Here is a 57,671-nt window from a genome sequence, read left to right as displayed (position 1 = left end):
CAGTTCAATGTTCACGTTGTCAGCGACGAACACGGTATCAAACTCTGGACAGAAGCGGGAATTGAACTGTTGCAGAGTCGGCGTGCAACGAAAAATGCAACGAATGACGATGCAAATTTTGATGCAGAATCCGACGCACCCGATTTACTTGAGTCGCTGCTAGAGGAAGATTCACAGCGCCTTGCTAACGAATACTACCGACAGTTGCCGGGGCGAACGTTGCAGCGAATTAAACAGATGCGGGTTAACCCGACACCTGAACAACGCCAAACAGTGGAGTTGTCATTCCGCGCCGCAATTAACGCGGGAACCGAGCATCTACTCTTACCCACTTATCAGCCGATGTTGCTAGAGGGGGGAGATGAAACAGACTAAACAGCAGCGCACTAGTAAAGTTGTACCATTCACTGGGGAGTTCTACCCAGAAATACCAGAAACCACACCAGCAGGCAATAACATCGCCTTCTTCTTGGTGATTGTTGCAGCTGCACTGATTGCCGGTTTGAGCATAGGTGCAATATCAACTTACCAAAGTGCGGATCAAGTGCAACTACGGCAAATGAAAGCGCAAAGCCAGCAGTTAGAGAAAGTTAAAAACCAAGTTTGTAGATAGGAGCAATCAATGGGAATCCTTGCACGAATTACCAGCGCTGCAAAATCCAGCAGCAATAGTAATGAGTCCTCGCTGTCCACGGGCGGTCACGGCATAGATAAAAATCGAGTACTGTCACCAACAGATCCAAGTGTGGTAAACCCAATAAATGCGGGTACTTGGGAGACAGTCAGGACAGCACCAGTAAATCATACACCACGGTATTTCAACAAAGCTGAGGCTGATGCACTTAAAACTGTTGCAACTCAAAAGCGAGAAGAAGCGCGTCAGGCAAAACGCGCTTACAAATCTCTCAAGAAACTGGAAGAATCTGATGCACAGGTACACACTGCTCATCGTAACTATATTAAGGGCGTATCCAGCAACGAACTTACCAAGAAACGCTCTGATGCGAACACTGCAAGACATTTACACGCGCTGCGCCCTGAGTACGCAAAGTTAGGCTTTGGTCTAGACCGTGCTGAGGACAAAGCACAGCAGCGCATTGATGAATTGAAAGCCAAAATCAAGGAAAAATACTAATGGCAAAGGCGGTACACCTGGGGGCTTGGTTCCTTCTGGGATGTATCGCCTCTAGCTTTGTAGCTTGGCTAGGGGCGCTGCATCCTGCTTTGTTTCGTGTGATGTGGGTTATCTATATTATGTCTTTCGTCGGGTTAGCCGTTGCACTGATCACAGATGATGCGATTCGTCCGTTTCTCAAACTAGCCGAACCAGATTATTATGCCTTGCTGATTGCGATCGCAGTTTCGATTGTTTTGGGAGGAATGCTGTCATGGCTGATAGGTGGTTAAAAGCCAACTGTTTGCTAGCTGGTGCGACAGCTTTTTGGCTAACTGCACTTTCTCCGGTTCCTGCGATCGCAAAGGGAATTAGCTACAGTTTGGCGCTTGTTGCATCAGTGCAACTAGTGACTGAATCGCGCCAACTCATTCGACAAGATGCGCGGCGTGCAGCACTAACAGCTATGAACCTTGAACTTGAACAAGTAGAAATTGGGCTTCACACCCAACAGCAAGAGCAAGCACTCAATGAAATTTATGGCGCTGCACCAACTTACCCGTCGGAAGTCAAGGAGGAGCTAACCACTAGTCTGGAACACTTATATAAGGAGCCGAGCGCAGATCGTAGTGGTGAAACTTCCGCTTCCACTTCCGTGGATAAAGCTTTCTATTTAGCTATGAAGTCACTGGTGGAAGTCAGAGGAGAGACTTACGTGATTGAGCAAGTTTTGAAAATGGGCGGCCGTCGCTGGGAGGACGGCAAGCGGCGATTGCAGCAGATATTACAGCAAGGTAGGGAGGAGGAGTGGGACTAATTTAAAAGCGATCGCACTCTGACTGAAATGCGTAGGCGCAGCCCGCCGCAGGCATCGCTGATTTAAACACTTCAAACGTGAACAAGTCAAAAATATCACGTAACTGCTACATGAGGTTCAGGAAATAGATGATTTGATGGCTGCCGTATCAGCCATCAAGTAGCAAAGTTTTGATAGGTAATTTTTCCCAAGCAAAAGTAGGTTTTGCCTGTTTTGCTTTGGGATAGATTTTTAATGGAAATTTAATGAAAAATATTGAACACGCTCTTAAGGAGGCTAACGGAAGACTCCGTAATTACGGCATCAAAATTGAACAAATTGGTGTGAGGCTTTATTTGCGTGCAACGCTTCCCCCAAAGCCTTTGACATTAAAAAACGGTTGGTATCAACAAAAAATAAATATTACTGTCGCTAATCTTGACGGGATAAAGCTTGCCGAGAAAGAAGCCAAACTTCTCAGACTCAGACTCGATACTAAAACCTTTGATTGGAATGATTACTTCAAGCCAGAATTACAGAATAATAAAGTGAAAACCGTTAGTGAATGGATTCAAGAATTCGAGAAAGATTATTTCGAGAGAAGACAACGCAACTTCAAAACAGAAAGTACATGGAAGGTTGAATATCAAACAGTTTTTAAAACACTACCTCAACACGAAATTCTTAATGCTGAAATATTAAAACAAACCATTTTAACAACTACGCCAGACACTAGAACTCGGAAACGATTTTGCCTGACATTGCGATTGTTGGCTAAATTTGCTGACCTTGACTTCAATCCTAATTCTTATTCAGGAAGCTATGGCTATAGAAGCAGGCAGATCCGTAGCCTGCCAACAGATAAGTTAATTCTTGAATCCCGTTCTGATTTAGCCGATGTCAAGTGGCAGTGGATATTTGGGATGCTTGCCACTTACGGATTGAGAAATCATGAAGTATTCTTCCTGGATTTAGAGCAACTACGAGCAGGTAACAAAATTATTACTGTCCTCGCTGGAAAAACTGGTTACAGAAAAATCTGGCCTTTCCATCCAGAGTGGTTTGACTCTTTCGGGCTGGCAAATGTCAAAATCCCTGATATCAACTTAAACCGAAGTAATTCTGAAATTGGCAGAACTGTTACTCAAAGGTTTAGACGAAATGATGCCTTACCGTTTAAAGTTTACGATCTTCGCCATGCTTGGGCCATTCGCACCCTAGAGTATGAAATTGATATAACGCTTGCAGCGCAGCAGATGGGTCACGGTCTATCTGTTCACAGTAATCTCTATCACGCTTGGATCAACGCCGAGCATCACCAAAGAGCTTTCGACTTGGCGATGAATAAAAGCGATCGCCCCATGCCACCAGAATGATGAATTTATAATTTCTACTTCTGAGTTAGCCAGCAGTTAGTTGCTGGATTTTTGCGTTGCGATTGCAGTGAGACGGTGACTCTTAATCTATTGGTTGCGGGTTCAAATCCCTCGTCACCCATCACTTCCAGCCTCCACGATTTTCCTTTGACTAATTCTTGACTAAATTGAGCAAGTGTTATCCTCCAAAAACGTTGTCTATCAAGGGTAATCACTGCTAAAGCTTTGACTAATTTGAATAAAAACGCCCACTGCCCACCGGACACCCTAGAATGTTCAGTGGGCAGAGAATTGCTAGAGTGAATCCTCATGTATAGAATTGGCAGGCGGTGACTGCCCAATCTCTAATATTTATTCCCCATTCTTTAATTGTCTAGAGTCCTCATAAAACTTTCAGTTACCCTGAATAGTGTTATCTAAATTAAGAATAATTGCTTTATTATTACAAATCTGATTTTGTCAATTTTTATTTTAGCTAGTGTACGGATACTTTGTGGAAGTCTACAACTTTTCATCTGCAAAGTTCTAAAAATTCTGCCATTAGGCTGTTTACCAAATTTATTTGAGCAGCGATCGCCTCAACATCCAAAATTATCATTTGTTTGAGTCGCAGGGCGTATGCAGTTATCGCTACACCCAACTAGAGCGATCGCAACCACTCAAAGATTAGAGCACACTCAATAGTATTAATTTTATCTCCGATTTAATCCGTATATTAACTAATTCAGCAGCAATTGGTAGCTTACGCTTGACAGTATGCTCAGGTTTAGGTTCAACATCTACAATGTTATTGATATTGAACAACTTTTCTAGATTTAATTAAAAAATTAAGTAAAAATACTTAAAACATATTTATTTAGATAAAATTATTTTTATTGAGTAATGTTTTAGTATCAAAAAAATATCTTTATTTAATATTTATTCAAATTTTATCTAAAAACGTGCTTGTATGTGGATTAATTTTGTCCACTGCTAGTCTTTTCTAGACTTACGCTGTGTGCAACTTAATTTTGTTAAACCTTGATTCTATTGTGGGGTAGGCATCTTGCCTGCCCAGAAAGGATGGACATCTTGTCCATCCCCCAATAATAAAACAAGTCGCACATCGCGTTAGCCTGGTCTGATTGTCGTTTTTGTCAATACGTAGCTTATAGAGTAATCAGCTACTATTAAACTACTTAGAAAGAGGTGTTATACTGTGTGAGCACAAACTCTTTAATATTACTAAAGTTGTCAATCTCATACTGTCAACTTATCAACGAGGTAACTTAGAAGAACCTACCATACCAATAATGTTTAAGCGATTAAGGTTATTTACCTCAACCAAAAAATTTAACTATAGACCCACTGCATGGACTTGATGTCAGTTAAGCTATCAATAGCTGGTTTGTTAGGAAGACTAGATAATTAGCGAATAATTAATTTTATGCAAAAATGCTGAAATTTTGTATGAAAGCTTCAACAAAACTTACAGATGTTTTTTTAGACTATTTCTTGGTTAAATCTATTAAATCTCTAATGATAATATTGCTATGAACGCACATAGAGGATCTGCTGTGCTCAGTTCTGCAACTTTCAAAGTGCAACCATCTGCAACAGGACTGAACGATAATCATCGCCTGCGGCTGTTTTCTGGCTCTGCCAATGTACAATTGTCTCAAGAAGTTGCTCGTTATCTGGGCATGGACTTGGGGCCAATGATTCGCAAAAGATTTGCGGATGGAGAACTTTACGTTCAAATCCAAGAATCCATTCGGGGTTGTGATGTTTATTTAATCCAGCCATGTTGTCAACCTGTAAACGATAATTTGATGGAATTATTGATTATGGTTGATGCTTGTCGTCGAGCTTCTGCGCGACAGGTGACGGCAGTAATTCCCTACTATGGCTATGCCCGTGCCGATCGCAAAACGGCAGGACGAGAGTCAATAACCGCCAAGCTAGTTGCTAACTTGATCACCGAAGCAGGTGCCAATCGCGTACTAGCAATGGATTTACACTCAGCTCAGATTCAAGGCTATTTCGATATACCGTTTGACCATGTTTACGGTTCACCAGTATTGCTAGATTATCTAGCTAGCAAACAACTGCCCGATCTGGTAGTTGTTTCTCCCGATGTTGGTGGTGTAGCACGAGCTAGGGCATTTGCGAAAAAACTGGATGATGCTCCACTGGCGATTATTGACAAACGTCGTCAGGCACATAATGTTGCTGAAGTGTTAAATATCATTGGCGATGTTAAAGGCAAAACAGCAGTATTAGTGGATGACATGATTGACACTGGAGGAACGATCGCAGAAGGAGCGCGATTACTGCGTGAAGAAGGAGCACGTCAGGTATATGCCTGTGCAACTCATGCGGTGTTCTCTCCACCAGCGATGGAGCGGTTGTCTAGTGGCTTATTTGAGGAAGTCATTGTCACCAATACCATTCCCATACCAGAAAACAATCGTTTTCCACAACTTGTAGTGTTGTCAGTAGCTAATCTGTTGGGAGAAACTATCTGGCGAATTCATGAAGATACTTCAGTTAGTAGTATGTTTCGCTAAGATTGGCATTAGAGTTATAGGCATAAATTACCCACACTGTAACCGTTTGAGGGGTCAGTGTGGGCTTGTAATTATTACGCTCCTTCACTCCAAAGGAGCTTTTTCATGTGTGGAGTAAAATGGATGCAGCAGTGCCAAATTAGAATACTTTGATTCAGTTTGAAAAATTTCGGTAAATAAGGACAAAGGGATAGCTACAACTCCTAAAAAAGTCATTTCAGTTTTACCATTGGAAAATGGCGATCGCTTATCTCGCTGCGAATTTGAGCGTCGCTATCAGGCAATGCCGCATCTGAGAAAAGCTGAGGCTTTGTTGCACGAATCAGGAAAATGATGAAGACGAAAGCTAATCTACTTATGCAAGGGTGTCAGGTTAAGTAGCGCAACTGCCGAATACTGAGGAATTGATGATCGGGTAGTGGCTGGTGGCAAGCTGGGTTACAGAAAACTCTTTCTTCCTTTGTCTCTATAAGGCTTTCCTGCTTCTCATCGGAAGTTAAAAATATGAAAGCTAAAAAAGTTAAAATTAAGACTAGACCTGGGATCACTGATGAGCTTATTCAGAACTATTTTACACAGTTTGGTTTAATAGAAAATTATTATATTTGGGGTACACCTAAATTAAACAATGGGATAATACATTGTTTATCGTATGACAATAAAATTATTACATTTTTAATTGAAGACGATCAACTTAATGGAATATACATAAGGTATCTTGAAAAAATGGGAGTTCCTGTTTTTGAGGATTCTTTAGAATGTGATGAGTATGGAAAAGCCCTCTTGGAAAAAGCTAATAAAAAAGATGACTCCTTAGCGATACAGCCAAACCCGGAGTAGTGAAAGCAGTTGCTCAGTATCTACAGGTTTGGTGATGTAGTCAGAAGCCCCAGCTTCGATGCACTTTTCCTTGTCACCTGGCATGGCTTTGGCAGTTAAAGCAATGATTGGTAGTGAGCGAAACTGTTGTTGCTGGCGAATGGCGCGGGTGGTTTCGTAACCATCCATTTCCGGCATCATGATATCCATCAAAACTATATTAATTTCAGGATTAGCTTGCAGTGTCTCTATGCCATCTCTGCCGTTTTCGGCAAACAACACTTGCATTTGATAGCTTTCTAAAAAGCTGGTTAGGGCAAAAATATTTCTGAGGTCATCATCTACAATCAAAATTTTCCGATTAGCCAGCACCGGGTCAGTTTGATGTAATTGCTCTAGCATTTGCCGCTTTGGTTTGGGCAAATTTGCTTGCACCCGATGCAAAAAGAGGGCAGTTTCGTCTAACAACCGCTCTGGCGATCGCACGTTTTTAATAATAATTGTCTCTGCAAGTCCCCGCAGCTGGGTTTCTTGTTGTCGGCTGAGTTCTTTACCTGTGTAAACAATTATCGGCAGTTTCACAAGTTTGGGTTCAAGTTTTATCTGCTCAATTAAGGCAAACCCGCTCATATCGGGCAGACCGAGATCCAGTACCATACAATCAAAGTGATGCGATCGCAAAATCGAGAGGGCTTCTGCCCCCGTGCCGACTGCTGTACTATGGACATCACTGTTACCAATCAGTTCGATAATACTTTGGGCTTGTACAGGGTCATCTTCTACAATTAGGAGATTTTTTACCTGACGCTCAATAAAGCCTTTAATCTCAGTCAATACCTGAGTTAGCGCTTCTGGAGACACAGGTTTTTGTAAATAGGTAATCGCTCCTAAGTTTAATCCCCGTTGTTGTCTTTCATCAACAGAAAGTATGTGTACTGGTATATGTCTGGTATCTGGTTTATGCTTCAGACGATCCAGCACCGTCCAACCATCCATCTCTGGCATGTGGATATCTAGCATAATCGCATTAGGTTTAAACTGTTCTGCTAGTGCTAATCCTTGTTTGCTTTGTAAAGCAACGATAGTTTTAAAGCCCTGCTGACGTGCCATATCTAGTAAGATGCGGGCGAATTTATCGTCATCTTCGATAATTAGCAAAATGCGATCGCCTGGTTGAATTATTTCCCGGTCATCTGGAATATCGTTGGGTAAGCTAGGAACCACTTTCATTGATGGAGAGATGTCCACAGTTCTAGGTCTGTTCTCCATCATTGGCACTTCTTTTATGATCGATGCTGTGCGGATAGAGGTGGTTTCAAGGGGTGGAGTGATATTTTGACCATTCTTTTCCTGTCGGCTGGGCAAGTAAAGGGTGAAGGTGCTTCCCTGTTCTGCTTTGCTCAGTAGTTCAATTCTCCCTCCCAACAGTTGAGCTAATTCACGACTGATAGATAAGCCTAAGCCAGTTCCGCCATACTTGCGGCTGGTAGTGCCATCTGCTTGCTGAAATGCCTCGAAAATAATCTTCTGCTTTTCGGCTAGAATGCCTATGCCAGTGTCGCTGACGGCAAAAGCGATCGTGGAATTATCAACTTGAGATATTTGCAACTTCACGCCTCCCTGTTCTGTAAATTTAAAGGCATTAGATAGAAGATTTTTTAGCACTTGTTGCAGGCGTTTGGAGTCATTATAAATTGTTGATGGTAACTTCTTATCCCGTTCAATAGTAAAACTGAGTTTTTTCTTGTGCGCAACTTGCCGGAAAGTCTGTTCTAGAGATGTCTCCAAATCTGCAAGAGCAATTTGCTCAATATCGAGCGACATAGTACCCGACTCAATTTTTGCCAAATCTAGAATGTCATTGATCAATTCCAGCAAATCAGTCCCAGCTGAGTAAATAGTCCGGCTGTACTCTACCTGTTTCTCAGTCAAGTTGTTAAGAGAGTTATCTGCTAGCAGCCTTGCTAAAATTAATAGGCTATTTAACGGTGTCCGCAGTTCGTGGGACATGTTCGCCAGAAATTCTGATTTATATTTGGAAGACAACGTCAGTTGTTCAGCTTTTTCTTCAAAAGACTGCCTCGCCCGCTCAACTTCCTGGTTCTTGCGGGCAACTTTCCGATTTTGAGCTTCTAACAATTCTGCCTTTTCTTCTAGCTCTTCATTTAATTGTTGTAATTCCTCGTTAGATTGCTTGACAAGAAATTGTGATTCCTCTAAATCTTGCGTCTGTTCTTCTAGACGTTGATTGCTTTGCTGTAGTTCTTCTTGCTGGGTTTGCAGTTCCTCTGTTAAAGTAACAGACTCTTCGAGTAGTTGCTGAGTTTGTAATTGTGAAGCGATGTTATTTAAAAATACACCCAGATTTTCACTCAGTTGCTCTAAAAATGTTAGGTGCAACGGGTTAAAAGGCCCAAAAGAGGCAAGTTCAATTACAGCATTTACCTGTGCTTCAAATAATATGGGTAAGACAATAATATTTCGCGGTGGTGCTTCTCCTAAGCCGGAAGTGATGCGGATATAGTCGCTGGGAACTTCCGTGAGGAGGATTCTTTGTTTTTCTAGAGCAGATTGTCCCACTAATCCCTCGCCCAAGCGAAACTGATTTGCCAGGTTTTTCCGCTCTTTGTAAGCATAACTACTCAATAAGTTCAGTACAGGCTGGTCGTCTATAGATTCCATCACATAAAAAACGCCCTGTGATGCTCCAACCAGTGGTGCTAAATTTGACAAAATCGTTCGAGACACGCTTTCCAGATTTCGCTGCCCTTGGAGCATCTGGGTAAATTCAGCTAAGTTAGATTTGAGCCAGTTTTGCTCCTCATTTTTTTGAGTTGTATTTCGCAGATTAACGATCATCTGGTTGAAGGTGCGGGTCAACACACCAATTTCATCTTGGCGATCGCTATCTGGTAAACTGACTAATAAATTTCCATCCGCCAATTTTTGAGCCAAATCAGAAACTCGCTTCAGTGGTGCTGAGATATGTCTGGTTAAAGCGAATCCGATCAAAGCTAAGAGCAATGAGAATAAGGGAATACTATAAATAATACTGGTCAGTGTTTGTTGAGCAGCGGTTTGTGCCTTTTGAGAGCGCTGTTTCAGCAGTGTATTCTCCTCATGTTCCATCGTCTGGATAACTTTGCGGATTTCACTCATTAACTGCTTGCCCCGGTCTGTCATAACGACTTTCACAGAAGCTTCAAAACCTTGGTTCTGGCGCAAATCGATAGTTTCTTTAAGTTCGTCCAGCTTCTGCGTGATTAATGGCTGTAAAATATCCAGCTGCTGTTGCTGCTTGGGATTATCTGCTGTTAAATTCTGAAGATCCTTAAATTTTTGATCCAGTACTTGAATGGCTGCATTATATGGTTCTAAATAGCGCTGTTCTCCAGTCAGAACGTAACCACGTTGCCCAGTTTCAGCATTTGTCAATTGCAATTTAAGGTCTTCAAGCTGACTTAACACCTGATAAGTATGGCGTTCTTGGCGCGAAGTTTCAATTAGCTGATTGGTGCTTTGATAGGAGATTAGACCAATGGTGGCCAGAGTTGCCAAACTCAGGGCAAAACTTGCTCCAATCTTGATTCCAATCTTCAAACGATTCAACATTATTCCAGGTAGGTATTCAAGTTATTTCTGTTTTTAAGACTATTTTGATTATATTTTGGCTATCCAAAATAAATGGGGCATATTATATTTAATCCAGTTTATGTAGGATATATCTAGTTTTTTGCACGCCAATTATCATTTGTATGCTCCTTTTCTACAAATGTAAGGCTATTTTAATATATCTATCTAACCTTTTGACAATTTTATTCATAATAAATTATTTTTAGCAAGGCTTTTTTTCCAATAAGTAACCACCTGATTTTTTAATTTAATCTGGCGGTAGATAATTAAATACTTGTACTTAAATTATCAGCTTAGTACGATATTTTACAAAAAATGGTAGTTCTTAAAGTTCTATTGCAATAGTTAAATAACTTTAGCATTAAGAATAAAGCTGATAGTAAAATTAAACAGCCGGGTATTAGAAATTAAATTCATAAAAATACGATTTATATAAACACCAAATATAGTCGCTTTTGCTGTAGTATATGATATGTATGCCATTGTAGATCGATCTACACGGCAACCTTAACTTTAGTGCTCACAAGTTGTATAATTTCACAGGAAATTTAAGGTTTTAAAAAATAATCTATATCAATATAAGTATATATTTATAAGACAAAACTATCACTTAGACTAGAAATTATTAAGAATATGCACAATTATGGTGCGTTGTAAAAGCTATTGATATTAACTAAAAGTTGGTAATAACCTGGCGATCGCTTCTAGCTGTATCAAGTTCAGATTGGCTATAAATACTAAAATGTTGAATCTTGTTACTCTCTAAAATAGCTCTCGCACCTGCTACATAAATATCAGTACCTTTTAATACTAATAAGTAATGACCAAGAGTCAGATGATGCTCGTAATATCTAGCTAGCTCATCAGAAATTCCTAAAGTAGTATATTTATCTTCAGAACTGTTGATATTTGCCTCTAAAATATCACTTAGATTGCTTGTGTTTTTAACAATTATTGATACTTGACTCATTGGGAAGCCAGCGGTTCTTAGTTCGGTAAGCGCTCCTTCTGCGTCTTGACGCCGATAAAAAACACCAACTGCGTGTCTATAACGATTATTTGGGGTTAAATATGGCTCATAAACCCCCCATTGTTGAATATCACGACGATTAAAAATCCTCTTAGCAAAACGAATTTCTATGTCTATACCGGTTACTATCACCAAATAGTAACCTTTACAGACAAGATCGCTATAACCTTGTGCTTGCTTTTCAGAAATTCCTAAACTTAGGAACAGAGTGGGCAACCCACTTGCTAAACTGGTAGCGATCGCAGTTACTTCCGCTCCGGCTAAGATAACTGGGCCTATACCAGGAATTACTAAAAGGGCTAGACTGATTGATAATTCAGTAAGACCCTTTAAGGTATCACTACCAACGGCTCCAGTAGGATTTTCTAAGGATGTATTGCCAGTGTTTTCTGTAATTTCAACACCAGCAATATTACTTTTTTCTTCTGTCTTCCGTGCAATAACAGAAACTTTATCCATTGGAAAATTAGAAGCTTTTAGTTCCTGAAGTACCAATTGTGTATCGGAATACCCAGCGAAAACTCCTATAGTTTTTCGCTCTTTTTCTAATGTCATTTTATCAGTTTATTGCAGCTAGAAGTGATTCCCAATATTGTTACCTCAATTTGAGGTGATTACACAGCTCGACGAGTCAGTAAACCCCAAATGAAAATTAGTATCATTGCACCAATAACAGCAAATAAAATACTTCCTAGAGATAAAGCTCCAGCAGATGCAGCTGCTGCCGAACCACTCCCTAACAATACTTGACCCAAATAACCACCGAATACGGCTCCAAGGATTCCTAATACAATGGTAGAGATAATACCACCACCTTGGGTTCCAGGATAAAATAATTTAGCTAGCGCACCTGCGATTAAACCCAAAACCAACCAAGCAATAATGTTAGTCATACAATTTCTCCTTCACTAAAAATTTGCTTTGTTTGTATTTGACTATTTCATATTAAAGTTTGCTTGCAAAATTTTTGATCTATCTAGAGAACTAATATCAAAAATCTTTAGATATCATTTGAATATTGTTAGGTGTTTTTGAGGATGAATATACAAGTTAGTAACATTCTGTACATTGAAGTATTTATATAGCACTTCTATCTAAATATTAAAAAAAATGTAGATAAAGAAGCTAACTGGGGAGCATCCTAATACAAGCCAAAAGACACAGTAGTGATATAAAAACCCTGTAAAAACCTCTTTCCTTGAAATAAGAAGTCAAAAGAATTTAGGGCAGCCTCACAAAGAAATGGTATAAGTCCAAATACCATATAAAAATAAACTTGCACATTTCACATCTAAATTTTTGATTTTAAAAAAGCGATATTAGCCGTTCAAGGCTCAGGACTGAAAACTATAGAAAGAGCTAGTTGATAGAGTTGGCGACGAGGAAGAGAAGTAAATTTTGCTAACTGACGGCTAGCTTGCGATCGCGATATTCCTTGACTAATTAACTGTTTTAATTCGGCTTTCAATTCTTCTTCTGTCAGTTGGGGCTGACTGGCTGGAATTCCTGCTACTACTAATGTATATTCACCTTGCGGTTCTCGTTGAGTATAGTAAGCGATCGCTTCGGCAATTGTCCCCCGCCAAAATTCTTCATACAATTTAGTTAACTCTCGTCCTAGCACAATTTGGCGATCGCTTCCCCAAACAAGAGCTAAGTCTTGCAAAGTATCTCGCAAACGGTGTGGCGATTCGTAGAAAATCAATGTGCGAGATTCTGTTTGCAAAGATTCTAAATGTTCTTGTCTGTGTTGAGTTTTAGCTGGGAGAAAGCCTTCAAAGACAAATCGATCTGTTGGTAGTCCAGCTGCACTCAAAGCAGTAATTGCTGCACTAGCGCCAGGAATCGGAACTACTGAAATTCCCGCCTGAATACAGGCTTTCACCAATTCATATCCAGGATCGGAAATACCTGGCATCCCAGCATCGCTCACCAGAGCGATCGCTTTATTATTAACTAAATGCTCTAATAATTCTGGAATACGGCTGGTACGATTGTGTTCGTGGTAACTCATCTGGAGTGTTTTAACTTGAAAATGCTGTAGCAGTTTCCCCGTATGACGCGTGTCTTCCGCAGCAATGATATCCACAGTTTGTAAAATTCGTACCGCCCGAAAGGTGATATCTTCCAGGTTGCCAATTGGTGTACCGACAACGTAAAGTGTTCCTGGTTTTGGATCGGTTTGCATGAGCAAGAGTTAAGAGTTAAGAGTTCAAAATAATAATTGATGTTTAATGCAAATTGAGTATTGATTACATTCCATACCTAAATTTTGTTTTTTGACCCGACGAAAGTTTATAATTTATCAATTTCAGTAATTTTGGAGTATTTATGGTCTTTTAAGACGCGATTTATCGCGCCTCTATATCTGGGTTTTGTTGCTCATTCTGAACTGTATTGCGTTTTATCTTATTTCAATAATCTTAGTCCACTCAGGGTAACTAAGACTGTAGAACCTTCATGGCCAATGACGCCGATGGGTAAGTTAATATTTCCGAGAAAGTTGCCGATTAAAAGCAATATAATGAAACTCAACGCTACAACTATATTTTGTTTTACTATAAGTTGCGCTCGCCTGCCCAAATGCATCGCTACAGCAATTTTTTCTAACCTGTCTGCCATCAGTACGATATCTGCGGTTTCCAATGCCACATCACTACCAGATACTCCCATCGCTATACCTACAGATGCTTGCGCTAAGGCTGGTGCATCATTGATTCCATCGCCGACCATTGCAACTGTTTGATATTGTTGCTGTAGACGACGGATAATATCTAGCTTATCTTCTGGTAGAAGTTGAGCATATACCCGATCAATTCCAACTGCTTTGGCAACACTGCGAGCAGTTTGTTCATTATCCCCAGTTAACATGACAACTTGTTCAACTCCCAGTTTCTTTAACTGGGTAATAGTTGCGACTGCTGACACTCTTACTTCATCTGCGATCGCAATTACACCCATCACCTCTGCTTTTCTTGCCACCCAAACCACAGTTTTACCCTGTTGCTCCCAAGATTGAACTATTTCTTGCAATTCTTCAGGTAAATTTGTCACATACTGATGTACAAAAACAGCATTCCCAACAATTATTTGTTGTTCTTGGGAGATTCCAACAATTCCTTGTCCAGGTAAGGCTTGCACTTCGATTGCACCAACCCAATTTAAATCACTAGCTGCCTGCACAATTGCCTTACCGATGGGATGTTCGGAAGATGATTCTACACTAGCAGCAGCTATTAATACATCATTACTAGTGTATTCACTAACTGAAACTATCTGAAATACCTGCAACAGTCCTGTTGTGAGAGTACCAGTTTTATCAAATGCGATCGCTCGGACTTTGCCAATCTTCTCCAACTGTGCCCCATTTTTAAACAGAATCCCCTGTCTTGCACCATTGGTAATTCCCGACAGCAGCGTGGGCATAATTGCAGCCATCAGCGCACAGGGAGAAGCCACCACCAGGAAAGTAAGAGCGCGATAAATTGTTGTTTCCCAATTCCAACCCCAAAAAAATGGCGGTAAAGTTGCCAGTAATATCCCAGCTACTACAATGACTTTGGCATATCCTTTCTCAAAGCGATCGATAAACTCTTGGGAAGGAGATGCTTGAGTCTTTGCTTGTTCTACTAAACGAATAACACGCTGGATTAAACTGCTTTGGGCTGGTTTATGTACTTCAATTTGCAATGCACCATAGGCGTTGAGTGTGCCGGCAAATACTTCTGCACCGACTGTTTTCTCTACGGGTAAAGACTCGCCTGTAATTGCAGCTTGATTGAGGGTGCTGTAACCAGATAAAATTATCCCATCAGTAGGAATTAGCTCTCCAGGTTTGACGACAATCTGATCGCCCACTTTTAACTGACTGATCGGAATTTCCTTTTCCTTTCCCTGAAGCAAAACCCTGGCTGTATCTGGTGTCAAACTCATCAAACGGCGGATACTCTGCTCAGTTCGCTCCATTGCATAGCCTTCTAATGCGCCACTGATGGCAAAGATCAGAATCAGAATTGCCCCATCAATAATTAGATGATATTCTCCTCGCCATAAGCCGAGGCTAGCAGCACCAATCGCCGCCACAATCATCAGCAAATCGACATCGAGTTCTTTTTCTTTGAAGAGACTAGTCAATCCTTCCCCCGCACTTTTGTAACCACCAATTACATAAGCAGCAGGTAGCAGCAAGAATGCTAATCCCAACCAACCGAGATGCAAGGCGAACCATCCGAGAAATAAGAGGAATCCACATAAAAGTGCAGCTACGGTATCTGCGTGTTCTCTGGTGAATTGGCCCAAACGTTGGGGGTAGAGCATGAGAGGTAAATTAACAGGGACTTTCTTAGGCTAAACTTTGACATTAATGTTAATGTCAAGGTTTATAATGATTTTGAAACGCAAAGGGGCGCAAAGGAAAGCGCAGAGGTACACAAAGTTAAATCTTTATCTTATTTACGAACAGGAGAAGTTATTGAAGAAGAAGGAGAAAAATCAAAATATCCAAAATTTCCTAAAAATGAGGCAATTTGTAAACCTGGTGTTGAACAATTAGCAAACCAGTGTTCTCAAGGGAGTTTAGATGAAAATGCACCGCCATCTCTCCAGGCTATTTGTGGAGAATTACAAAGACTTTTACCGTTGTTAGATAAATCATGAATGCTGATTGCTTAACTATTAAAGAACTTACCGATGCAGTTGGTGGTGGTTTAACTCCGCGGATGGTGCGTCATTATCATCAATTGGGACTGCTACCTCAACCAGTGCGATCGCGCAGCAATTACCGTCTTTATACCAATAAAGATGTCCTCCGATTGCAACGGATTGTCGCACTCAAGCAGCAAGGGTTTCAGCTAAACCATATCCGCAATATTTTGGAGGTGGAACCAGAAGCCGATACAACGGTTAATCTAATGGGACAACTCCAACAGCAATATCGCGCGGTGATGCAACAAATTTCCCAACTGCGACAAACTGCATCTGCATTAGAAGGATTATTGGGGCGCGATCGCCATTGTCAAATTATCCAGGCGGAAGTTTTGGCGCAACTAAAGTTACTCGATGTTGAAACCCAAGCCGGATTGGGAGGATTGGAAAATCTCTGGAGTGGCTTGGATGCGGAAATTCATAACCATTCAGAAGCTTTTACCGAATCGCTACAACGCTTACTACCTGATTTGTCTGGGCGTTCGGAAATTGAACAGCATTTAATTTCTCAGTTGGTTTTAGCTTGCGGTGATGTCAGTTTAGTATCCTTTGTGAAATTGAGTCGAGATGCGATCGCAGCTAGTCGAGAAGCTTTATCTTCAAGTTGTCAAATTGTTGTCGATACTCAAACGGTTGCTACGGCTTTAGATCAAACCCGATTGCTTCACTTGGGATGTTGCACCCAAACCTTGATTGATAACCCCCATATTACCACTGCTACTGAGGCGGAACTCGCTTTTTGGCAACATCAAGAATGGCGAACAAAATTGCTGCAAGTAAGTAATGGATGTGTGCTGCTAGTTGGTTATGCTCCCTCAGTACTTCTGGAAGCTTGTGAAGCGATCGCTCACCAAAAAATTCAACCTGCATTAGTAATTGGAATGCCTATTGGCTTTAGCCATGCTCCCGCAGCCAAGCGACAATTGATGCAACAAGGGATACCTTATATTACAGTCGAAGGGACTTTGGGAGGTGGCGCTTTAGCTGCAACTGCCTTAAATGCTTTGGTTGAGTCACTAATTGATAAGCCAGATTGTCATTGTTATCTTAAATAAGTGCTGAACAATGAGTATTCACTTAAGACAGTCTCAATGAAACGAGTTTCAAAAGCCTTGCATGAAAATGTTCTAGGAACTGGGATTTTTTACTCACCACTTAGCACTACTGAAAATAATATCAGTAAACCAAAAAGTTTGCATCAGCTTAAAACCATTTATTCTCGGCACAGCACACTCTCAGATTTGATCGACTTCACACAAATTTATCCTCAAAGCAGAATCATGAATACACAAACATTGGTAGCTCAGGTTTACTCTGCGTTTAATCGGCGAGACATTGATGGCACGCTGGCGCTGATGAGTGAGAATGTCAGTTGGCCAAAGGCTTCGGAAGGCGGTCGAGTAGTAGGGAAACAAGATATCTCTGCTTACTGGACGCGTCAGTGGGCTGAGTTCGATCCTTACGTGGAAGTGCTTCAGGTCATCGAGCGTGAGGCGGGCAAAACCGATGTCAAGGTTCACCAACTTGTTAAAAATCTGAAAGGCGATGTCCTGTCAGATACGGAGTTGTGGCACGTCTATACCATCGCGAACGGCCTGATCGAACGCATGGACATCAAGGAAGGCGAAAGCAACTCAGATATAGGCCCGTCTGCGGCTTTTTCGGGGCACAATCACGCGAAGTGAAGGGCTTCGCAAAGCAAATGCCACGTTCGCAAACGTTTGTTGAACGTCGGTAACAAGCAAAGCACAGGGACGATCCCTTCTTGTAGAGCGCCGAACCTAGCTGGCGTTTTACAGCTTTGTAGCCTCGGTGGCCTGAGTTTGCTTCGCGATCGCCCCTCAAAACTGCAATGTATCGCAAAAAAAGCTCTTCCAGAATCGCCTAGAAAGCGAAATTTTTAACTGCGATCGCCACCAATGAACGACCCAGCGATCAGCAAACTTATTGATTGCACACAGTAACTCGGCAAGGGAAGATGGCAGCAACAGAATATTGTTAAATAATATTGAATTTGCTACACTTTACCAGTTTTCGTAATTCAATAATTCATAATTGTGACCATAAGTTACCAAGCTTGGTATAAGTTGCAATCTAACTTAGAAAAATTTATAGTAAACAGACTTTGGCAATTAGAGTATAAATTATCATCCTATCCAAGCTCAAGCGAAGTATAAATCAGCAGAAGTGCTTTGGATTAATTAGAACTAAAGATAACTCAGATGTATAATTAGCCCGTCTCCTCCATAATCTTTAAAAAGAATCGCGATTTAGGATTGGCAGGCTTTCTATTTTTACTTTAATTAAGGGGCTTATGTGGCAACAAGAAAAAAAACATACTTCGATAGTCAGGCTGATACTATGGGTTGCTTTAGCTACAACCCCGATGGCAGCATCTCTGGTGGTATCAGCACCGATGCTAGCACAATCTACACCTGAAGCTACCTCTTCGCCACTGCCACAAACAGGGCAGAATGAATCGATAGTGCGGATTGACGGTTCCAGTAGCTTGAGTGCAATCAACCAAAGCCTGAAAGAAAGCTTTGAAAAACAGTTTACTGGTAAAAAGGTTGAAGTTGCTGCTAACGGCACTGAGACGGCGCTGAAAAATTTGCTAGATGGCAAAATTGATATAGTCGCAATGGGGCGCGGGTTGACGCCAGCAGAAAAAGCTCAAGGACTAGAGCAAATTCGTTTGCAGCGTGAGAAGATTGCGATCGTAGTTGGTGCAGACAATCCTTTTAAAGAAAGCTTAACTAGTAAGCAATTCGCCCGGATTTTCCGCGGACAAATTACAAATTGGTCACAACTGGGAGGGTCTTCAGGAAAGATTCGGTTCATCGATCACCCGAACACGAGTGAAACTCGCAATACTTTTCGTACTTATCCAGCCTTCAAAACTGCTGAATTTGCTACAGCAGCTAATGCTACCCAAGTAACTGACGATAATACCGCAGAAATCATCAAACAACTGGGCAAAGACGGCATCAGCTATGTGTTAGCTAATCAGGTGTCGAAGTTGAAAGGGGTGCGAGTTCTGCAATTACATCAAGCTTTACCAGATGATGATAAGTATCCTTTCTCGCAACCTTTAGTTTACGTTTACAAAAAAAATCAGAGTTTAACTACAGTAGATTTTCTTGGTTTTACTCTATCACCCGCAGGACAGCAGGCTATAGAAAAAGGTAGAACTACCGAAGCCGAGGCGATCGCAGCCAGTGTCTTACAACCTGCTGTTGCAGCTTCCCCCGGTGTCCAAACGACACCAGCGCCTACGCCTTCTCCTAGTGCCACTAGTTCTGCATTTGGTGAACAGCCCTTTGTGGCTGCTCCTACACAAAGCACTCCAATTGTAAATAAAGAAACACCATTGTGGTTGCTGCTACCTGTCTTTTTTATCACTGTAGGTGGAGCTACAATATGGTGGATTCTGAGAAAACCTCCATTACCCCCCCAGACAACAGACAATTTACCAGAATCAAATCCTCATCCACCCAATGGAGAAACGGCGGCGCTTGAGGCTAGCACGGGTTCCTCTCTGAATGGAGCGACGCTGGAGGAGCAGGCAGTACCGCACTTCCCAGAGCAAGAAACCCCCGATCACACTTCTTTCAACATCTACGCTCAAACACAATCCGATCTGAACGAAAATGCTACTCAGGGGACAGCAAATTTAGTACAAGAGACAAGTAATGGTACTTCTAACCTCTATGAAGGCGCGACATCAGGTGTAGCTAATGGCTCGGAAAATAACAACAACTTAGGAGCCGCAGCCTTAGGTGGTGCAGCTATAGCAACAGGCATCGGGGCGGGTAGCTGGTCTAACTTTAGCGATAAAGAACCAGAAACAAACGCAATTAATGAAACAGTTGAGTTAAATAATTATACGGAGACAAATATTCCTGAGCCTGATGAAGTTGCATGGGATATAGAAGCCCCAGCGGCTGTAGTCAATACTTCATATCCTCATCTGGGTAATATTCCAGAAGAGGTATCTGATGTGGAACTGTCTTCATCTGAGGTGGCAGTCCCACTCTCGGAATTACCAGATATCCCAGAAAGAACATCTGATTTTGGCTATTGGGATACAGCAATTAGTGAAGATGAGGTAGATGAAGAACTTCAGGCAGAATTGAACTGGCTAGAGAGTATCACCTCAACTGAAGATACAGCCTTAGTAGATGAATGGCCCTTAGCGGAGTCTGAGGAAGTGGCAGATGATCAAGAAGCATCAGCGACAGATACATCCTCACTGCTCGATTTACCTGAATTTCCAGAAAATGTACTGAGTAAAGATGCATTGAATGTCGTAGCGGACGCAGCTGAACCAACTTTAAATTTGCCAGAAGAAGAACTTCCCGCCGAGCCGACTGTCGCAGAAGGTGTTGCTGAAGCTAACTCTACAGATTTGGCGGCGGCGGCGGCTTTAGCTGCAAGTGCAGGAGTTGGTGCTTGGGCTAGCACTTTCGGCTCGGATGCTGAAAGTGAGACGAAGGCAGCCGAAACAGCCAGTGGTTTGGTTGATGCAGATCAAGAAAGCAGTATTGTCCTCACACCAGATACTCATACATCGGCTCATGTATCTTGGGAGATTTCCGAAGCCAAGAAAGCAGCACTGCGGCAACAAGGCGGCTCGCAATTAATAGTGCGGCTATCTGATGTGACTGGTATTGATTTGAGTTATCAAACTCCACAGCTAGTAAAGCAGTATGAATCTGAGGAAACAGCAAACGACGGATCGATAGAAATTCCCCACAGCGATCGCGATTACATAGCTGAAATTGGCTATATCGCTGATGGCGAGCGCTGGTTATTTATCGCCCGTTCTGCAATTATTCGTATCTTCAGTCCTGTGAATCCACATCCAATAGTTGATGATCTGGCGAACGCGAATCAAACAGCTGTTGGTTTGGTAGATACTCAAAAGGAGAGCGCTGAAGAAGAAAGCAGTATTGTACTCGCACCACATACTTATACATCGGCTCATGTATCTTGGGAGATTTCCGCAGCCAAGAAAGCAGAACTGTGGCAACAAGGCGGCTCTCAATTGGTAGTGCGGCTGTATGATGTGACTGGCATTGATTTGAGTTATCAAAGTCCACAGCTAGTAAAGCAATATGAATGTGAAAAAACAGCACACGATCGCTTTGTGGAAATTCCCCTCAACGATCGCGATTACCTAGCTGAAATTGGCTATATCGCTTATGGCGAACACTGGTTATTCATCGCCCGTTCTGCAATTGTTCGTGTCTTCAGTCCTGTAAATCCAGATCCCGTAGTTGATGATATTGCAATCGCCGATAAAACAGATGTTGATTTGGTAGATGTCCAACAAGAAAGCAGTATTATCCTCACACCCCGCACTTTCCAATGGGCTGAAGTCTCTTGGGAAATTCCCGAAGCTAAGAAAGCAGCACTGCGACAACAGGGCGGCTTTCAATTGGTAGTGCGGCTTTATGATGTGACTGGCATTGATTTGAGTTATCAAACTCCGCAGCTAGTACAGCAGTATGAATGTGAAGAGACAGCACGCGATCGCTTTGTAGAAATTCCCATCAGCGATCGCGATTACATAGCTGAAATTGGCTATGTCGCTGATGGCGATGTTTACGGCGGTAAACTACGCTGGTTATTCATTGCCCATTCTGCGATCGTTCGTATCTTCACTCCAGCGCCTACAGATTCGACAACAGATTCTACCGTTGAAAATGTAGCGTTAGCAAGCGAAACAGCTGTTGGCTTGGCAAATGTAGAAGCAGAAACTCCTCCAGAAGAGAGCAGTATTTCTCTCACACCCCGCACTCCCAAGTGGGCTTATGTCTCTTGGCACATTTCCAAAGCTCAGGCCGAAGCACTGCATCAACAGGGCGGTTCTCAATTAGCAGTGCGGTTGTATGATGTAACTGGTATTGACTTGAGTTATCAAAGTCCCCAGCTTGTCCAGCAGTATGAATCTGAAGAAATAGCACGCGATCGCTTTGTGGCGATTCCGGTGAGCGATCGCGATTACATGGTTGAAATTGGCTATATTGCTGATGGCGATGCCTACGGCGGTAAACTACGTTGGTTGCTCATCGCCCGTTCCGCTAACGTCCGGGTATTCAGTCGTTCCTACGGAGATTTCTGGTTTGTGGCTGATGCTGAGTTGATTATTCACGGAGCAACTCAACCAAATACCAGCGTAAACATTGGTGGACATGCCATCAAAATCAAACCCGATGGTACTTTCCACCTACGTCTTCCCTTTTCAGATGGTTTAATGGACTATCTGATAACGGTAGCTGCTGATGGGGAATCCCCCAGAACTATTCATAAAAAGTTCTCTCAGGAAACTTCCGAAAGCTAATATTACCCTGAGTTATCCCCTCTAACCCGATTCTCCCTTTTTAGGGAGTGTAGGAAGGGGGGATTTTTTTAACTCAAGTTGCTAGTTACTCTTAGAGGTTGTTTGAAAAGTGATTGGCTGTGATTTTAATCGAATTTTTACCCCCCTTAATCCCCCCTTGGAAAGGGGGAAACTGGAAAATCTAGTTCCCTCCCCTTTACAAGGGGAGGGTTAGGGTGGGGTAAAAAACGTTGATACACCAATTATGAATTTTCAAACATCCTCTTATTCGCTTAGAGGATGTTTGAAAAGTCTAAGAGCGTGTGTTTCACTACCCTGGCTACCGATAAACTGCCACGAGAGAATCGGAGTTTTGGGATTTGAGATTGCGCCCCTGAGTTGCACTTGAGGCTCAAGCCGACCCTTTTCAAACAACCTCTTAGAAACAGTTAAGCAATAAAATGCGTTTTTTATACTTCATATCTAGCAAGCTTTTTACCTTTTTCTAACCGTCGAATTCACATTAAATCAACGTTTAGGAAGTATCCAGAATTTTATAACCCGCAACTTAGGTTAATAGATTTTGATACCATTTATGGTGATTCATAGCTACTCAAATCTCTTTTTTATCTTCAGATGTCTGTTTTTATTCTTACTTGCCTTTTTTCTCTCAGTAATTTCCGTTTTTAACACCTTGAAGTGCGGAAGGTGGGTTTCAAGGGGAGCAAAAATATATTTATGAAAAAATAATTCGGTTCAGTTAAAAGTTATTGGTGTAGATAATCAGTCTTTCTAAATGTGATAAATCGCGTCTCTATACCAGCATTTTGAGCCGATCTGAACTGTATTGAATTACATATCTCTTGCTTATACCAATTAAAAAAATAATGTGACACATACAAGCCTATAAATCTAGTAGATAAAATTTAGCTTTCTGAATTTTTAATTGGTATTCCTTTGCATCCTTCTCTACTACAATATGCAACGCCTAACCCATAAACAAAAAAGCTTCGCATAGTGTTTCGTAGAGAAGGTAATTCGTTTCCTTTTCTAAATTTCTCATGAATTTAATAGGATTGCTGTAATGTGAGAATAATTGAGTTAAGAGTCCCATAGTAATTAGCCACCTCCTTACTACGCGCTTTGATTGAAGTAGCCCTTCTAATTAGCGAGACTCAGGAGGTTGTTGCAGCCGTAATAGGGTATTGTAAACCTGCCTTTTTAAGATAGTATTATTTTGTAGTTCTATAGTAATTTTGTTGAACTGTTCAAATTTCAAACCATTATCTTCGACAATTTTTTGAGCGTGGGTACAGTAGTTCACTGCGATATCTTGAGCCTTCTTTGGAAGACCATTTATACTATTAGAATCGTTGCAGACAATCTGGGGAATTTCTCCATTGCCAATAAGTTTTTTAATTTCTTCAAAGGCATTTTGACGGGCTGGCTCCATTGCAAGCACGGCTTGAGCATAACTGTCGATTTCAGTATTATTAACTATTGGTGCTGGAGTTTGAGCCTCAGCTTTGGAACTAAATGAAAAAGCGTTGGAAATCACACCCACAGAAGCGATCGCGCCGAAAAAGAATGATTGCGAAAGGGTTCGCTTTCGGCTAGTTCGGGAAAACAAATCAGAAATTTTCTTCATATAGTATGTGACACAAAACTACATCAGGGATATTATAAGAACTTTGAATTATTTTCGGAGTTGGAAGTTCCAGAAACTGTTCAATACATCAACCTTTTACATTTGATTATCAATTTCCTCGGCATTCTTGACAAAGTTCGATGACTTTAGTCTGGAGTGTTGACATTTCTGATGCCCCTTGCTTAAGGCTAACTTCTAACTCCAGTAGTAGGGGTAAGCAAGAGACTAACTGTTGCACAGAAAGCAACTTGATTTCTTGCTGTAAGAAGTAAATCCGTTTGGGATTACCGATATCAGCGGCAATAGCGATCGCTTGTTGGTTCCGTTCCCCACTTTCTATCATAATCTTTACCCACAGCCAGGTGCGAAATTGTCCAATCAGTGTGGCAACTATCCGTAATCCCGGCTCGGAAGCATTGCTCAAATCTGCCAAGGTTGTCAAAGCTTTAGCTGTATCTCCTGTTCTGATTGCTGCTGCTAATTGTAAACTATTTTGAGTAGTATTTCTTACTAACTTCGTAACAGTATTTATGTCTAAAGGCTTATTGCTATCTTGGGCATATAGCCGCAATTTCTCTAACTCATTATAGAGTAGCCGTGTATCATTTCCTACAGATTCGGCCAAGAAATGGGAAGTGTTGGCAGTCAGTTTCACGCCCACTGTCTGGGCTGCTTGATTAACAGATTGCACCAGTAATTCTGTTTTCCAAGGGGGAATAAGGGGAAATTCTCGGAATTCAGTAGCAAACTGTTTTAACAATTTCGTGGATTTGAGACGTTCATCTGGCTTATTGCGGCTGGTGAGCAATAAAAATGAGTTTTCGGGAATGACTCTTAGCGATCGCCCCAATTCTATCAACACATTCTCTGGACAGTGCTGACACAGAGTAGTATTTATCAGCCATACCAAGCGCCCACCAGCGCCAAAAGTGGGCGTCATCACCTGATTTAACCCCTGGATAGCAGCATCATCTCGATCTGGGGAGAATGCAGTGTAATTGAAACTTGTCCATTGGGGATCGAGGACGCGATCGCGCAAAACAGCGATCGCCTTTTCCATCGCAAAATCATCTTCACCCCAGTAAACATAGATTGGCATAGATAAACCTTGCAGTAGATGGGCATTGGGCATTGGGAAGAGGCAAAGGGGCGGGGTGCTGCTCTTGCTGAGGGGAAAACTCTTCTCCCTTGCTCCCTTGCTCCCTGCTCCCTGCTCCCCTGCTTTCCTCTCCCCACTCCCAAAAATTAAATACTTTTGAAATCATTGTGAATCATTCTGTTAATCAAGATAATTTTCCCTAAAATCTATCAAGTGAGAGCGTGAGGCTATAAAGATTGGACGACAACTATCAAACTTACTTAAATCGGTTAGCAAGACTGACGCTGCCAGAAGCCTATAGATCCCAAGCGCAGCATATTCAGGAATCTTCTAAATTTCAGCCATATTCTGGGTTGAGACAAGCAGCGTCCTTTCCTGGCTATACGCTAATTACCCCGCCGGCAGAAGAAGAATCACACAACTCTGCTTTCTATGCCAAATTACAGACTTATCAACAAGAACTTTTGCAGTTGCCTGTAAACCCTAATTTGATTGTATCTGTACCTCCTGCTAGTTTTCATCTGACTTTAGCGGATTTAATTTGGGACAATGCTTACCTTGATGCCTACGAAAAAAATCCTAAATTTGACGAGGAGTTACACTCTTGTGTAGCTGAAATATTTCAAAAATATCAACAATTGATGACAAACAGGAGTCATCCAATTAAATGGCAAATGCTAGGACTAATACTGATGCCAAGAGCTATAGCCATTTGTTTAGTCCCTCAAGATGAACGCTGTTACGAGGAAATTATTCAATTTCGCCGAACAATTTATCAAAATCCCAAGTTAATTGCTTTGGGTATTGAGCAGCATTATCACTTCACAGCTCATGTTACATTAGCCTATTTTGGGGAGGTTACATCTGACCTAGACCGCATAAGCTTCAGCACTATGCTTTCTCAATTGAATGAACAATGGCTGTTGAATTTACCAGAATTTTTGATTGATCGTGTTGAATTACGAAAGTTTGACAACATGACACGCTATTATCGTGAGCCAGACTGGCCGATTTTAGATTTTTAAGTAGTTAGTTAGTATTTAGTAGTCAGTGAGTAATAACTGACTACTAACTACTCATTATTAATTAGTCTCAAATTCCGGTTGTTGATATCCGAGGTAAATTGCTTCTAAAAAAACATCAGGCGTAACAGCTTCTGGCAATTTTTCTAAATTAATAATAGCTAAAACTTGCTCGGCTAGTTTTAGAGATAGTGAAGCTCTTGCCTTTAACGACATTGTACCGCGTCGTTGTAAATACTCGCGAATCACCGCAAAATCATCTGGGATCAATTGCGAAAAATCAGCAATTTCGATTAAGTGTTCATGAAGTCCTTTTGCCTGTTCTGAAATTGTCAATCTTACAGATGCAGTTGGTACTTGGGCTTGAATTACAATTGTGCCAGCAGCTAAATCACCTAAGCGCATTTCGTGGCGACAAGAATGGCAGGCAATCATAAAATTTTATCGTTGGGGATTACCATCCTGCCTTATTTCAACAATAATTATTTACGCCGACCTACTTATTTAATGGCTTATTAATTGGTGCTGTTGGTACTTTATTTGCCCAAAATAATTTGGCTTATCCTTCTTGGGCTTTTGTGTTTCCGCATGGTTCTTTGGAATTACCTGCAATCTTTTTTGCTGGGGAGGGCAGGATTCTTATTAGCAAGAGCAATTTTATTTCCTGGTAAATATCGCCGTGGAGGTGCACTGAAATTCTATAGTTATCAGGCAGTGTAGCTAGTATTTTAGATTGTACCAATGTTGATTATTGCTGGTGCGATCGAAGGATTATTTTCACCTAATACCAGGGTACCTGAGCCGATAAAATATTTTGCAGGAATAGGATTATTTATACTTTTGGTACTGTATTGTAGTCGCAAGCAAACATGAAATAATTTAAATAGTGGCTGATTGATAAATTTAAAAAATATTTGAGAATAAGACAAATACTAACTATATAAAAAAATCATTCACCTTTGGAGAAATTGAATTTATTTTGCTAACTCTATAATTCTGTCAGGCATTTTTAAAAAATTAGATCCCCGACTTCTTAAAGAAATCGGGGATCTGAACACCGGGCATTTTCACAAATTAAATAGAAATCCTATAGTATATTTCGACTAACTCATTTAATCAAAATCCCTAAAAAAATACCTCAAACTAAAATTTAAACATATCTTAATGTCCTGCTTATCAATTGTTAAATTAGCTTTAACCATGAAAAATGTAGCTTATTTAAGACTGAAATAACAGCATTAAAATATTCCTTAAATCAGGGGTAATATGATTTTTTCGACCGCCATATTGAATCGTGTCATTGCTACTTCAATGTTGACAACTTCTGTTGCACTTAGTCCATTTTTTGGTGCAATTATCGCACAAGCTGAAACTCTCAATGGTGCAGGAGCAACTTTCCCGGCTCCGCTTTACGAACGCTATGCTCGTGAAGTGAAGAAGAAATATCCAGACTTGAAAATTAACTACCAGGCAATTGGTAGTGGTGGCGGTATTCGTCAAGTCATCGCCGGAACCGTTGACTTTGGTGGTAGTGATGCTGCAATGAAAGATGATGAAATCGCTAAAGTCAAGAATGGTGCAATCTTAGTACCTACAGCAGGCGGTGCTGTTTCTGTTGTTTATAATCTTCCAGGCGTTAATAATCTCAAATTATCCCGCGCTACACTACCAGCAATTTATTCAGGTCAAATTACCAAATGGAACGACGCGAAAATTAAAGCTGATAATCCAGGTGCTAATCTACCAAATCAAACAATTAAATTTGCGGTTCGTGCTGATGGTAGCGGTACAACTTTCATTTTTACAAATCACTTGAGTGCCATCAGCGGTTATTTTAAAGGCAGAGTTGGAACTAACACTGCTCCAAAATGGAATCTGCCAAATGTCCTCAAAGGCAAAGGAAATCCAGGTGTAGCTGCTATAGTAGCTCGGACTCCTGGTTCTATAGGTTATGTAGAATATAGCTACGCTGTCAAAAATAATCTGAAATCAGCATTGGTACAAAATAAGAACGGAGAATTTGTTGCTCCTTCTTTAGAATCTGCAAATGCAGCTTTATCAACTGTCACTTTTCCAGACAACTACCGTGTTTTTGTAGGAGATCCGGGACAAGGTTATCCCATTGTCGGTCTTACTTGGATGATGGTTTATAAACAGTATGCTAATGCTGCTAAAGCTAATGCAATTAAGAAATGGATTAATTGGGTATTAAAAGATGGTCAACAGTATAACGATGACCTTAACTACACCAAAATTCCATCAGATGTAGCAAATCGAGTACTTCAGACAGTGAATAGCTCTGTCAAGCCTTAATTTACAATTTTTAAGACTTAGGCACAAAAGATCCCTTTATTCTCTTAAGAAGGGAAGAATGCTTTGAATACATCCCCCTTTTAAAAGGTTTAGGGGGATTATTTTACTATTTTCCTTCCCTAATAGACTAAGTTAATAACTCGCTTTACTAGTAAAAAAACTATTTTATTAATTTATAATGGCAAACTTATCAGATGATTCAAATTTAGGTGATGAAAATTTCAATCTAACTGCTACTAGCGGCACAAATTTCTGGTTTGACCAAGGTTTTACACGGCTAGTATACTTTTTCGCTGTAATTACTGTTGCAGTACTATTGTTAATGATTTGGGTAATTTTTCACGAAGCTCTACCAGCCATTAAGCAGTTTGGAATGGGGTTTTTGTGGGGACAAGATTGGGATACAGGTAATCAGATTTTTGGTGCATTGCCCTATATTTATGGAACTTTGGTAAGTAGTGCGATCGCTATTTTAATCGCTGTTCCAGTGGGAATAGCGGTAGCCTTAGTCACGAGTGAAAACTTTTTACCAACATCACTGCAAACCATCCTTGCATTTGTTGTTGAATTAATCGCCGCAATTCCCAGTGTAATTATTGGTTTATGGGCGATTTTTGTCTTTATTCCAGTTATAGAACCTTTACAAAAGTGGTTAGCTAGCACTTTGAAATGGATACCACTATTTAATACAGAAGATCCTTCTGGAACTAATATGTTGACTGCTGGAGTTATTCTCGCCATCATGATTTTGCCCACGATGGCAGCAATTAGTCGTGATGTCTTGATGGCTGTCCCTAAAGAATTACGTAGTGCATCTATGGCTTTAGGTGGAACCCGTTGGGAAACAATTTTTCGAGTTTTGTTACCATCTGGGTTTTCTGGAATAGTAAGTGCAGCAATGCTTGCTTTAGGACGTGCTTTGGGTGAAACAATGGCTGTAACTATGGTGATTGGTAATTCTGCTCAAATCAGCGTTTCTTTACTCGATCCAGGTTATACAATTCCTTCTGTATTAGCTAATGAATTTGCTGAAGCTGAACCAGGTTTGCACATAGGAGCTTTAAGCTATTTGGCATTAATTTTATTCGGACTGACTCTAATTGTAAACATTGGCGCTGTCATCTTAGTGAAGTGGGTTGGTAGAAAAAATAAATAACAATATTTTACATTTAAATTATTATAAAAACTCAGTGTAAAAAAGATATTTATCCATCAAAAACTTTTAAAATTATGAGTGGTTATATCCAATCAGAAACTGATGAATCTTTAGCGGCAGAATTATGCAATCCTCTGCCAACGGAACGAGTAATATTTACCTATGCAATGAATGCGATCGCCTTTGGTCTTACAGGTCTAGTACTCATTCCTTTATTATCAATTTTGTGGGAAATTTTTATCCGGGGAATATCTGGACTAAAATCAGAAATGTTTGTCAAAGCAGTTATTGATAATGGCTTTGGCAATGCCATCTTGGGAACCATAATCATGGTACTAATTGGTGCTATTTTAAGCATTCCCACAGGGATCCTGACTGGAATTTTCTTAGCAGAATTTAGTCAAACTAATCCAGTTATTAGTATTGTTCGTTTTGTCGCTAATATTCTTACAGGCGTGCCTTCAATTGTTGTAGGCGTGTTTGCTTATGGTGTGATAGTTTTGATAACTAAAGGATTTAGTGCGATCGCAGGTGGTTTTGCTTTAGCCGTGATTATGCTACCTGTAATTACACTGACAACAGAAGAATCTTTAAAACTGATCCCCACATCTCAACGCCTTGCCTCTGCTGCTTTAGGTGGAACTCGCTTCCAAACGACTTTCCGCATTGTTGTGACTACTGCAATCCCTGGAATTACCACAGGCATTTTGTTAGCAGTAGCTCGTGCTGCTGGTGAAACAGCACCCTTAATTTTTACTTCTTTATTTAGTCTAGATTGGTCAGAAGGATTGTTAAGTCCAACAGCTTCTTTACCAGTACTGATTTTTAATCTCTACAACGACCCCGACCCACAAAAAAGTCAATTAGTGTGGACTACTTCTATAGTTCTACTCGGTTTAATTTTATGTGTCAGTATTCTCTCTCGCTTAGTTATTAGACAGAGAAGAATTAAATAATAATAGATTTTTGTTTTATTTCGTACCTTGGGAAAGCATGAGTAACCTAATTCCAGCTATCAAAGTTAAAAACATTAGCTTTTACTATGGCACAACAAAAGCTATTGAAAAGGTGTCAATAAATATTTATCAGAACCAAGTAACTGCAATTATTGGCCCTAGTGGTTGTGGTAAATCTACCTTCATTAAAATTCTAAATCGCATTAGCGAATTGGAAGGGCCTGTAAAAGTTGAAGGAGATGTAGAGTTTTTTGGTCAGAATATTTATGCTCCTCGTGTCAACATTAATCGGTTACGCCGTCAAATTGGTATGGTGTTCCAAAAACCAAATCCTTTTGGAATCAGCATTTACGAAAATGTTGCTTACGGTATGAGAATAGCAGGCAAATATTCAAAATTAGAATTAGATGAAATTGTCGAATCTGCACTTCACAGTGCTGCTCTTTGGGATGAAGTGAAAGATAAGCTGGATAAATCAGCTTTAGGGCTTTCTGGTGGTCAACAACAAAGATTATGTATTGCCCGTGCTTTAGCAGTCAAGCCGAAAGTTTTGCTGATGGATGAGCCTTGTTCGGCTCTTGACCCCATTGCTACCATGAAAGTAGAGGAACTGCTCCATAGTTTGCAGTCTGAGTTGACGATTGCGATCGTTACCCACAATATGCAGCAAGCCGCTCGCGTCTCTGATTTTACAGCTTTCTTTAGCACCGATGAAAGTCGGATTGGTCAAATGGTTGAATTTGGGGCTACAGAGCAAATCTTTAACAACCCACTAGACCCTCGCACCCGCGACTACATTTCCGGTCGTTTCGGTTAAGGTGTCTTCAAGCGTGACTTATTGATTTTTGTCAATCTAGCTTGCACTAGAAGATACTCATAAAATGTAGCTTACAAAAGTTATTAATTTATCTTTATAAAAAACTAATTCCTCACTATCTATGAGATAAGTAAGTCTGTAAGAATAATTCAACCTATATTAACTAATGTAAAAAATATTCAAATTAGTTTTTAGTAAGGGCTTTAGCCCTCACTACAAACTTTTATAAGACTTACGCGAAAAACCTCTCTAACTCTTATCCCTCTGTGTTCTCTGCGTCCTTTATGGTTTGATTTTCCCTAACCTGTGCGTAAGTCCTGCTTTAATTATTTACGTCGTCCTACTTATATACAGGTAAATTCATAATTTAGGAGTAAAATACCCTTTATATCTATCTGGGTTGCAGACTTTGCTTGTGTACCTTACCAACTTGAAATCTGCTGTATGATATTCGTGTTTTGATTTCTACGTCACTATTTTAAATTGAACTAGACCTAATCCTTTTTCACAAGTAAGGATGGTATATAGGTCAAGGTGCAAAAGATGAGTATAAAAAGTCTGTAAAAAATACATTTTGAAACACAGTTTTGATACAAATATTTAATACTAATTCTCTATAAACTTGCACTTAATGATTGTTCTTCTCTTCCTTGACGTTATTGGCGGTTCGTAATCAAAAAATTGAGTGCGTCTTCATAAATAATTGGTATAACAACATTTTATTTGCTGTATGGTTACTGTATCGCTACGTAAGTTCCATGAATATACCCTTTTGGGAGTAACATAGTGAAACAGTCATTGCTGATTTCTACTGTTTTAGTTTGTCAAGTTTTGTTTCAGACGTTTTGGGAATATGAGTAAACTAATTCCAGCCATCAGAGTCAAAAACTTCAGCTTATATTACGAAACTAAAAAGATAGTTGAAGGCGTGTCAATGGATATTTATCAAAACCAAGTCACGGCAATTATTGGTTCTAGTGGTTGTGGTAAGTCTACTTTTCTGAAATCGTTAAATCGCATGAGTGAATTAGAAGGAGATGTGAGAGTTGAAGGAAGAGTAGAATTTTTTGGGCAGAGTATTTATGAGCGTCGTGTCAACATCAATCGTTTACGTCGCCAAGTTAGTATGGTTTTTCCCAAACCAAATCTTTTTCCCATGAGCGTTTATGATAATGTTGCTTATGGGGTGAAATTAGTTGGATGGCATCCGAAAGTAGAATTAGATGGAATTGTTGAATCTGCCATCAAATCTGCCGAACTTTGGGATGAAGTGAAAAATAAGCTGCACAAATCTGCTTTAGAGCTTTCTGGCGGTCAGCAGCAAAGATTATGTATTGCCCGTGCTTTAGCGGTAAAGCCGAATGTTCTTTTGATGGATGAGCCTTGTACAGGTCTCGATCCTATGGGTAGTATGAAAATTGAGAATTTAATCCATAGCTTGCGTTCTGAGTTGACAATTGTAATCGTTACTCACAATATGCAGCAAGTCGCTCGCCTATCTGATTTTACGGCTTTCTTTCATAGTAATGAAAATCGTATTACTCAAATGGTTGAATTTGGTACTACAAATAAAATCTTTACTAACCCTGTGGATTTTCGCACCCGCGACTACGTTTTCCCTCGCATCGTTTGAAGTGTTTCTTAAATTCTAGCTATTCACATGGTTACTATATGGTGCAAGTTGAAATGAGAGGTTAAATCAAATTTCCGCTTGCTTTAAGTTTTTCTTGTGTTGGGCAATGCGATCTAATATAGATAGTATATTTTTATATTATGTATTTAAAGACAAGTATTTGCTTTAGACCACCTGAATCATAATAGTTAAAAAATCAGGAAAATATCAGTCTATTTTTTGAGAAATAAGACTGGCAATTTTGGTTGCACTATCCCAAACAATCCAGTTAAGAGAATTATCTAAATCATCGGGGCTATTTGACACTTTGAAATATAGCTTTTCTTCGCCTTTTCTTTCAATAGCAAAGTCGGCATTTTGAGCATAAACAACTATAAAGCCTTTGTCTCGCAAACAATACATCGCCCAGGCTTTCAATGATTGCTTGTATGGTTCGTGTGGAATTGACGGTTTTGCAATCGTGTCTTCAATTACTTTAAATATTTGCGTGAGTTTAGCGGTCATAGGAAATTAAGTAGTGTTTTTTAAGAGCCAGGGCAAAGATGATTCACAGCTATATATAAAAAAATTGAGGTTTTTAAACTCACAGAGGTAAGTTATGCTTGTGTGGATGCAGTTTACAAGCGTCGATTTAACTGTGTATCTCTTAATTATTTAATGGACATCTGGATCGCAACGAATTTCAATCATAAAGCCATCTGGATCGTAAAAATACACTCCTCTACCAGTAGGACGAGTGACTGGGCCATGTGCGATCGCTATTTTATTCTCTCTGATTACTGTCACCGCGCGATCAAATAACTGCGGATCGATGTCAAAGGCTAGATGGTAAGCTCTAGTGAAGGTCTTTTCTGGATTGGGATCTGGTGGTGATAATTCTGGTTCCCCAAATAAATCTAGAATTGTACCATCGGGAGTGATGAAGTTAGCTACTTTCCCAGATGCGACTAGTTCTACTAAGGTTGCGGGTACTTCGTCGCCTGTGAGTTCGTGCAAACCCAGGATTGTGCCATAAAAGTAGCGGGAAGCTTGCATATCCTTGACGTTGAGGGCAATGTGATGTACTTTACGCAGACTTCCTGGCGCAATAACACTGTTCAGGGATTGAGTGCAAGATAATAGCATAATTAACAAAATCTCAATACTTAGATAGAAGTTGAACTTTTTTTTAAAGTTTACTATTACTAATAAAAATTTATCATGGCTTTTGATTATTCTTTAGACTTTAAAAATATTGATTTTCGCCAACACCCTGAACTCTATCGTGTTGGCAAAGGTGAGCAGGGTGTACTTTTGGTAGAACCATACAAATCAGAAATTCTTCCTTACTGGCGGTTCAAAACTCCAGATATTGCTAGAGAGTCAAGTAAAAAAATCTACGAGATTTTTCTTGATTATTTAGAGAAAGATGATTTTGTCGGCGCAGATATGGCACGGAAATTTATCCAAATGGGTTACACTCGCTCTCGCCGTTATGCTAATCATAAAAGCGGCAGGAAATATAAACAAAATTCGGAAGATTCAGGTTCAAAAAAAGAGATTCTTCCTTATGAAGTAGACCCAGTGAAAGCGGAATCAGCAGCAATATTTAAAGCTAAGTGGGTAGAAGCAAAGACAAATCAGAAATATCAAAAGCTTTTAGCGAAGCATAAGCAGATGTATGAAGTAGACTAGCTGTCTGTTAAATTTAAGGTAAGAATTCAGCACTCAGGAGTCAGAAATCAGAATTTAAAAGGAATGCAGTACGATTGGAAAATTTATGTATGAAGTATTATTCTGATTCTTTAACTATTCAGACGAATGTATTCTGCCTCCTGAATTCTTACAATTTAAGTTATTTTTGCAACAGTCTTTGCGTTGCTCTTGAAGTCTTGTGAATGAGTCTTTGATACTCGTGAACATGGTATTGTCTGTAATTAATTTAAGATTAACGCGATCGCTTACATCAAATACAATATTAAGGAATATTTTCACTTAAGAAAACTGTCTCTAAATCCCGAATTTACTCTATATGTTAACTCAAAGGAGTTGGAGCAAAGTTAAAATAATTCGTAATTGATAATACTAGCCTGTAGCGAGTATTACGAATGACAAATTTGTTAATTTGCTGCTGTTTGGGCTTCTTGATAAATTATTTCTTGAAACTGGATCATATCTTTTTGTGGATCGGCGTGGCTAACTTTCACTACTATCTGTTCGCCCAAGTTTACAGAACGTTTGAAAGCCATTGGTAATTGCAAGCCCAAATCTTCTAACAAAATTAGGGCTAAGTTGCTGTCTTCTCGCAGCCACATCAACACTGTCACATCCCAAGTTTCCTCTGGATGACGGCGTAAATACTCTAGTGCATAATATCTATTAGTTTGTCGTTCCACCATTGTCACCTCTTGGGTGATGCTACTCACAGTCATCATCACTTCTTTAAGTTGATCTGCGGAAAACGGCAGAACTTCACCCCGCAAATGGGCTTTAATTTGAAAGTGGGTGAGTAAGTCACTGTAGCGGCGGATGGGAGAAGTTGCTTGAGTGTAAGTATCCAAACCCAAACCAGCATGACGCAAAGGCGTAATGCTCATTTCACTCTTGGGCATACAACGACGCATGGCGCAAGCGCGAACGAATCCGGCTGGAAGTAGAAGCAATTCCTCATCTGGAGGTAATTCTGGTTGCGGTTGACCGCGAAAGGGCAAAGGTATGTTATGAGTTTTACCATAACGAGCCGCAACTTCCCCGGCAACAATCATCATTTCTGCTACCAGTTGCCGCGATGGGGAATCGTCCAAAATCTCAATGTGGATTTCCTCACCTTTGACTTTGATCGCCGCTTCCGGCATAGTGATGCTAATTGCCCCTTGGGCGAAACGCCAAGCTTTGCGCCGTTGTGCCCAAGTGGCGATCGCCGCAATTTCCGGTTCTGCTTGTACCCGTAATTGCAGCATTTCATCTACATCTTCGTAGGTGAGACGATAAGTCGGCTTAATCAAGCTGGTATGAATGCTGTAATCTTCTACTGCCCCAGTTGTACCTAAAATAATCCCGAAACTAAGGGCGCAACAAACTTTTCCCTGGATCAGACTCATTGGCCCAGTTGCCAACACCTCTGGAAACATGGGAATCATTCCCGTAGGTAAATAGACTGTACTACCGCGCTTTCTCGCTTCTAAATCTAATTCATCTTCCGGTACTAACCATCTAGTAGGATCGGCGATATGCACCCACAAGCGTTCTTGTCCATCAGGCAGTACTTCCCAACTTAGACCATCGTCGATCTCTGTGGTAGTTTCATCATCAATGGTGTAAACCTTCAGGTGAGTCAGATCAAGGCGGTTTGTATCTGAGTCAATTGGCGGGAAATCCAAACGCTGTTGCGCCACTTCTAATACCTTATGAGGAAATTGAATCGGAATTGAAGAACGACGCAGGAACAAGTTTTCATAAGGACTCCAGCAACCCAAATCCACCAATAGTTGAAAGGCTCCTTGGGGTGTCGTCGGTCGTCCCAGCATGGTCATAGTTTCTAATACTGGAGTACTGGGCGGATAAGCACGAGCCAAGGAGTCATAATTAACCCCTGTCCGCACAGTGTCAGCTATTAGTGCTGCATATTTTTCCAGTCCTTCTAAGCGCTGGCGATCGTGACGCCCCCACTCTACTGCTTCACCTTTGAGCGCCTGCTCTACACGAGTTAAAAATTCCTGCTGTCCTTTAGCTTTTAGTGCCTCTACTTCCAGTTGGTGCTTGCGTTCTGCCACTTGAGCAGCAGTTCTCGGCTCGTAAGCGTCTCCTTTTTGCTTGAAATAAAGTTTATCGTCTGATAACAAGCAATGGGCAGCATAACAAGGAGGCGCGGTTGATTCCGAAAATAGCAGATTCGCCATTTGGTCTGGCGTGACTATTTCCCCATCTTCAACCAGTAATTCCCAAGCCACTTCTAAACTAGATGGGTCTAAATAAGGCTTAATTTGCTCCAAAAAGCTGGCAATCTCAGAAGGCTTGTAAGTCTGTCCGGTAACTGTATAAGTTATTTGTCTAGGCGCGAGGCTGTGGGATTGACCACGTTCGTCTACCACAAACCAGCGGGTTTTACCGTCTGGACGTTCTACGATCCCCAAACGACGATCGCCTTGAACCCTAAATTCAACTAGCGTCCCCTTCTCCACAACTCTCGCACTCTAATTTGGTGAACAGTTTAAATAGTTTTAAGTTAGGAGTTAGGAGTTTTAATTCTTAACTCCTGTACAGACGCGCAGACGCTCGAAGAGCGGCTTCTCGTAAGAGTATAATCGCGTCTCTCCTCTTTTTAGCCTTCCGCATTGATAAATGGCAACAAAGCTACAATCCGCGAACGTTTGATTGCTAATGTCAACTCTCGCTGTTGCTGAGACGTAAGCCCGGTAATCCGACGTGGCAGTATCTTTCCTCGCTCGGTGACAAATTTACGCAATAAATCAACATCTTTATAATCGATTGGTTCTCCTGGCTTGATCGGAGAAAGGCGACGACGGAAATAACTCATCTCTACTTAATTTCCTTGTGAACGGTATGTTTGTTGCAGTGGGTGCAGAACTTTTTCAGCTCTAATCTGTTAGTGGTGTTACGGCGATTCTTGGTACTGGTATAACGTGTAACACCAGCAGAACGCTTATCTGGATTTGTCCGGCACTCAGTACACTCTAGTGTGATAATAATGCGGGCACCTTTACTTTTAGCCATAATCTTACAAACAGTGAAGCCTGAAGAGAATTAACACAAATGACTATCTTCTCACATTCCGCCGCATATTTTCAACTAATCTTTTAATTTTTATATCGAGCGAGTAGCCACGACGCGAGGAAACGATAAAAGTTCCACAATAGCGATCGTGTAAAGCCTGCCGCATCTGGGTATCATAAAAGGCAGTCCCGCAATCAATTGCTAGGGGAATTACTAGCAGTATAGCAGTGGGATTGGCTCTAATGTTGCTCAGGGCAATTGACACCAATAAAGCACCCAAGCCGATAATCGCTTCTCGCTTCATTAGTGAGAGCAAATCTGGAATTCTGCTCACTACTTCCCCATCTTCGACTGACAACACTTTTAAATCGAACGCCCAACGCCCTAAACTTTGCCCTTGATTGTTGTATACCACCAGCACCCGCAAAACCAGCCAAAGTATTACAAAAACTAAGATTTCCACAAATTGAATCCCGATACCACTGCTTCCCAGTAGAGAACTGATTAACCAGACACCAAGGAAATCAAGTCCCAATGCCATACCTCGTCGCTCAATCTCAGCCTTGGGATAGTGTTTTTGGGGAACTCGTTCGATTGTCATACAAAACAAGTATTTTTATTTAGAAGTTGGGAAATAGCGATCGCTCCTGTTTTTAATATTAAGGTGATGATTCGGCTAGTTGCTGCGCTATAAAAGAACAAAAACCACTCAATAAAAATTTGTGCAACTAACAACTGCATAACTCAAAAATCAGATAAATTTGACTTAGCAGTTTTTATACCCTATCAGTACTTATTCAGTATTTCACAGAGTAACCGTTACACCTCATGGATGCAATACACAGTAAGATTTACATCTGTATTATATTGTTGTAGAAACTTAATTGTAGTTAATTTCGGGGTTACATTGATGACATATCTATTTACTAGAACAGCTATTAGTATGGTGACGACTACTGCTTTAGCGTTAGCGATCGCCATAACCACCAACAACCTAGCTCATGCTGCTGAGTTCAACTTTAACTGGAAAGGAGACACTGGTTATTCAGCTAAGGGTTCATTTAACTACGATACAACAACTGCTCCTGGCGTCATTTCTGAAACAGGCTCAGAAGCTACGAAGTACTTGCAATCTCTCTCAATTTCCTTTTTTGATCCCTTGAGTAATCTCATAAATAGTTTCACTCCAGTGGTTAGTGGTTCATCTAACTACAGTTATTTGAGATTCAACTTTGATAGCACTAAAGAGAAAATCTTTGGCCCCTTTGATGTTGGAAAGGATGATATGCTACCTGGTGACACCTGGCTTAATAATAATCTCGCACTTATAGATGAAGGTTTTAGCAATCAGGTTCTACCTAAAGACTTTCATTTGATTAGTAGAAATGCAGCAGGCAAAGAGCAAATATTAGATTTAAGTAATAATTCGGTTCAGGTATCCAAAGTCCCCGAAGGAAGCATAATTATCGGTTTACTAGCAGTGTGTAGCTTGGGATTTACTGCTTATAAAAATCTAGACAAAGCTATTCAAGAGTAGACTCAGATAAAAAAAAGTTGGAGGCGATCGCTATGGTATCAGTCAGCGATGCAGAAGCAATTATTTTAAATTTGGTGCAGCCGTTGGATCGTCAACGGGATACAGAAGTTGTAGATTTATTGACAGCAAATAGTCGCATTTTGGCAACACCTGTCACCAGTCCACTAGATTTTCCCCATTGGGATAATTCAGCAATGGATGGTTATGCAGTTCGCTACGAAGATGTACAGCACTCTGGCAGTGAACAACCAGCCGTATTAGAAATTGTTGAAGAGATTCCGGCTGGGTATCACCCCAAGTCTACAATTCAACCAGGGCAAGCCGCACGAATTTTTACGGGTGCAGCAATTCCAACAGGTGCGGATACTGTAGTCATGCAAGAGAAGACACGCCGCCAGGAAAACCGCGTATTTATTCTAGCTGCACCAAAACCGCAAGAATTTGTCAGACACCAAGCATCTTTTTATCAAGCTGGAACACAACTACTACCAGCAGGAATTAAGTTAAATGCCTCAGAAATTGGCGTATTGGCAGCAGCACAGTGTCCACAATTAAGTGTTTATCGCCGTCCACATGTGGCAATTTTTTCCACTGGTGATGAGTTGATGACAGTCGATCAACCATTGCAACCAGGGCAAATTGTGGATTCTAATCAGTATGCGCTGGCAGCTTTGGTAAAGGAAAGTGGCGCAGAACCGTTAATTTTCGGAATTGTGAAAGACGATCCAGTTGCTTTGGAGAAAGTTATTGCCGACGCTATTGCGATCGCTGATATAGTTATCTCTTCTGGTGGTGTCTCAGTGGGAGATTATGACTATGTTGACAAAATTCTAGAGTCACTAAAAGCAAAAATCCACATTCGGACTGTGGAAATCAGTCCAGGAAAACCCCTCACTGTCGCCACTTTTCCCAGTACAAATGCGATTAATCGCGTCTCTCCCCACTCAGCACTATATTTTGGCTTACCAGGGAATCCTGCTGCTGTGTTGGTGACATATTGGCGATTTGTGCTACCAGCAATCAAGAAACTTTCGGGAATTACTGAAGGTTGGGAACCAGTATTTTTGAAAGTGCGATCGCACGATGAATTGCGATCAAATGGCAAGCGGGAAACTTACCTTTGGGGTAAATTGCATTTAGTTGATGGAGTTTACGAATTTCACAAAGCTGGTGGTAGTCATAGTTCCGGCAATTTAATTAATTTAGCTCAAACCAATGCCTTAGCTGTTCTATCGGTGGGTAAAACATTAATTTCTCCACAAGAAGAGGTGGAAGTTTTGCAGCTTAGTAATAGGTAATGGGGAGTAGAGGAGCAGGGGGACAAGGAGGAATTATTGAAACTCTCTGCTTTGTCTCCCCCTTCTTCGTTGTCTCCTTTGTCTCTTCCCCAATCCCCATTACCCCTTATCCCCAGAGGGGGCCCCACCTTCCCCAATCCCCAATCTTAAAATATCTGCTCAAAAGCCTCAATCAAGCTGTTAACTTCCTCAAGGGTATTGTAATGCACCATACTCACCCGGATTATTCCACCTTGCGAGGCTAACCCCAGGTATTCAATCAGCCGTTTAGCGTAAAAATCTCCGTAGCGAATCCCTATGTAATGTTGGTCAATTTTTGCCGGAATAGTTGAGCTATTTATTCCATCGACCACAAAAGATATAGTTGGTACACGGGTTTTACGGTCAGCCTTTGATTGACCAATCACTCGCACATTAGGCTTACTATTGAGGTAATTTAGGAGGCGATCGCTAATTTTTTCTTCATGTATGCTAATTAAATCAAACGCTTGCACCATTTGATTTCTCAAATCAGGAGCCGTTTCATTTCCATAGTGTAATTGGGCTAATTCACTTAAATAATCACATAAACCTAACATTCCATAACTTAATTCAAAGTTGACATTTCCTAACTGAAATTTATAAGGTATGTCTGTCTGGTCGATAAAATAATGGTTAAGACCAGGCAATTTTAATAAATGTTCTTCTTTTCCATAAAGTAAGGCATGATGCGGCCCATAGACTTTATAAAAACTCAAAGTATAAAAATCAACATCTAAATCCTGGACATCAACTAATCTGTGAGGTGCATAAGCTACACCATCTACACAAATCATGGCGTTGCGATCGTGTACAAATGCAGCAATTTCTTTAATCGGATTGATTGTTCCTAGAACATTAGAAGCATGAGTCAAGGTTACTAGTTTTGTACGCTGACTCATTAATGGTTCTAAATCTGCTAAATGAAGTTCTAAAGTATCTGGGCGAACTTGCCACACTTTAACCTTCATTCCTTGTTTTTCAAGAGCTACCCAAGCACCAATATTAGCCTCATGGTCACAATTAGTAACAATAACCTCATCACCAGGTGTGAAGGTTTGACCCAGGCAAATTGAGAGAACTTTTAACATCATTGTAGTAGATGGGCCCATGACTACTTCTTTAGAAGAATTAGCATTAATCAAAGTAGCCATTCCCCTAGTTGCTAAAGCTAATCGTTCTCCTGCAAGTTGAGAAATCGCATAAGAAGCTCCTGGTTGGACATCAGAACTTAGAAGAAATTCGCTAATTCTATCTACTACTTTTTTTAGGGTTTGTGACCCACCAGCATTATCCAAAAAAGTCCATTCACCAGCTAGAGTGGGAAAATATTGACGAACTTTATCAAGATTCAAGAGCATAGTATAAGTTCTCTAAAGAATTGTCAGAATTCAGGAGTCAGAATTCAGGAGTCAGAATAGTTAAAGAATCAGAGTCAGATTTGGTAAATGAATATCTTATTAATACTAAACTCCTTAGAAATTCTGACTTCTGACTTTTGGGTGCTGAATTCTTACAGAGAATCTTCTTTACCCTATCCTACCTTCTGACAAGTTGCCTAGAGAACATCTACATTCTCTTTTGATGTTTGCAGCTTGTTGTGCCAGTTTTCTTGCCCTAAACATCTGATGAAAAAGAATGTTAAGAGATGTAGCAATGCTATGTTTTTACAACAATTCTATATAATAATGCATATCATTTAATTTCTGGTGATATCTTCTGCAAAAACCTATCTAAAGAGGGTATACTTAGACTGATAAAAAGTATTTTACTATTTGTAACTATCCAAGTTATACTCCTCCCTAACCCTCACCCCACTTGCTTTTATCGTAGAACGCTAAGAGCGAACAAGTAATGTCAGTTCACTTAATCTAGTGGCGACCCTTACGAAGGAGAAGGTCGTGGTTCTGTATATCGTGTTGGCATAGCCTCTTAATAGATAAGTTGAAATATGGTGGATTCTAACTTCTAGCAACTTTAATGTCTTGATTCTTCACAATTTCCGCCAATTTTATTTGATAAGTTTAAGGAAGAGTCAAAGCAACTATTGTTTTGATTCTTAATTCCTTGACTAAAAACAAAGGAACGACCGATGAACACTATAGTTAAATATGACATCAAGGTTATCAAGGAAGAAGCACTTCAACTTGTTAAAAAGAGACTTGTTAACCGTCAGCAGCCAATTTATACCCTTTATAAATATATTCCTCATCGTGATTGGATTAATTTTGAACTTGAGTTAGAAAAAAATGAATTTCTACTCAGAGATAGAATTATTGATCTACTGAATCACGAATCGTGGGAAGACGATTAAGGCTGCATAAAGCTAAACCACCATTAGCTACATCCCAATAAAATTAAATTTAAAAATTTATTTTTTAATATTAAAACCCTCGAATTAATCGGGGGTTATAAGCAAGAGATTATTAGAGGATGTTTGAAAAGTGTTTAACTGTGATTTTAATTACGTTGTTACCCCCCTTAGTCCCCCCTTATAAAGGGGGGAAATAAGAAAAATCCGGCCGGTTCCTTCCCCTTTATAAGGGGAGGGTTAGGGAGGGGTAAAAAAATATTTGATACATCAATCACGACTTTTAAAACATCCTTTTAAAGTAAGACCATTTCCAGATTAAGACGTATAGAAGGAACCCCAACGCATCTAGGAGGTTGGGAGAAGTCAAAATAATGTGCAGCCTTACAAAAAATTGGTAGGTATTATATTTAATTTTATTCTGCTAACACTTGGGGTGATGTTGTATTAGCGATCGCTCCAATTTTGCTTCACTACTTAATCGAGAATAGTCTTTTATATCTGATTGAGAAAAATCTATTTAATAATTTTCACTTTTCCATCATCCCATAGACTTAAAGCGATCGCAGCCTTTCATCCCAGAGCTAGAAGCGAAAATTTTTATTGTAATTTATCATCGCGGAGGTAATAGACCTCACAAAACCGAGACTAAAAAGAAAAATGAGGTTGTTACCTAACTAAATCTCTGGAATTCGTCATCATGTATGAACTAATTCAAGCTGTCTCCCACGGTGATGAAAAAACTGCTCTACATCAGTTAATTTATACCTTGAAGGCTTCAGGTAAGCATTACTTCCTAAGAAATGAAATTTTGCATTTCTTTGGTGAGTACTGTCATCAATCCCAAAAACCAGCCTATTTTTACTACTCTTCTTCTGTTGGCAAACTAATACAATATACCCACGAAATAATTCTCGAAAAGGAAAGTATTTGGTTCGTAATTAGACCGAAGATTGCTAATCAAGAAGTTTGGCAACTGACAGCCGATAGCAGGTTTGAGCAGATGACACCTCAAGCACTGTTAGATGTGAGAGATCGTCTAGTCAATCGCTACCAACCTCATATCCTCGAAATCGACCTCCACCCCTTCTATGAGAATTCTCCAAGAATTGACGACGCTAGAAATATTGGTCAAGGTTTAGCCTTCCTCAACCGTTACCTGTGCAATCAATTGTTGACTGACCCCCAATATTGGGTAGAAATGTTATTTCAAGCATTACATGGGCTGCAATACAATGGTATTCGCCTATTGTTGAGCGATCGCATTCCCTCCGGTATTCAGTTAGCCAAACAAATTAAGCAAGCACTGAAATTTCTCAGTGAGCGATCGCCTGATGAACCTTATGAAAAATTCCGCTTGGCTTTCCAAGAACTAGGCTTTGAGCCAGGTTGGGGTAATACTGCGGCGCGAGTCTCTGAAACTTTAGAACTCCTCGACCGACTTATTTATTCCCCAGAACCCGGTATCTTAGAAACATTTGTAGCTCGCGTCCCCGCCGTCTTTCGCGTCGTCCTCGTTTCCGTCCACGGCTGGGTTGGACAGGAAGATGTTTTGGGAAGAGATGAAACACTTGGTCAAGTTATCTACGTCCTCGAACAAGCTCGCAGCTTAGAAAACGAACTGCGCGAACAAATTAAACTTGCTGGACTTGACCAGCTAGGCATTAAACCTCATGTAATTATTCTCACTCGACTAATTCCTAACTGCGAAGGAACATTTTGCAACCTGCGCATCGAAAAAGTTCAAGATACTGAAAATGCTTGGATATTGCGCGTTCCTTTTGGTGAATTTAATCCAGAAATTACCAATAATTGGATTTCTAAATATGAAATTTGGCCTTATTTAGAACAATTTGCGCTCGATGCCGAAAAAGAATTACTAGCTCAATTCCAAGTCAAACCTAATCTGATTATTGGTAATTACAGCGATGGGAATTTAGTAGCCTTTCTCCTATCTCGTCGAATGAAAGTTACCCAGTGTAACATAGCCCATTCTTTGGAAAAACCTAAACATCTATTTAGCAATTTATATTGGCAAGATTTAGAAGAGAAGTATCACTTCTCGGCACAATTCACTGCCGATTTAATTAGCATGAATGCAGCTGACTTTATCATCACCTCGTCCTATCAAGAAATTGTCGGCACGCCTGATACCATAGGTCAATACGAGTCGTACAAGTGGTTTACAATGCCACATTTGTATCATGTGGTTGATGGCATTGATTTGTTTAGTTCTAAATTTAATTTAGTGCCGCCGGGAGTAAATGAAAATATTTTCTTTCCCTATAGTCAAAAAGAAGTCCGAGATCCTAAACTTCGTACACAAGTTTACGAGCTACTCTTTACTCGCGAAGACCCTCAAATCTTTGGTCAGTTAGATGACCCGAAGAAGCGACCAATCTTTGCCGTTTATACGATCAATTCAATCAAAAACTTCACTGGTTTAGCTGAATGCTTTGGTAAAAGTCAGGCGTTGCAAGAGCGTTGTAACTTAATCCTCTTAACTAGTAAATTGCATCAACATGAAGCTATCAACTCAGAAGAAGCAGAAGAAATTCAAAAACTCCATGACATTATCGAGCAATATCATCTCTATGGTAAGATTCGCTGGGTGGGAATGCGTATTCCTAGTAATGAACTCGGCGAAGCCTACCGAGTAGTAGCAGATTGTCAAGGGATTTATATCCATTTTGCCCGCTTTGAAGCTTTCGGTCGCAGTATTTTGGAAGCGATGATTTCTGGTTTGCCAACTTTTGCTACTCAATTTGGCGGTTCTTCAGAAATTATTGAGGATCAAGAAAACCGATTTAATATTAATCCTACAGACTTAGAAGGAACAGCAACGAAAATTTTAGACTTTCTGGAATACTGCGATACTCATACTGAATATTGGCACGAAGTTTCAGAATGGATGAGTCAGCGAATTCATCACAAATATAATTGGCATTTACATAGCAATCAATTGCTACTGCTTGCTAAAATGTTTAGTTTTTGGAACTTTGTTGCTCCTGAAAATAATGAAGCCAGAGATCGCTACATGGAAACCTTATTTCATCTCATTTATAAACCCAGAGCTGATAAGATTTTGGAAAAGCATAAGGGAGGATGAGGGGACAGGGGACAGGAGAGTAAAGGAGCAGGGGAGAATTAGAACTGGATTCATCCACCTCGGAACTTTGTTCATCCATCTCAGATACTCGTTCATCCACCTTGGAACTCCGTTTATCTAGCTCAAAGACTCAAAATCCTCAATCTTCACTCTCACTTATGCAAACAAAAGGCCGTTCTCGCCATTTTACCTACACAGACTGGATATTAATCGAAACCCAATTTGACCCTGAGCAATTGCACTCTAAAGAAACCGTCTTTACAATCGGTAATGGATACTTGGGAACAAGGGGTAGTTTTGAGGAAGGTTATCCTCATGGAATGCCAGCTACTTTTATCCACGGTGTCTACGATGATGTGCCTGTGGTATACACTGAATTGGTAAATTGCCCTGACTGGCTACCCTTGATAGTAATTGTGAATGGCGATCGCTTCCGTCTCGATCAAGGTGAGATATTGCGCTATGAGCGACAACTCGATCTGCGTCATGGATTACTAAGCCGTGCCTTGCGTTGGCGCTCTCCCAGTGGGAATATTATAGACATTAGCTTTGAACGCTTCGCTAGTCTTGCAGATCCGCACGTGTTGGCGTTACGCTGCAATGTAACGCCAGTAGATTTTGATGCCTTAATCGAAGTTCAAGCTAGTATCAATGGCTATCCAGAAAATCAGGGTTTCAATCACTGGGAAGAATTAGACCAGGGTAAGACTAAGCAAGAAATTTGGTTGCAACGCCGTACACGCAACTCTCGAATTGAACTTGGTATGGCAGCTAAGGTGACAATATTAGGCACTGAAGCATCTTTGCAAGTCAGTACCGCACCTGGTTATCCTAGCTTGAGTACAACCTTCTTGGCGAAAGCGCAGCAGACCGTGACAGTGGAAAAACTGGTGACAGTTTTTACCTCGCGGGAAATTGAAACACCAGTGCCAGCAGCTCAAGAAAAACTTACACACCTGCCAGACTACGCAACATTACTAAAAGCTCATAAACAGGCATGGGATGAAGTTTGGCAGCAAAGTGACATTCTGATTGAAGGGGATAACACAGCTGCTTTTGCTGTTCGCTACAATCTGTTTCAACTGCTGATTGCTGCCTCACGGGATGATGACAAAGTAAGTATTCCTGCTAAAACCCTTTCTGGGTTTGGCTATCGCGGTCATATCTTTTGGGATACAGAAATTTTTATGCAGCCCTTGTTTCTATTTACCCAACCAGCGATCGCCCGCAACTTACTCAGTTACCGTTGGCACACTTTGAATGGAGCTAGACGCAAGGCAGTCCATTACGGCTATAAAGGAGCAATGTTTGCCTGGGAAAGTGCCGATTCTGGAGATGAAGTGACACCACGTTGGGCTATCGGCAGTGATTTTTATGGTGAAGACGTGCGGATTTGGTGCCGCGATCGCGAAATTCACATCAATGCAGATATCCCCTACGCTGTTTGGAACTATTGGCGAGCAACTGGTGATGATGACTGGATGCAAAAGTGCGGCGCAGAGGTAATCTTGGATGCCGCTATCTTTTGGGGTAGTCGGGTGGAATTCAATTCTGAGCAGGATCGGTATGAAATTCGGGGAGTAATTGGAGCCGATGAATACCATGAATTAGTCCACAACAACGCCTTTACAAACCGGCTGGCGCAGTGGCATTTAGAGAAAGCGGTCGTAGTTTATGATTGGTTAGTTAACAAATTCCCCGAACGAGCCAGGGAACTAGAACAGATACTAAAGCTCACCCCAGAGGAGCGATCGCACTGGCAAGATATCATCGCCAAAATATTGTTTTTCTATGACCCCTCAACAGAACTAATCGAGCAGTGCGAGGGATTTTTCCACTTAGAAGATATCAATTTAGCAAATTATGAACCACGCGATCGCTCCATGCAACCGATCTTGGGAATGGAGAAAACCAATAAATCTCAAGTACTCAAGCAGCCAGACGTATTAATGCTTTTATACTTAATGCGAGAATCAGCAGATTTTCCCTACAACGAAAAAGCATTGCAGACAAACTGGGACTACTACGCACCCCGCACCGATATTACTTATGGTTCCTCCCTTGGCCCAGCAGTTCAAGCGATTTTAGCTTCTGATTTGGGCAAATCAACCGTAGCTTACGAACAGTTTATGCAAGCGTTAATGGTGGATCTTGAAGATAATCGAGGTAACACCAACGATGGAATTCACGGTGCTAGTGCTGGTGGTATTTGGCAAGCTGTAATTTTTGGATTCGGCGGCATCCAAATAACTGAAAATGGTCCTGTAGGCAACCCCCACCTCCCTCCAGGCTGGACGCGACTAAAGTTTAAACTGCACTGGCGCGGGAAATGGCACGACTTCGATCTGCATCGGGGATTGGGGACTGGGGACAAGGGACTGGGGACTGGGGACAAGGGGACTGGGGGACAAGGGGACAAGGGGACAAGGGGAATAACCAATCCCCAATCCCCAATACCCAATACCCAATCCCTAATGCCCAATCCCCATTACCCCTTATCCCCAGAGGGGGCCCCACCTTCCCCAATCCCTAACATCCAAGGATTCATCTTCGATTTAGATGGTGTACTAACAGATACAGCAGAACTTCACTATTTAGGTTGGCAAAAGCTAGCAGATGAAGAGGGTATACCGTTTAATCGGGAAGCTAACGAAGCCTTGCGGGGTGTATCTCGTCGTGCATCCCTGATGCTGATTTTGAAAGATAGACCGTATTCAGAAGCAAAAATAGAGGAGATGATGGAGCGCAAGAATGGCTATTATGTCGAATTGCTCCAAAAGATGACACCAAAAGATTTGTTACCAGGTGCGATCGCCCTTTTGGATGAACTGCGGCAAGCTGGTATTAAGATCGGTATTGGTTCAGGCAGTAAAAATGCTCGCCCAGTGCTAGAGCGATTGGGCATTATAGACAAAGTAGATGCGATCGCCGACGGTTATAGTGTACAAGAACCCAAGCCAGCACCCGACTTATTTCTGTACGCAGCCAAGCAGCTAGGAATCGAACCAGAGCAATCTGTGGTTGTAGAAGATGCCGCAGCAGGTGTTGAAGCCGCTCTAGCTGCTGGGATGTGGGCAATAGGACTCGGCCCCGTTGAACGAGTTGGATCTGCTCATATTGTTTTACCCAGCCTAGCAGGCATCAAATGGGTAGACCTTCGAGAGCAATTGAGTAACATTTCCAGACAAAAACAGTGAACAAATGAGAACCTTCTGCCCCCTGCCCCCTACCTCCTTGAACATTTCCAGACAAAAACAATAGACTTCTTGCATAAGTCGAATAGACCCCCCTTAATCCCACGCCACTTGCTACAACGGAGGTTCCCTCCGTTGTAGCAAGTGGCTCCCCTTATAAAGGGGGGAAACTTAAAATCTTGCCCCCTCCCCTTAACAAGGGGAGGGTTGGGGAGGGGTGATTCAAAGATTTTTGCAAGAGGTCTAATGAACAAATGAGAACCGCTTGATTACTTACAGCAGATTTGAAGTCAGGTAAATTACACAAGTTAAATTTTAAAGCGAGGTAGAAAGCGTGTTTCACCTTTAAATTCTGCTGTAAGTCGGTAGGAAAAAACACAACTTCTCTCCTGCCTCCTGCCTCCTGCCTCCTGCCTCCTGCCTCCTACCTCATCCTAAAGAATTAAAACTAGGTTGAGATTATTGATAACTAGTAAACTCCAAAAGCTAAGATCATCTAAGTAGGGAATCTAAAACAAAACCCAACTTTAGAAATTAGGAGCAAGAGCGTGAATTTGGACGATTTAGCCTTGCAGAAGATAGAGAACATGCGTAAGCGCGTCGCCCTCTTGCAACGCCAGAGTGAGCAGCAAAAAGCACAAGCAGATATTGAACTCGTTACCGCAGTATTCAAAGAAGTTTACCTAGCTTTGGAAGAACTGCAATTAGTGAATGAAGATTTAAAGCAACAAAATGAAGAATTATCCAATACTCAACAAGCCTTGGTAGCACAAAGTCAACGCTACCAAGAACTATTTGAGGAAGTACCAGACGCTTATTTTGTGACTGATACAAAAGGGTTTATTCAGGAAGCTAACTCAGCTGCCACCACTCTACTTAACATTTCTAAAAGTTCGTTATTGGGCAAATTCATCGGGATTTTTGTAATTGAGAAAGAAATAATTACTTTTCATTTGAAACTAACTCATCTGCGCGATCGCGCCCAATTCTCAGACTGGAAAATGCAAGAGTGGGAAGTAAACCTGCGACCACGTGACAAAACATCTATTATGACTGAGATTAAGGTGGTTGCTATTCGTAATCAATATAGTGAGTTAGTTGGTCTGCGCTGGCTATTGCGGGATATTAGCGAAAGCAAGCAAACCCAAGCCAAGCTGCAATGGGCAGAAGAAGCGATGCGACAAGCGCTTGCTAAAGAAAGGCAGTTTAGCGAACTTACATCCCGCTTGCTCACCATCACCTCCCATGAGTTTCGTACCCCTTTGGCTACTATCCACTCTTCTGCGGAACTACTAGAACATTATCGCCACCTCTGGAACCAAGAGCGACAACAAACCCACCTACGTCGCATTCAAACATCAGTTATGCATCTAACCCAGTTGTTGGATGATGTATTAGTGGTGAGTCAGGATGAAACAGGCAAGTTAGAGTTTAATCCAACACCGATAAATTTAGTGGAATTTTGCCGCGATTTATTAGAAGAATTACAACAAAGCGATCGCTCACAACATAGGTTCGTTTTCAGCAGTGAATACCAAAGCACAAAAGCTAACTTAGACGCGAAACTATTGCGCCAAATCTTGAGTAATTTGTTCTCAAATTGTCTAAAATACTCTCCCATTGGTAGTACAGTTAAGTTTTCTGTAATCACTAACAACGAGCAAGCTATATTCCAGACTCAAGACTTTGGTATTGGCATTCCCGCTTCTGACATTAAACACATCTTTGAACCCTTTCATCGCGCTAGTAATACAGCCAATATCCCCGGAATGGGATTGGGGATGTCCATTGTCAAGCAGGCTGTAAATTTACACGGCGGCGAGATTACAGTCGAAAGTGCAATCAATGCAGGAACTACCTTTACAGTCATTCTCCCATTTTCGAGAAATTTCCATGTATAGCGGCTTACACTCAGAATTTTGCTACACTCCCATTTTATAACGCTCTTTTATAGCAGGAGGCAGGAGGCAGGAGGCAGGAGGCAGGAGGCAGAAGGCAGAAGGCAGAAGGCAGAAGGCAGAAGATGGTGGTTGCTCATGACCTACCACCAAATTTTAAAAACTTTTCCAGTACCCAGGAAGAGAGCGTTGTTATATAAAGTCAACGCACCCTTATCTAAAGAAGCAGCGAGTTCAAACAATTACTTCACTGATATCACTGTTTGATTTACTACTGGGCGTGGTTTCTTGCGGTCTGATCTGCGCGTTCCACCAGCCATTTCATATTCATCACTATTTTTGCCATAGCGAGATGCAACATTCAACAGCATCTGCTCAGAATAAGTATTTAACTCACGTTCTGCTTCTATCAATGTATTGTGTGTTTTATCTACTATTGTTTGTGCTTGATTATAAGCGGCTAGCTTCTCTCGTAACTCAATTACTTTAGTATTGTAAGTAGCAATTGAAAACCCATTACTAAAGTCTAACTCACGGTTAATTGTCTGCATTCCTTCAATCCGTCGTTCAGCTTTGGTCAGTGCTATAGAGTTTCGTTTTCGTTGCGTCATATAGTTTTCCTATTTGAATTATATTTATAAATAACCCTGAACTTACACACTGAGTTATTTATATATCATCAAAATAGGCAATAAGCAGATGTGTTAGCCACAGTGAAGTTACAGAATTATAAAAGCATTAAATGGCATTAGCCAACTAGATAGATGCGGGTATATTTGCTGAAATTCGTTGAGAAAAGCAGGTTTTGATGTCGCAAAAGCAGGTTTTGAAATCACAAATGCTGGTTTTGATGTCGCGAAAGCAGGTTTTGATGTCGCGAAAGCAGGTTTTGGAGTCGCCAAAGCAGCTTTCGATGTCGCCAAAGCAGCTTTCGATGTCGCCAAAGCAGCTTTCGATGTCGCCAAAGCTGGTTTTGGAGTCGCAAAAGCTGGTTTGATGAAAGTTGTTTAAATAATTCCACAGGGCTACGGTATACACACAAGTCTGAAATAGCTGATTAACCAGGGTTTTACCCCACCCTAACCCTCCCCTTATAAAGGGGAGGGAACTAGATTAGATTTCTTTTTCCCCCCTTTCCAAGGGGGGATTAAGGGGGGTAATTCAACTTGTGTGCATACAGTAAGCAAAGGGAAGGGTACAAGATTTCTTTTTTCCCTCCAATACATTGAGGGGATTAAGGAGGGTAATTCAACCCATTGCATCGGCTAGAGGGGAGTGAAACGAAGCACACTAAAAATTTATTTTTATAACTGAAAATTTTATTTCATTTATGTGTTAGGTAGCTTTTAGGATGTTATATGTATAATCTATCATTTCGTCTGAATTATCGAATGTATAATCTATCATTCAGTCTTATTGATTATTGACCTCTGTTACTTATTGATAGGTTGAAATTTGGGGATTAGGGTATCTATTTTTAAGACATAACATACTACTCACCTAGTAATTATTTATTAACAGAATTTAAAAATTTATGTAGGCATACTCTATCTTAGACATTACCTAAACTTGTACTTTAAAAATCATGAGCCATTATATGAATAGCTAGCACGTTTACAGCACTATCCAATGTCTCAAGATTTATTAAACTCTTTTCAAGAAGCGTACAGCAATCTCGAACTGTTTCCCTTGATGGAACAGAACGAAATGAAAAGATTTCGAGTTGAATATGGTGATGATTTGATTGCAGACCTGAACCAATTAGTCGAAGATAGTCCTAATAAAGATGGCAAAATTGTCTTTACAGGACATCGAGGATGTGGTAAGTCTACTTTGTTAGCTGAGTTTAGCAGACAAATTCAAGATAAATATTTTGTAGTTCTCTTTTCTATTGCCGATAAAATTGAAATGTCGGCAGTTAATCATATTAATATACTGTTTGCGATCGCAGTTAATTTAATGACCGAGGCAGAAGCACGCAAAGTTGATATTCCCCAATCCACTAAAGAAGCTCTTTATAATTGGTTTGCTACCCGCACTCGCACTGAAGAATCAAATTTGCAAACAGAAGCTAGTATCGGTTTTGACCTGTTAAAATTGATTAGCTCTAAATTAAAAGTTGATGCTAGCGTTCGGGATGAAATTAAGCAAGAGTTTGAACGCAAGTTATCAGATTTAGTTGCCAGAATTAATGAAATTGCTGCTTTAATTCAAGCTGCAACTAAACAAAACGTTTTAGTAATTATTGATGATTTAGATAAACTTGATTTAGGCAGAGTTAACGAAATTTATCGAGATAACATTAAAGCTCTTTGTCAACCGAACTTTCAAATTATTTACACGATCCCGATCGCAGTCCTTCGAGAAACATTTATCAGCACAATAATTGCTACTGAAACCAACGATCAAGTTGTAGCAATGCCTGTCTTAAAAATATTTGATAAAGGTAAAAATCGCTTCCCAAATGCCCAACCTCGTCCAGAAGCAACAAAGATTCTTGGTGAAGTTTTACAAAAACGGATTCCTAGCAAATTAATCGCAGCAGAAACGGCTGATAAGATTGTTATTTCTAGTGGTGGCGTATTACGAGAGTTAATTCGGATTTCTAAAGAATGCTGCCGTATATGTTTGCGAACGATTCGGCGAAATCCTTCAGCCGAAGTTATTATTGATGATAAAATTCTCCTGCAAGCAATCAATAAAATTCGCAATGATTTTTCCATTCGTTTAGGAAAGATTGATATCGATATTTTGCAGAGTGTGTATGAACAGTTTATGCCCAACGACCCCAAACAAGCAGAATTTTTGGATTTGCTACACGGGCTGTATGTTCTAGAATATCGTACTGAAGAAACTTGGTATGATGTTCATCCAATTATGATCGAAAGCTTGAAAAGACAGGGAGCAATTAATGTTAAATGAAGAATTATTAGATGAACAAGGAGAAAATCAAGATGCCTATGATGATTTAATTGTTTCTATTGAAGCTCAAAAGCGGGGTTTGAATTTACTGATTGCAGTTTGCGATGATGCTAGCTTTCGCGATCAGATTATTGCTCAATATGAAGCTGAACTACAACCCGCCTTCGGTGCATATCGAGTAACTTTAGCACGTCAAGAACCAAGCCTGAAAGCTGCTCTTAATCAACTGATACAACAAGAAGAATATTTCCGCCAGCAAAACCCGGCGGTAATCTCTGTGACGGGTGCTGAACAATTGTATTTTCTCAGGTTGGAGAATGAGCAATCAGAACAGGAGAAATTTTTTGGTTACTTACAGTGGACAAGGGAAGGATTGCGCGAATTTCCATTTGCGATCGTGCTTTGGGTAACTAACCAAATTTTAGTTAACCTAATTAAAAAGGCTCCTGATTTTTGGAGTTGGCGCAACGGTGTATTTCGGTTTGAATCTAAAAAGACGAATGCTATTCCTGGTAAAGAATTAGAAGATATCCGCTTTGTTTTTCGAGACACAGAATTAGCCAGTACAGATACTAATGAAAATAACTCCTTTTTCTTACCCATTCAAGATTTACAAAGGTTAATCTTGAAAGTAGAACAAGAACAAGGAACTAAAGACCCCACATTGGCTACGTTATACTCAAGATTGGGTGATATTTACCACAGCAGATTAGATCGGGGTGAATCTCAAAATTATCAAGAAGAACAAGAATTAGCAATTAGATATTGGCGTCAGGCGAGTGAGCTACAAAATGAATTAGGTTTGCAGATAGATTTAGCTACTAGCCTCAACAATTTGGCAGGATTCTATCGTGCAACAGGACGCTACAGCGAAGCTGAACCATTATATCAACAAGCTTTAGAACTAAGGAAACGCCTGTTAGGAGAAAATCATCCTGCTTTTGCTACTAGCCTGAATAATTTGGCGGGACTCTACAAATCGACTGGACAATATAATAAAGCAGAACTTCTATATCAACAAGCTTTGGAACTGAGGAAACGCTTATTGGGAGAAAACCATGCTGATGTCGCCGCCAGTCTCAATGATTTGGCATTACTATACGATCAACAAGGACGTTATGAGGAAGCAGAACCTCTGTATCTACAATCATTAGAACTCGAAAAAGGTCTGCTTGGCGCAAATCATCTTTCTTTCGCTCATATACTGAATAATTTAGCGCTACTTTATTATCATCAAGGACGTTACACTGAAGCTGAACCGTTATCGCAACAAGCAATAGAACTAGATAAGCGATTTTTAGGAGAAGAAAATCCTGATGTTGCAACAGATTTGCACAATTTAGGTTTAATATACCGCGCTCAAGGACGTTACAGTGAAGCGGAATCTTTGTTTTTAGAATCGTTAGAACTCAAGCAACGTGTATTACCAAAAGCGCATCCGCTATTAGCAGATACGATCTATGCTTTGGGTTATATGTACAGGGAGCAAGGGCGTTACAATGAAGCAGAACCTTTATGTATAAAAGCCTTAGAACTAGATAAGCACCTATTGGGAGAAAATCATCCCAATGTCGCCGAAAGTCTGAATAATCTGGCAGAAATTTATCGGGCAATTGGACGTTACGGTGAAGCAGAACCGCTTTATTTGCAAGCTTTAAATATTTGCGAACAAGTCAGGGGTGTTGAGCATCTTCGTTGTGTAGCTGTGCGTGGAAATTTAGAAAAACTGGCGGCAGCGATGGGGAATAATTAAAAATATGCTGATTGATGATGAGGTATATGGAGTAATTGGTGAAGGTTATATCCACGTTGATCATTTAAAGCCATTATCAGAAATTGGTAAAAAGTATGAGCTTAATCCAATATTAAGATTTGCGTCTTTGAACATTGTTATGGATGGCTGAGTGTGTTTGAAGAAGATGATCTACAAAACTTTATCAAGGAGTTGAGTGAGGCTTTTCGGTTGATAGATTCCTCAACTACAGCATGGGAGATAATTGACGCGATCATCCATGAATGGCATGAGAGCGCCCTAGCGATCGCTAGTCCTGAACTGGCAGATGCTTTTAATGCCGAGACTGATGAAGTGCTATTAAAGCCGCCATCTACTTGAGCTTTATTTCTTGTGATACCAGTTTGAAAAAAGAATGCGACAGATACACATCTCCAAAACCTTGTCCTGTCTGGATTCTTAATTTTGAATTTTGAATTTTGAATTTTGAATTGGTATGACAACGGCTTGTGCTACCTCCAAAGAACAGGGAAGCAACTCAAGTCGCTGTGTCGTGAGGTGTAAACTATGATTCATTACACACTACTTGTATCGGCATAACCTTGGATATTTTCTGGATCAAACTGACGTAATATTTTGGTTGCTTGGCGAGTAAGAGTTTCAGAACCTTGAACGACAACCAAGTATTTACCTGCATCTAAGCGGTTGCGATAAGGTAAAGCATCACCACCACCTATAAGTAAACCGACTCCGCCACCGACAAATACACCACCCATTGCACCACTAGCAGCACCGAGCAGTCCGCCAACAATGTGATTGCCAACTTCACCCGCCCAAGCAAAAGTATCTAAACCAGTAATCAGGCTGAATGTAAAACCTGCAAAAAAGCCAAATGGTATCAGCCAGGTCGCCATCTGTTTTGCTTGCTTATTAGCCTGCTCTTTGGGGTCAATTAAGCCAAACTCGTCAGCCGTTTTATACCCCCTTCCCAAAATAGTGCTGTAAACGCCTTCTTTTTCTAAAGCTAAGTAAGCAGCTTCGGCTTGAATGCGGTCTGGTAATACGGCAACAAGGTAATTCATTGATTTTACAATTTGTCTAATAGAAGTTTTGCCTTTATTAACAGCGTATCAGTCGTGGTCAAATCATCTTGCATTGGGTAGGAGTTAAAAAAAAGTTAGGAGTACAGACGTGATTAATCGCGCCTGTACAGGAAAAGAGCAGTCTTACTCCCTAACACTAACTCTTAAGGGGCTGTTCTTGTTATGTGTGTAGTAAACTCAACTGTAAAGCGCGTAGGCGAGCATTTACCGCAGGCATCGCACAATAATTTAGCACAAGTTAAATGTACATCCGATTACTTTAGCGAATCTAGTGGCTCACAAAAATTGTTTACGCCTTGCTTGAGGACATAAATCAAAACTGGTGTTGCCAAAATTTTTGGAAACGTCGGCATTGCTTTTAGATGTTCCATCATCTTTTGAAGTGAAGTATTAAGTAAATCTTCGCGATATTCTTGTTCGCAAATTACCACACGCCATTTTCTCGCCAAGGCATCTAACCACTCGGAATTTGCTCTTTCTGGTTCTTGTCCGGCTCGGATAGCTAGCGTCATCGCCGCATCTTCTAAATCTCCTTCACAGTCTTCAATCAAATCCAGCGCTTCCATATCGCTAGGATCGTCTGCCAATTGAGAGCGAAACTGTGCAATTTCCTGAGATGTTACTTTAGTCATGAGTCTTTGACAAGGCCAGCGATGCCTACGGCGGTAAACTACGGACACTCAGTTATGTTAGTCCAAATTTGACTATAGCGCTTCTCTGTTACGCTAAAGAATTTCTCAACAATCACAATTTATCCCTCTTCTGTCACTTTCCGGTTATTCTAAATAAAAGGATTAGAAGAAAAAACTCTGCAAGGGAGGTAGGGCAATGGATGTAGAATTACAA

49 protein-coding genes and 2 pseudogenes (1 of these 51 running past the window's edge) are annotated in these 57,671 nt (G+C 40.7%); 31 read left to right on the top strand and 20 right to left on the bottom strand.

The features are described from left to right. From V7K79_RS06885 to V7K79_RS06860, 6 genes are all read left to right on the top strand, one after another. On the top strand, positions 1–375 hold the 3' portion of the coding sequence (locus V7K79_RS06885) for a hypothetical protein (protein ID WP_335045949.1). It extends 96 nt beyond the left edge of the window; the window shows 375 of its 471 coding nt (coding positions 97–471); the start codon falls outside the window, past its left edge; its stop codon occupies positions 373–375. Further along, positions 362–613, top strand: a complete 252-nt coding sequence (locus tag V7K79_RS06880; RefSeq protein WP_335045947.1) for a hypothetical protein — start codon at positions 362–364, stop codon at positions 611–613. Before V7K79_RS06885 ends, V7K79_RS06880 begins: the two co-directional genes overlap by 14 nt. A gap of 9 nt (positions 614–622) precedes the next feature. Continuing rightward, positions 623–1,135: a hypothetical protein gene (locus tag V7K79_RS06875; RefSeq protein WP_335045945.1), complete on the top strand. Its 513-nt coding sequence runs from the start codon at positions 623–625 to the stop codon at positions 1,133–1,135. Further along, positions 1,135–1,407 carry a hypothetical protein gene (locus V7K79_RS06870; protein WP_335045943.1) on the top strand — a complete coding sequence of 91 codons (273 nt, stop codon included), beginning with the start codon at positions 1,135–1,137 and terminating at the stop codon, positions 1,405–1,407. The genes V7K79_RS06875 and V7K79_RS06870 overlap by 1 nt, the downstream gene beginning before the upstream one ends. Continuing rightward, entirely contained in the window at positions 1,389–1,931 is a 543-nt protein-coding gene (locus V7K79_RS06865; RefSeq protein WP_335045940.1) for a hypothetical protein, read from the top strand. The genes V7K79_RS06870 and V7K79_RS06865 overlap by 19 nt, the downstream gene beginning before the upstream one ends. 245 nt (positions 1,932–2,176) lie before the next feature. Then, on the top strand, positions 2,177–3,286 hold the full coding sequence (locus V7K79_RS06860) for a site-specific integrase (protein ID WP_335045938.1): 1,110 nt from the start codon (positions 2,177–2,179) through the stop codon (positions 3,284–3,286). A 14-nt stretch (positions 3,287–3,300) separates the two neighbouring features. Here the strand turns inward: V7K79_RS06860 and V7K79_RS06855 are convergent, their stop codons facing one another. Next, positions 3,301–3,597: a hypothetical protein gene (locus tag V7K79_RS06855; protein WP_335045936.1), complete on the bottom strand. Its 297-nt coding sequence runs from the start codon at positions 3,595–3,597 to the stop codon at positions 3,301–3,303. Positions 3,598–4,818: 1,221 nt separating this feature from the next. Here V7K79_RS06855 and V7K79_RS06850 point away from each other — a divergent pair. Continuing rightward, positions 4,819–5,835, top strand: coding sequence for a ribose-phosphate pyrophosphokinase (locus V7K79_RS06850; RefSeq protein ID WP_335045934.1), 1,017 nt, complete (start codon positions 4,819–4,821; stop codon positions 5,833–5,835). Positions 5,836–6,339: 504 nt separating this feature from the next. Beyond that, positions 6,340–6,675 (top strand): hypothetical protein, encoded by a 336-nt coding sequence (locus V7K79_RS06840; RefSeq protein ID WP_335045932.1) that lies wholly within the window; start codon positions 6,340–6,342, stop codon positions 6,673–6,675. On the opposite strand, the gene V7K79_RS06835 is transcribed toward V7K79_RS06840, so the two are convergent. The 5 genes from V7K79_RS06835 to V7K79_RS06815 form a co-directional block, all read right to left on the bottom strand. Next, positions 6,649–10,266: a response regulator gene (locus tag V7K79_RS06835; protein WP_335045930.1), complete on the bottom strand. Its 3,618-nt coding sequence runs from the start codon at positions 10,264–10,266 to the stop codon at positions 6,649–6,651. The genes V7K79_RS06840 and V7K79_RS06835 overlap by 27 nt on opposite strands. A 694-nt stretch (positions 10,267–10,960) precedes the next feature. Continuing rightward, positions 10,961–11,872: a hypothetical protein gene (locus tag V7K79_RS06830; protein WP_335045928.1), complete on the bottom strand. Its 912-nt coding sequence runs from the start codon at positions 11,870–11,872 to the stop codon at positions 10,961–10,963. A gap of 59 nt (positions 11,873–11,931) precedes the next feature. Next, on the bottom strand, positions 11,932–12,210 hold the full coding sequence (locus tag V7K79_RS06825; RefSeq protein WP_335045926.1) for a GlsB/YeaQ/YmgE family stress response membrane protein: 279 nt from the start codon (positions 12,208–12,210) through the stop codon (positions 11,932–11,934). A 434-nt stretch (positions 12,211–12,644) separates the two neighbouring features. Then, complete coding sequence (gene rsmI / locus V7K79_RS06820) at positions 12,645–13,505, bottom strand: 16S rRNA (cytidine(1402)-2'-O)-methyltransferase (RefSeq protein WP_335045924.1); 861 nt, start codon at positions 13,503–13,505, stop codon at positions 12,645–12,647. A 221-nt stretch (positions 13,506–13,726) separates the two neighbouring features. Then, the gene (locus V7K79_RS06815; protein WP_335045922.1) at positions 13,727–15,634 is read right to left on the bottom strand and encodes a heavy metal translocating P-type ATPase; all 1,908 of its coding nucleotides are present in this window, start codon (positions 15,632–15,634) and stop codon (positions 13,727–13,729) included. Between the two features lie 335 nt (positions 15,635–15,969). Between V7K79_RS06815 and V7K79_RS06810 the strand changes: the two genes are divergently transcribed. The 4 genes from V7K79_RS06810 (at position 15,970) to V7K79_RS06795 (ending at position 22,367) form a co-directional block, all read left to right on the top strand. Further along, a complete protein-coding gene (locus V7K79_RS06810; protein WP_335045920.1) occupies positions 15,970–17,076 on the top strand; it encodes a precorrin-8X methylmutase in 1,107 nt (368 codons plus the stop codon). 36 nt (positions 17,077–17,112) lie between these two features. Continuing rightward, positions 17,113–17,706, top strand: a complete 594-nt coding sequence (locus tag V7K79_RS06805) for a nuclear transport factor 2 family protein (protein WP_335045919.1) — start codon at positions 17,113–17,115, stop codon at positions 17,704–17,706. Between the two features lie 631 nt (positions 17,707–18,337). Beyond that, entirely contained in the window at positions 18,338–18,460 is a 123-nt protein-coding gene (locus tag V7K79_RS06800) for a hypothetical protein (RefSeq protein WP_335045917.1), read from the top strand. Then, entirely contained in the window at positions 18,408–22,367 is a 3,960-nt protein-coding gene (locus V7K79_RS06795; RefSeq protein ID WP_335045915.1) for a DUF4912 domain-containing protein, read from the top strand. The genes V7K79_RS06800 and V7K79_RS06795 overlap by 53 nt, the downstream gene beginning before the upstream one ends. 1,144 nt (positions 22,368–23,511) lie before the next feature. Here V7K79_RS06795 and V7K79_RS06790 read toward each other — a convergent pair. Then, positions 23,512–23,994 carry a DUF4168 domain-containing protein gene (locus V7K79_RS06790; protein ID WP_335045913.1) on the bottom strand — a complete coding sequence of 161 codons (483 nt, stop codon included), beginning with the start codon at positions 23,992–23,994 and terminating at the stop codon, positions 23,512–23,514. A gap of 109 nt (positions 23,995–24,103) precedes the next feature. Next, the gene (holA, locus tag V7K79_RS06785) at positions 24,104–25,093 is read right to left on the bottom strand and encodes a DNA polymerase III subunit delta (RefSeq protein WP_335045911.1); all 990 of its coding nucleotides are present in this window, start codon (positions 25,091–25,093) and stop codon (positions 24,104–24,106) included. Positions 25,094–25,329: 236 nt separating this feature from the next. Here holA and V7K79_RS06780 point away from each other — a divergent pair, with 236 nt between their 5' ends. Continuing rightward, entirely contained in the window at positions 25,330–26,118 is a 789-nt protein-coding gene (locus V7K79_RS06780) for a DUF1868 domain-containing protein (RefSeq protein WP_335045909.1), read from the top strand. Positions 26,119–26,175: 57 nt separating this feature from the next. Here the strand turns inward: V7K79_RS06780 and V7K79_RS06775 are convergent. Beyond that, a pseudogene (locus V7K79_RS06775) lies at positions 26,176–26,529 on the bottom strand (RDD family protein); the annotation flags it as partial. An 86-nt stretch (positions 26,530–26,615) separates the two neighbouring features. On the opposite strand from V7K79_RS06775, the pseudogene V7K79_RS06770 reads away from it, so the two are divergent. From V7K79_RS06770 to V7K79_RS06745, 6 genes and pseudogenes are all read left to right on the top strand, one after another. Then, a pseudogene (locus tag V7K79_RS06770) lies at positions 26,616–26,988 on the top strand (stage II sporulation protein M); the annotation flags it as partial. A 393-nt stretch (positions 26,989–27,381) separates the two neighbouring features. Further along, complete coding sequence (gene pstS / locus V7K79_RS06765) at positions 27,382–28,428, top strand: phosphate ABC transporter substrate-binding protein PstS (RefSeq protein ID WP_335045905.1); 1,047 nt, start codon at positions 27,382–27,384, stop codon at positions 28,426–28,428. A gap of 178 nt (positions 28,429–28,606) precedes the next feature. Further along, complete coding sequence (gene pstC / locus V7K79_RS06760) at positions 28,607–29,584, top strand: phosphate ABC transporter permease subunit PstC (RefSeq protein ID WP_335045903.1); 978 nt, start codon at positions 28,607–28,609, stop codon at positions 29,582–29,584. A gap of 74 nt (positions 29,585–29,658) precedes the next feature. Continuing rightward, positions 29,659–30,540, top strand: a complete 882-nt coding sequence (pstA, locus tag V7K79_RS06755; RefSeq protein WP_335045900.1) for a phosphate ABC transporter permease PstA — start codon at positions 29,659–29,661, stop codon at positions 30,538–30,540. Positions 30,541–30,577: 37 nt separating this feature from the next. Then, positions 30,578–31,357: a phosphate ABC transporter ATP-binding protein PstB gene (gene pstB / locus V7K79_RS06750; protein ID WP_335045898.1), complete on the top strand. Its 780-nt coding sequence runs from the start codon at positions 30,578–30,580 to the stop codon at positions 31,355–31,357. Positions 31,358–32,210: 853 nt separating this feature from the next. Then, positions 32,211–32,990, top strand: a complete 780-nt coding sequence (locus V7K79_RS06745) for a phosphate ABC transporter ATP-binding protein (RefSeq protein ID WP_335045896.1) — start codon at positions 32,211–32,213, stop codon at positions 32,988–32,990. Between the two features lie 207 nt (positions 32,991–33,197). Here V7K79_RS06745 and V7K79_RS06740 read toward each other — a convergent pair whose 3' ends face one another. Then, complete coding sequence (locus tag V7K79_RS06740; protein WP_335045894.1) at positions 33,198–33,494, bottom strand: hypothetical protein; 297 nt, start codon at positions 33,492–33,494, stop codon at positions 33,198–33,200. Between the two features lie 150 nt (positions 33,495–33,644). Beyond that, complete coding sequence (locus tag V7K79_RS06735; protein ID WP_335045892.1) at positions 33,645–34,115, bottom strand: VOC family protein; 471 nt, start codon at positions 34,113–34,115, stop codon at positions 33,645–33,647. A gap of 75 nt (positions 34,116–34,190) precedes the next feature. Here V7K79_RS06735 and V7K79_RS06730 point away from each other — a divergent pair, with 75 nt between their 5' ends. Beyond that, a complete protein-coding gene (locus V7K79_RS06730) occupies positions 34,191–34,664 on the top strand; it encodes a DUF4385 domain-containing protein (RefSeq protein WP_335045890.1) in 474 nt (157 codons plus the stop codon). Positions 34,665–35,089: 425 nt separating this feature from the next. Here V7K79_RS06730 and V7K79_RS06725 read toward each other — a convergent pair whose 3' ends face one another. From V7K79_RS06725 to V7K79_RS06705, 5 genes are all read right to left on the bottom strand, one after another. Continuing rightward, on the bottom strand, positions 35,090–37,150 hold the full coding sequence (locus V7K79_RS06725) for a ribonuclease catalytic domain-containing protein (RefSeq protein ID WP_335045887.1): 2,061 nt from the start codon (positions 37,148–37,150) through the stop codon (positions 35,090–35,092). 140 nt (positions 37,151–37,290) lie between these two features. Further along, positions 37,291–37,506, bottom strand: coding sequence for a 30S ribosomal protein S18 (gene rpsR / locus V7K79_RS06720; protein ID WP_012411240.1), 216 nt, complete (start codon positions 37,504–37,506; stop codon positions 37,291–37,293). Positions 37,507–37,508: 2 nt separating this feature from the next. Next, a complete protein-coding gene (gene rpmG, locus V7K79_RS06715; RefSeq protein WP_099100649.1) occupies positions 37,509–37,703 on the bottom strand; it encodes a 50S ribosomal protein L33 in 195 nt (64 codons plus the stop codon). Between the two features lie 43 nt (positions 37,704–37,746). Further along, on the bottom strand, positions 37,747–38,304 hold the full coding sequence (locus V7K79_RS06710) for an RDD family protein (RefSeq protein ID WP_335045884.1): 558 nt from the start codon (positions 38,302–38,304) through the stop codon (positions 37,747–37,749). Further along, positions 38,301–38,444, bottom strand: a complete 144-nt coding sequence (locus tag V7K79_RS06705; RefSeq protein ID WP_335045882.1) for a hypothetical protein — start codon at positions 38,442–38,444, stop codon at positions 38,301–38,303. The genes V7K79_RS06710 and V7K79_RS06705 overlap by 4 nt, the downstream gene beginning before the upstream one ends. A gap of 169 nt (positions 38,445–38,613) precedes the next feature. Here V7K79_RS06705 and V7K79_RS06700 point away from each other — a divergent pair, with 169 nt between their 5' ends. After that, positions 38,614–39,240 (top strand): PEP-CTERM sorting domain-containing protein, encoded by a 627-nt coding sequence (locus tag V7K79_RS06700; protein ID WP_335045880.1) that lies wholly within the window; start codon positions 38,614–38,616, stop codon positions 39,238–39,240. A gap of 32 nt (positions 39,241–39,272) precedes the next feature. After that, on the top strand, positions 39,273–40,538 hold the full coding sequence (locus V7K79_RS06695) for a molybdopterin molybdotransferase MoeA (protein ID WP_335045877.1): 1,266 nt from the start codon (positions 39,273–39,275) through the stop codon (positions 40,536–40,538). Between the two features lie 146 nt (positions 40,539–40,684). On the opposite strand, the gene V7K79_RS06690 is transcribed toward V7K79_RS06695, so the two are convergent. Further along, complete coding sequence (locus V7K79_RS06690) at positions 40,685–41,917, bottom strand: cysteine desulfurase-like protein (protein WP_335045875.1); 1,233 nt, start codon at positions 41,915–41,917, stop codon at positions 40,685–40,687. Positions 41,918–42,648: 731 nt separating this feature from the next. Here V7K79_RS06690 and V7K79_RS06685 point away from each other — a divergent pair. From V7K79_RS06685 to V7K79_RS06670, 4 genes are all read left to right on the top strand, one after another. Next, a complete protein-coding gene (locus V7K79_RS06685; RefSeq protein ID WP_335045872.1) occupies positions 42,649–42,870 on the top strand; it encodes a DUF4327 family protein in 222 nt (73 codons plus the stop codon). A gap of 697 nt (positions 42,871–43,567) precedes the next feature. Continuing rightward, positions 43,568–45,976, top strand: coding sequence for a sucrose synthase (locus tag V7K79_RS06680; RefSeq protein WP_335045869.1), 2,409 nt, complete (start codon positions 43,568–43,570; stop codon positions 45,974–45,976). 158 nt (positions 45,977–46,134) lie between these two features. Further along, positions 46,135–49,173: a beta-phosphoglucomutase gene (gene pgmB, locus V7K79_RS06675; RefSeq protein WP_335045867.1), complete on the top strand. Its 3,039-nt coding sequence runs from the start codon at positions 46,135–46,137 to the stop codon at positions 49,171–49,173. 545 nt (positions 49,174–49,718) lie between these two features. After that, positions 49,719–51,071 carry a PAS domain-containing sensor histidine kinase gene (locus tag V7K79_RS06670; RefSeq protein ID WP_335045865.1) on the top strand — a complete coding sequence of 451 codons (1,353 nt, stop codon included), beginning with the start codon at positions 49,719–49,721 and terminating at the stop codon, positions 51,069–51,071. 239 nt (positions 51,072–51,310) lie between these two features. Here V7K79_RS06670 and V7K79_RS06665 read toward each other — a convergent pair whose 3' ends face one another. Then, positions 51,311–51,679, bottom strand: coding sequence for a hypothetical protein (locus tag V7K79_RS06665; RefSeq protein WP_335045864.1), 369 nt, complete (start codon positions 51,677–51,679; stop codon positions 51,311–51,313). Positions 51,680–51,857: 178 nt separating this feature from the next. Here V7K79_RS06665 and V7K79_RS06660 point away from each other — a divergent pair, with 178 nt between their 5' ends. The 5 genes from V7K79_RS06660 to V7K79_RS06640 all read left to right on the top strand — a co-directional run bounded on the left by V7K79_RS06660 (position 51,858) and on the right by V7K79_RS06640 (position 56,103). Further along, positions 51,858–52,079 carry a hypothetical protein gene (locus V7K79_RS06660; protein ID WP_335045862.1) on the top strand — a complete coding sequence of 74 codons (222 nt, stop codon included), beginning with the start codon at positions 51,858–51,860 and terminating at the stop codon, positions 52,077–52,079. A gap of 618 nt (positions 52,080–52,697) precedes the next feature. Next, on the top strand, positions 52,698–53,990 hold the full coding sequence (locus tag V7K79_RS06655) for an ATP-binding protein (RefSeq protein WP_335045860.1): 1,293 nt from the start codon (positions 52,698–52,700) through the stop codon (positions 53,988–53,990). After that, positions 53,980–55,743, top strand: coding sequence for a tetratricopeptide repeat protein (locus tag V7K79_RS06650; protein WP_335045858.1), 1,764 nt, complete (start codon positions 53,980–53,982; stop codon positions 55,741–55,743). The genes V7K79_RS06655 and V7K79_RS06650 overlap by 11 nt, the downstream gene beginning before the upstream one ends. A 4-nt stretch (positions 55,744–55,747) precedes the next feature. Further along, entirely contained in the window at positions 55,748–55,894 is a 147-nt protein-coding gene (locus V7K79_RS06645) for a hypothetical protein (protein ID WP_335045857.1), read from the top strand. A gap of 2 nt (positions 55,895–55,896) precedes the next feature. Continuing rightward, positions 55,897–56,103, top strand: a complete 207-nt coding sequence (locus tag V7K79_RS06640; protein WP_335045855.1) for a hypothetical protein — start codon at positions 55,897–55,899, stop codon at positions 56,101–56,103. 194 nt (positions 56,104–56,297) lie between these two features. Here the strand turns inward: V7K79_RS06640 and V7K79_RS06635 are convergent, their stop codons facing one another. Further along, entirely contained in the window at positions 56,298–56,804 is a 507-nt protein-coding gene (locus V7K79_RS06635; RefSeq protein WP_335045853.1) for a hypothetical protein, read from the bottom strand. A gap of 275 nt (positions 56,805–57,079) precedes the next feature. Beyond that, complete coding sequence (locus V7K79_RS06630; RefSeq protein WP_335045851.1) at positions 57,080–57,457, bottom strand: hypothetical protein; 378 nt, start codon at positions 57,455–57,457, stop codon at positions 57,080–57,082. Positions 57,458–57,671: the final 214 nt, after the last annotated feature.

This window comes from Nostoc sp. (genome assembly GCF_036917575.1).
Classification (GTDB): domain Bacteria; phylum Cyanobacteriota; class Cyanobacteriia; order Cyanobacteriales; family Nostocaceae; genus Nostoc.
Note: the sequence above shows the minus strand (reverse complement) of the source record. Positions and strands in the feature narration are given on the sequence as shown.

What these genes read in the sequence shown, in the direction of transcription:
- V7K79_RS06880 (WP_335045947.1), top strand. Translation starts at nt 362, where the DNA reads ATGAAACAGACTAAACAGCAGCGCACTAGTAAAGTTGTACCATTCACT.
- V7K79_RS06875 (WP_335045945.1), top strand. Translation starts at nt 623, where the DNA reads ATGGGAATCCTTGCACGAATTACCAGCGCTGCAAAATCCAGCAGCAAT.
- V7K79_RS06870 (WP_335045943.1), top strand. Translation starts at nt 1,135, where the DNA reads ATGGCAAAGGCGGTACACCTGGGGGCTTGGTTCCTTCTGGGATGTATC.
- V7K79_RS06865 (WP_335045940.1), top strand. Translation starts at nt 1,389, where the DNA reads ATGGCTGATAGGTGGTTAAAAGCCAACTGTTTGCTAGCTGGTGCGACA.
- V7K79_RS06860 (WP_335045938.1), top strand. Translation starts at nt 2,177, where the DNA reads ATGAAAAATATTGAACACGCTCTTAAGGAGGCTAACGGAAGACTCCGT.
- V7K79_RS06855 (WP_335045936.1), bottom strand. Translation starts at nt 3,597, where the DNA reads ATGAGGATTCACTCTAGCAATTCTCTGCCCACTGAACATTCTAGGGTG.
- V7K79_RS06850 (WP_335045934.1), top strand. Translation starts at nt 4,819, where the DNA reads ATGAACGCACATAGAGGATCTGCTGTGCTCAGTTCTGCAACTTTCAAA.
- V7K79_RS06840 (WP_335045932.1), top strand. Translation starts at nt 6,340, where the DNA reads ATGAAAGCTAAAAAAGTTAAAATTAAGACTAGACCTGGGATCACTGAT.
- V7K79_RS06835 (WP_335045930.1), bottom strand. Translation starts at nt 10,266, where the DNA reads ATGTTGAATCGTTTGAAGATTGGAATCAAGATTGGAGCAAGTTTTGCC.
- V7K79_RS06830 (WP_335045928.1), bottom strand. Translation starts at nt 11,872, where the DNA reads ATGACATTAGAAAAAGAGCGAAAAACTATAGGAGTTTTCGCTGGGTAT.
- V7K79_RS06825 (WP_335045926.1), bottom strand. Translation starts at nt 12,210, where the DNA reads ATGACTAACATTATTGCTTGGTTGGTTTTGGGTTTAATCGCAGGTGCG.
- rsmI (WP_335045924.1), bottom strand. Translation starts at nt 13,505, where the DNA reads ATGCAAACCGATCCAAAACCAGGAACACTTTACGTTGTCGGTACACCA.
- V7K79_RS06815 (WP_335045922.1), bottom strand. Translation starts at nt 15,634, where the DNA reads ATGCTCTACCCCCAACGTTTGGGCCAATTCACCAGAGAACACGCAGAT.
- V7K79_RS06810 (WP_335045920.1), top strand. Translation starts at nt 15,970, where the DNA reads ATGAATGCTGATTGCTTAACTATTAAAGAACTTACCGATGCAGTTGGT.
- V7K79_RS06805 (WP_335045919.1), top strand. Translation starts at nt 17,113, where the DNA reads ATGAAACGAGTTTCAAAAGCCTTGCATGAAAATGTTCTAGGAACTGGG.
- V7K79_RS06795 (WP_335045915.1), top strand. Translation starts at nt 18,408, where the DNA reads ATGGCAGCATCTCTGGTGGTATCAGCACCGATGCTAGCACAATCTACA.
- V7K79_RS06790 (WP_335045913.1), bottom strand. Translation starts at nt 23,994, where the DNA reads ATGAAGAAAATTTCTGATTTGTTTTCCCGAACTAGCCGAAAGCGAACC.
- holA (WP_335045911.1), bottom strand. Translation starts at nt 25,093, where the DNA reads ATGCCAATCTATGTTTACTGGGGTGAAGATGATTTTGCGATGGAAAAG.
- pstS (WP_335045905.1), top strand. Translation starts at nt 27,382, where the DNA reads ATGATTTTTTCGACCGCCATATTGAATCGTGTCATTGCTACTTCAATG.
- pstC (WP_335045903.1), top strand. Translation starts at nt 28,607, where the DNA reads ATGGCAAACTTATCAGATGATTCAAATTTAGGTGATGAAAATTTCAAT.
- pstA (WP_335045900.1), top strand. Translation starts at nt 29,659, where the DNA reads ATGAGTGGTTATATCCAATCAGAAACTGATGAATCTTTAGCGGCAGAA.
- pstB (WP_335045898.1), top strand. Translation starts at nt 30,578, where the DNA reads ATGAGTAACCTAATTCCAGCTATCAAAGTTAAAAACATTAGCTTTTAC.
- V7K79_RS06745 (WP_335045896.1), top strand. Translation starts at nt 32,211, where the DNA reads ATGAGTAAACTAATTCCAGCCATCAGAGTCAAAAACTTCAGCTTATAT.
- V7K79_RS06740 (WP_335045894.1), bottom strand. Translation starts at nt 33,494, where the DNA reads ATGACCGCTAAACTCACGCAAATATTTAAAGTAATTGAAGACACGATT.
- V7K79_RS06735 (WP_335045892.1), bottom strand. Translation starts at nt 34,115, where the DNA reads ATGCTATTATCTTGCACTCAATCCCTGAACAGTGTTATTGCGCCAGGA.
- V7K79_RS06730 (WP_335045890.1), top strand. Translation starts at nt 34,191, where the DNA reads ATGGCTTTTGATTATTCTTTAGACTTTAAAAATATTGATTTTCGCCAA.
- rpsR (WP_012411240.1), bottom strand. Translation starts at nt 37,506, where the DNA reads ATGAGTTATTTCCGTCGTCGCCTTTCTCCGATCAAGCCAGGAGAACCA.
- rpmG (WP_099100649.1), bottom strand. Translation starts at nt 37,703, where the DNA reads ATGGCTAAAAGTAAAGGTGCCCGCATTATTATCACACTAGAGTGTACT.
- V7K79_RS06710 (WP_335045884.1), bottom strand. Translation starts at nt 38,304, where the DNA reads ATGACAATCGAACGAGTTCCCCAAAAACACTATCCCAAGGCTGAGATT.
- V7K79_RS06705 (WP_335045882.1), bottom strand. Translation starts at nt 38,444, where the DNA reads ATGCAGTTGTTAGTTGCACAAATTTTTATTGAGTGGTTTTTGTTCTTT.
- V7K79_RS06700 (WP_335045880.1), top strand. Translation starts at nt 38,614, where the DNA reads ATGACATATCTATTTACTAGAACAGCTATTAGTATGGTGACGACTACT.
- V7K79_RS06695 (WP_335045877.1), top strand. Translation starts at nt 39,273, where the DNA reads ATGGTATCAGTCAGCGATGCAGAAGCAATTATTTTAAATTTGGTGCAG.
- V7K79_RS06690 (WP_335045875.1), bottom strand. Translation starts at nt 41,917, where the DNA reads ATGCTCTTGAATCTTGATAAAGTTCGTCAATATTTTCCCACTCTAGCT.
- V7K79_RS06685 (WP_335045872.1), top strand. Translation starts at nt 42,649, where the DNA reads ATGAACACTATAGTTAAATATGACATCAAGGTTATCAAGGAAGAAGCA.
- V7K79_RS06680 (WP_335045869.1), top strand. Translation starts at nt 43,568, where the DNA reads ATGTATGAACTAATTCAAGCTGTCTCCCACGGTGATGAAAAAACTGCT.
- pgmB (WP_335045867.1), top strand. Translation starts at nt 46,135, where the DNA reads ATGCAAACAAAAGGCCGTTCTCGCCATTTTACCTACACAGACTGGATA.
- V7K79_RS06665 (WP_335045864.1), bottom strand. Translation starts at nt 51,679, where the DNA reads ATGACGCAACGAAAACGAAACTCTATAGCACTGACCAAAGCTGAACGA.
- V7K79_RS06655 (WP_335045860.1), top strand. Translation starts at nt 52,698, where the DNA reads ATGTCTCAAGATTTATTAAACTCTTTTCAAGAAGCGTACAGCAATCTC.
- V7K79_RS06650 (WP_335045858.1), top strand. Translation starts at nt 53,980, where the DNA reads ATGTTAAATGAAGAATTATTAGATGAACAAGGAGAAAATCAAGATGCC.
- V7K79_RS06645 (WP_335045857.1), top strand. Translation starts at nt 55,748, where the DNA reads ATGCTGATTGATGATGAGGTATATGGAGTAATTGGTGAAGGTTATATC.
- V7K79_RS06635 (WP_335045853.1), bottom strand. Translation starts at nt 56,804, where the DNA reads ATGAATTACCTTGTTGCCGTATTACCAGACCGCATTCAAGCCGAAGCT.
- V7K79_RS06630 (WP_335045851.1), bottom strand. Translation starts at nt 57,457, where the DNA reads ATGACTAAAGTAACATCTCAGGAAATTGCACAGTTTCGCTCTCAATTG.